Source organism: Pseudomonas sp. GM17, assembly GCF_000282175.2.
In the GTDB taxonomy this organism is placed as follows: domain Bacteria; phylum Pseudomonadota; class Gammaproteobacteria; order Pseudomonadales; family Pseudomonadaceae; genus Aquipseudomonas; species Aquipseudomonas chlororaphis.
The window spans coordinates 619,545-675,806 of sequence record NZ_CP124732.1 but is presented as its reverse complement, the minus strand read 5'-3'; the positions used below and the strand labels follow the sequence as shown (position 1 = coordinate 675,806).

Sequence of the window (56,262 nt, the reverse complement as noted above, 5' to 3'; positions counted from 1 at the left end):
TGTTGTCGAATGCTTGCTTTGCGCTCTGATGGAATGAGGTTCATCCCCCACGACCCAATCGTTCTCTTGGGAGTGCCCGCGGGACTTGACGTTACATGAAAGACGTCATCAGGGATGTTGCGCATGGAATTGAATACTCTTCAGCCAATGGATAGTGCTAAACGGTTTTTTCAGGCGTCGATGGCTCTGGGGTAAGCTCCAGTGCTGCTGAAAAAACGTACGTATCGCTTGTTGGCAAATTCAGGTTTTGAAGTTTGCACAACGCTGTTTTCGAACCGAAGATCGCTGTTTTCTGAGCTGTTGGGTCGATGGCCGCTGCATCAAAGGCAAAGTAATCGCTGGCTGGATAGTCGCTGCGAATCCTGTAGTTGGACTGTTCATCGGCCAATGTCTTTTTGCGGTTTTCAATAGTGGTCAGGTCAGGCCGGTAGACTTCCTCATCCTTGATCATGGCCTTGAGCGAAAGCACGGCACCCAAAGAGACGGTTACGAGATTTTTCAGCAGCATTGATGTGCGTTCCCTATTAATGATTTTCAGGCAGAACACAGCGTCAGCCGTGGCCTGTGGATAGTCTTGCGATGCGTATTAAGGTCAGAACTCAGGTGGTCGATGATCAAATAGCGGGTTGCGTTTTTTCAAAGTCCGGCCAGCCCGCTAAGGAGCCATGATCAAATGGAAATTAATGAATAGTCTTGAACTTCATTAATCGCGTCCGGTGGCGGGAAAGGAACAGGAAGATCCATCGTGCCTTCGTCGTTATGCTGTTCATTTTCAAAGTAGATTTTCAACTGCGACAGTTTCAGTTTTTCGTTCGGGCTCAACTCGATCTGGTAGAACTCGATCTCGGTGCTGGCGCTGGAGTGCTCGTTTTGCGCCGCCGAGTAAAAGGGCAGTGCAACCAAAGAGAGCACTGCCAGGATCCTGGTTATCATCGATTTGACGACTCGCAAAAAAAGGTACGTTTGCATCGGGCACCCGCAAGAGTGTTTGAATGAGGGCCGCGGAGCCGGTTTTCTGCCGGGGGCAACAGGCAGGGCTCCGAACGCGACAATGGCGAGATATTGAGGGGGAGGGAGCGTCTGATTCAAATCAGTGATTATTATTTTTCTGCTTGAATCAGCATTGGCGGACAACGGGCATCAAGCCCCTGTCGCCTGGTCAAGCTCGGGTGGGGCGTGGCAGTGACTAGTGGTTCATGCAGCGCAGACGACTCAGTTCATGCACATAAACGCACATGGTGTTTTTATCGGTAGTGGGGATCAGTTCGTAATTTAGAACAGCGCCTTCTTGCAGGACGTATTGGCGTTTGAAAAAAAGATCCGGCGTCTTTTCGATGGCGAACAGTTCGTTATCCTGGCTTAACTTGACGGTCCTGATTTTAATTTGAACGTGATGATTACTCTCACGGATAACGTCCGCTGAAATAGTAGAGTTACGAATTTTTCCGTTCAGGCTTTCCAGCGTGGTTTGGGTAAGTCGACCGTGCCCGATGGTCATGTACTCTTCCGTATTGAGTTGGTTCGAATCTTCCAGCCATTGTTGGGTGATGGTTTGATAACTGATGTTTTCCATGTAGTGAGTGGGCGAGTAAGTCAGCGAGAAAATACACGCGGCGTTAATGGCTCCCAGCACTAGCCAATGGGCGGTCGATACTGTTGGCTTCATAGGGTGGCTTCCAAACATTGCCGGATCATCAGTGCGAGATCTTTCTGTTCGCTGTGCGATTGCAGGTTTGCAGTGCTTAGATCCGGGCGGACGCACGAAACGGAATAGTTTGATTTAGCGAGATTCAACCAGACCTGGCCTTTCAACTCGGGTGACTGTTGAACCTGTTTCGCCGAAAGATCCCTCAGCGATTGGGCTTCGGCGACCGTGTTGGCCACTGCATGAATGACCAGATCGTTCTGTTTTATGCTGGAAACTTCAATTTTCGGCGTGTCGAAGCCGGAGCGGAAACCGGTAAAGGCACACACGCCCAAGGTCAGGATGTAACCGATCAACTGGGCTTTGGTGATGCGAGTCGATGGCCTGGCTTTTTCCGAAGGCAACGGCAGGGCTTCTTTCGGGTTGGCCTCCAGCACTTCCATGACCGGCTCGACAGGTTGTGCGGCGGTATCTGGCGGCATCGGCAAGTCGGCGGGCGCATTGACTACATACTGGCGATTGAAGCAATAACCTCTTCGCGGAACCGTCATCAAGATCTCGTGATCTCGACTGTCGTTGAGAATGTTGCGAAGGGAGAAAACGGCTTGATTCAAACTGCCGGAGGCGACGACACGGTCATTCCAGGTGTAGTCGATGATCTCTTCGCGGCTTTTAGTCTGACCCGGTTCCATCAGCAGCAGATTCAGTAGACGCGATTCAGCCCTGCCTATCGTGGAGTTTTGCACCTCTCCAAGAGGTGTAGTGATAGAGAGCAAGGCGGTATCCGGGTCGAAAACAACCATGGCGTCGTTTTTCAGCTTGAAGGCGTAGCGCATGGGAATCCTTCGTTCAGGTGGTTCTGGCTGAGTATAGAGACGGCGTCGATGGCGCGCGGATGGGCGCGCGAAGTGCAGGGAGAATCACTGGACACTGCTGGAACAGCCCATCAAAAGTCTCATTGGAATCAAGCAAGGAAATCCACGGGAGTTAATCGCAGGCAGCGATGATGCTCAGTGCGAGTCATCTGCGCCATCCGAAAAGTGCAAGGCAGTGTATCGGACGGCCTGTTATTCAAGCACAAGCTTGCGGCCAGTCATATCCGTCGTGTCGTATTGCCGTGAACCGCTGGACAAGGATTGCAGGCAGAGGGAGAAGGAAAGATGGGGCAGGGGGGAGGGGCGAACGTGCAGGCATTCCAGTGCAGCATGCGAAATTGATTTTCCAATCTGCATCAAGAATGCCTGCGCTGTGTAAAAGTCCGGCGGCTCAAGGCAGGACGTTGTAGCCACGCTGTTGCAGGCAACTGGTGTACACCGAGTTATTGGCGGTGATGTTCTGTTCGCTGGTTTTCAGGTCCTGCCTGCGTTCCTGGCGCTGTCTCGACGCGCCGATCATTGCCCCGGCCGTCGCGGCGCTGCGTGCACGGTTCTGGCGATAGTCCTGCTTGATATCGTCGTCGATCTGGTCGTAGACGTTTTCATGTTGCCGACCCCGGACCTCCGCGGCAGTGGCCCCGGCGATGGCCGCGGTGGTGGCGCCTTTTACCCGGCCGCCGGCCGGCACGGTGTTCTGTGTCGGGAACTGCGCGTTGGCCTGCGACTGGCAGGCGCTGGTGTCTTGCTGGATCGTCTGGGAAGTCTGGCCCTTTAATGGAACCACCGTCGCCGCCATCGCACCGGAGCTGGCGAGCAATACAAAGGCCGATAAGGCAAAGCTGAAAATTTTCATCAAGTCGGACTCTCATTGGCCGTCGTTACCCGGCCTGGCGGTTTGTCTTTGCAGACGCAGCGCGACTGCCGTTCCTGAAACCCTGAACCTTTCGATGCAATGCAACGTTTGCACCCGGGCCTGCGCGCTGGTTACTGCTTGGAAAGCAACGTCTGCATGTCGTTTGTCATGCTTTTGAATGCAGCCTTGAAGTCATTGGCGACTATCGGCTGGCTGGCATTTTCCAAGGTCTCGCCGAACACCTTGCGAACCATCTTGGCGACCGGCAAACCGGTTTTAGCATCGATCAAATCGGCTTCGAGATACAGCTCCGCCGTCTGATCGCGATGACCGGTAGCGGCCTGTGTTGCGCCGACGATTGCAGCGATGGGGACGACCTCATACCAATGCATGCCTTCGTTGCTGGCGCTGACCTGGGTGATTGCCGCCTGCAGGATCAAGGTCCGCGAATGGGGCGCTGCCTGGCGCACACTCGAGACGACCGTGTAGGACGGTGCGAATGCGTTCCTTACGCTGTTGCTGGCGTTGACCTGCAGGTCCCTGAGGGTTTGCAGGTTGACCCGCTCGGTCGCTTTCGGCGAGGGATACAGCATCACTTCCTTGAACACGACGGTGGAATAGGCGTGAGGATCAAACCCTGGCGCTACCCAGCGCAGCACTGTCTGCTCACTGGGCGTGGTGTGTTCTTCCAGGCCCTCATAGTTAGGCAAGAAGCCCGAATATTGCCCTTGCTGCGCCACCTTCGAGACACAGCCGGCCTGGAATACGCAACTCAGGACAATTCCTACGAGCCATTTGTTCGACATGCACATATGTTCTGTTTCCCAGTGTTGAAAGTTGACATTGCGGTTTCCTGAGCTTGCCCCCGATACACGCTTGAGCTGACGCGAGGCGATGCCTGCCTGTCGCTCAAGGCGTAGCGCAATGTTGCCCGTAGGGGCTGGATAATCCGAATCAATAATCCTCAACAATGATCAAACTTCAGCGCCAGGGCCCGTGCGGCCTCAGGTCGTGAGATTGCGCAACCCGCTATGCCCGGTCGTCGCGACGCTTGCGCAAAAGACGCAATGGATGGCGCGGGTCAATTTGGCCGCGGGTTCAACGACGCCGGCTCCGGGCCTATATGGCCCGTTGCCTTATGTCCGGATTACTCAAAACAATATGATGAAACGATATAGCAACTGATTTGCGCTCCGAAAAAGGCTGATCTATACCTCCAAGCCACACATTGATGAGGTGTGTGCAAAGCAAGGGCTCACGGAACCGGAGCTCCTGCATAACAAGGGATAGAAACAGCGCTTCAAGGATGATTCAGCCATGCATGCGTATCGGCATTTCGGTCGTTGTTCCGTTTTTAAACGAAGCCACAATTCTTCGATCCAGGTTTTCGACCAGGTTGCTCATTGCCACCGGCGTTCGATTCGACCTGGTTCCCCTCCTTCCTATTGCCTTCGCGGCGCTATCCCTTCTGTCTATCACGCTTCTATGACTCCTCGGCATCAGCCGGGTGTCGGCGTGTGGCGAGAAACATCCGAGTGTTCCACCCGGGTGACCCTGGGCAACAGCCCGAACGGACTCTGTAAAGGTGATCCGTTGTTCTGAGGCAATCCTGCCTCGATTGAAGCGAATGTCGGACCGGATCGGCTCACTCCGCAGGTGACCCGAGGCGGATCCCGTGTAGTCGTTCGTCCAACCTTTTCATGACGCAGTACCCACTTTTCCAGGATGGAGATGGTTATGACTGTACTCAGAGTTGGCATCGTCGGTCTCGGCGCGCAGATGCAAGAAAACCTGCTGCCCACGCTTCTGCAAATGCCGGATATTCGCATCGTCGCCGTGTGCGACAGCGACCTGACCCGCGCCGGACAGATTCACCGTTTCATTTCCGAGGTCGCGATCACCGACGACTTCGATGAGATGCTCGATACCGCTGCGCTGGATGCGGTGGTCATGGCGTGTCCGCCCCAGGCGCACCGGGACCTGGCGATCAAGGCAATGGCCAAAGGCGTGCATGTCTTCGTCGAGAAGCCGCCGTGCTTCACCCTCGCCGAGCTCGAATACCTGATCGGCGCGGCGCGCCAGGCCCAGGTGGTCACTGGCGTGGGCATGAACTTCAAATATGCCAAGCCCATGCGCCAGCTGCGCGATATGACGCGCACCGAGCAGTTCGGCAAGGTCGTGCACATCCAGCTCAACCACTATGCGAGCAAACCCACCGCGCCGCTGTGGGGGCTGGATTCCACGCTGCGTTCGTTCCTGCTGGCCCAGGCGATTCACACCATCGACCTTGGCGTGACCTTCGGCGGCGGCGAATTGCGCGATATCGAATCCCGGGTCCAGCGCCACGAGGACTCGCTGCTGGTGAGCCTGGAGCTCGGTTTCAGCTCCGGCGCGACGGTCAGCCTGCTGAGCGGGACGATGTTCCCGTACTTCGAATTCGACATGAAGATCGTCAGCTCCAATTCGATGATGGTCGAGCTCAACAACCTGTGGAACATCACCCTGCACGAACCGGTGCATGGCACCGGGGCAACCGGCACCGCCAAGCGCTGGCGCGGCGCGTGGCAGCCAGGGCCGCTGGATTCGGGTTATGAGCGCAGCGGCTATTTCGGCGAACTGGAGAAGTTCTTCGACGCGGTGCGCAACCGTACGCCTTACGAGGCCAGCTTCGAGAGCCTGCTGCCGACCTTCCGGGTGATCGAGCAGATCTGTCATGCCGACAGCGCCCGCGCCGATGTCGCCCCCGTGCTTGCCCTCCATTCCACCCATGCCGCCAAGTCCCCAGCCTTTCTCGGAGCCCAGACCAATGTCCTCTAATCTGTCCAGCACCGCCCGCATCTCCGTTTCCGACAAATACCGTCCGGTGTACGCCGACGATCTGCTGACTTTGCAGAACACCCTGGAACGGCCGCTGTCCGGCACCAGCGATGTGGTGGGCGAATACGAGGCCAAGCTGGCAGCCTGGTTCGAGGCGCGGCATGCGATCGCGGTCTCCTCGGGTGGCGCGGCCCTGAGCGTGGCGATCTACGCCGCCGGCGTCGGTCCCGGCGACGACGTCCTGCTGACGCCGAGCTGCCCGCTGTGCACCATCTATCCGATCATCGCCGCGGGCGCCAACCCGATCTTCGTCGACACCCGCCGTCATGGTTTCGGCGCCGACCCGGAATCGATCAAGGCCCGCATTACCCCGCGGACCCGGGCGATCATCGATATTCCGATGTGGGGCTACCCCACCGAAGTCGATGAGCTGCAAGGCCTGACCCGCGAGCTGGGGATCAAGCTGATCCTCGACCTGGCGCATTCCCATGGCAGCACCCTCAATGGCCGGCCGCTGTCGGCCTACGGCGACCTGTCGTGCTTCAGCACCCACGAACGCAAGCCGCTGGCCACCGGCGAGGGAGGATTCATCCTCACCGACGACGACCAACTGGCCCAGCGTTGCCGCGACTACAGCCGCTTCGGCAACCTCAACGGCAAGGACTTCGGCCTCAACTACAAGCTGGCCGCGCTGCCTGCCGCCCTGGGCGCCAACCGCCTGGACTCGCTGGCCGCGCAGATCGAGCAGCGCCGCGCCAATGCCACCTACTTCCTGCAGCAGCTCGACCACAGCAAGGTGCGAGAAAAGGTCATCATCGAGGACGGACGGACCAACTACTACTTCCTCAACCTGGAGCTGCATTTCGCCGACAACCGGGCCTTCATCGATTATCTGGACGAGGCGGGCATCCCGTCGGACATCAAGCGCTACGGCTGCAAGGCGCTCTACGAGTTCCCGGCGTTGGCCCAGTACCGCAACGACTGCCCCAACGCCGAGGCGCTGCTGGCCAGCATGACCACCATCCCGGTCCATCCGGACATTACCCGCGCCGAACTGGACTACATGGCCGAACGGATCAACCAGTACGGGGCCGCATGATGACGGACGTTCTTGATCGTTCGACCCTGGACCGGCATTTCACGGCCTCGGCGTTCGTGTTGAACCCCGACCGCAAGATGCTCCTGTTGCACCACCGCAAGTTGGGGGTCTGGCTGTATCCGGGCGGCCACATAGAACAGGGGGAAACCCCTGATGTGGCGGTGCTGCGCGAGATCTACGAAGAAACCGGGATTCACGCCGCCCTGCTGGGCGAGCGTGACCTGGAACTGGCCGATGCCGAGACCGATGTCACTGTGTTGCACCAGCCTTACCGGATCCTCTGCGAATACATCGATGACAAGCGCGGGCCGCATTACCACCTGGACCTGATCTACCTCACCGCCACCGACCTGCGGGCTTGCCCGCCGGAGCGCGAGGTGGAAAACGCGCGCTTCTTCAGCCGCCAGGAAACCGCCGAGCTGAAGATGTTCCCCAACTTCCGGCGCATGGTGGACCGGGTGTTCGCCGATGCCGAGGTGTGGGACATGGTCGGCCGGAAGGTGGCGCCATGAACCAGGCCCTTGCTCAACAGGCCCGGGTCATCGCGGACAAGTGTGGCCACGATACCGCCGACGATGTGCCCGAGCTGCAACGCGCCCTGGCGACAGGGCTGACCGGTACCTCGCAGATCGTCGAGGACTACGAGACCGCGCTTGCCGTGTTGTACGGCGTGCGTCATGTGATCGCCGTGTCGTCGGGGGCCGCTTCGGTCACCGCGGCGCTGGCCGGCGTGCGGTTCCAGCCGGGGGACGAAGTGATAGTCGCGCCCACGTGCCCGATCTGCACCGTCCTGCCGATCCTGTCCCTGGGCCTGGTCCCGGTGTTCTGCGATGTGGCGCCGGACAACTTCGGGCTCGACCCGGATGACCTGCAACGCTGCATCGGCCCGCGTACCTGCGCGGTGATCGAGGTGCCGATGTGGGGGTATCCGATCGCCTCGCATACCACCTGGGCCACCACGCGCCAGGCCGGCATTCCGCTGATCCAGGACCTGGCCCATGCGCACCTGACGCGCCTGAACGGCAGCTGGTTGGCGCAGCATGGCGACATCAGTTGCTTCAGCACCCACGACTGCAAGTTCATGTCCACCGGCGAGGGCGGTTTTGTCATGACCGATGACGATGAGCGTGCCAGCCGTATCCGCGCCTACACCCGCTTCGGCAACCTCACCGGCGAAACCCTGGGCATCAACCTCAAGCTCGGCGGCCTACAGGCCGCCCTCGGGCTGGCGCGTTCGCGGCAGCTGGAAAGCCGCTTGCACCAGCGCCAGGCCAACCGCCGGCAGCTGCTGGAGCAACTGGACAACCCGGCGATCCGCGAACTGCCGCTGACCCCCGGTGGAGAGGCCAACGCCTATGCCTTGCTGTTGCAGGCGGTGGGGCACGACGGGCGTGAACTGGTGCATTACCAGCAGCGTCACGGCATCCCTTCGGACATCGGCAAGTACGACAACCAGCCGCTGTACCAGTTGCCGCTGCTGGCGCAGTACCGCCGCGATTGCCCCAACGCCGCCCGGTTGCTGCGTTCGCTGACCACGGTGCCGCTGCACCCGGGCCTGGCGGGCGACGACCTGGCCTACATTGCAAAGGTGCTCAATGACTACTCCCCAGCCTGATACCGCCACGGGCGGTCGCCATGCCGTGGTCATCGGCGGCAGCGTGACGGGCTGCCTGACGGCCGCGGTCCTGGCCCGGCGTTTCCAGCGGGTCACGGTGATCGAGAAGAGCGATTTCTTCGACGAGACCGGGCCGCGCCAGAGCCTGCCCCAGGAGCACCACGTCCACCTGTTGCTGCTGCGCGGCAAGCAGATTATCGAAGGCATCTTCCCCGGCACCTTGAGCGCCCTGGAGCAGGGCGGCGCGCAGGTGGCCGACCTGGGTCACGACGTGAAGTGGTACCAGGGCGGGCGTTGGAAAAACCGTTACCGCAGTGGCATTTATGCCCATTACTGCAGCCGGCGCCTGATCGACAACCAGCTGCGCCGGGCCCTGCTCGGCGTGCTGAACATCGAGGTGCTGTCGAGCACCCGGGTCACGCAGATCGAGTTCACCGGGGTCGATCCTTCCCGGCGGGTCGAGGCGGTGACCGTCGACGATGGCCACGGCGAGCGGACCCTGCGCTGCGACCTGCTGGTCGACGCCAGCGGGCGTGGCACGCGCTTGCCGACGTGGCTGAAAGAGGCCGGCTTCGGCGAAGTCGAGACCAGCGTGGTCAAGACCGAGCTGGGTTATGCGTCGCGCATCTACCGGCGTCTTCCGGCCTATGCCGAGCAGTGGCAGGTCCTGCTGGTGCTGCCCAAGGCGCCGTTGCAGCGTTCCATGGGAGTGATCAGCCCGATCGAAGGCGACCGCTGGATGGTCACCACCGGTGGCTGGTTCGGTCACTTTCCCGGCAACGACCCGCAGGAGTTCCTGCAGGCGCTGGCGGCGCTTCCGGTGCCAGATATCCATGAGGTGATCCGCGACGCCGAGCCGCTGTCGCCGGTCTACACCTTCAAGATGCCCGGCAGTCGCCGCACGCACTTCGATCGGGTCGAGCACTGGCCGGCCGGGCTGCTGGTGGTCGGCGATGCCTTGAGCAGCATGAACCCGCTGTACAGCCAGGGCATGACCATCGGCGCGCTGGAGGCCGATTGCATCGACCACCACATCGACCAGGTATTGCAGGGCGGCCAGGGCTTTCGCCAATTGCAGGGCCGCTTGTGCGAAGTGGTCGATGGCGCCTGGAGCATGGCCACCACCGAAGACTTCCGCTTTCCTGAAACCGTTGGCCAGCGCAGTTGGCGCACGCGTTTCCATCATTGGTACGGCGCCGGCCTGGGCCAGGTCTCGGCGAACAATCGGCGGGCCCTGGAAACCCAGATTGGCGTGACCAACCTGGTGATGGAGCCCAGCAAGCTCTACACACCGGCGATCGCCTCGCGTATCGCCCTCAACGCCCTTCTTGCGGAGAAAACCCGACCATGATCGATGATCGACTGCACTTCTCGGGGATCGAACACCTGGTCTTCGACTGGAACGGCACCCTGATCGACGACATCGCCCTGGCGGTCAGCGCGGTCAATCGCTGTGGCGAGCGCTATGCGGTGCCGCCCATCGATGCCGGGCGCTACCGTGCGCTGTTCGACTTTCCGATTGCCGATTTCTACGCCTCCCTGGGGTTCGACCTGCAGCGCACGCCCTTCGCGCGAATCGTCGAACACTACCTGGAGCATTTCGATACGCATGTTGCGCAGTGCCCGCTGCACGAAGGGGTATTCGAGGTGCTGGAGGCGGCGCGCAATGCCGGTATCGGCGTCTCCATCGTGTCCGCCTCGCATTGCGACGTGCTGCGCAAGACCCTGGAAGCCAAGGGCCTGCTCGGGCATTTCGAGCATGTCGTGGGGCTGAGCCACAACCAGGCCACCAGCAAGACCGCCGAGGCCCTGATGCTGCAGGAGAAGCTCGGCACACCGGCCGGGCGCACCCTGTTCATCGGCGACACCCTGCACGACTACGACGTGGCGCGGGCCGTCGGCTGGCAGCCGCTGCTGGTCAGCACCGGCCATCAGGACCTCAACCGCCTGCGGCAGGCCGACGCCCCGGTCTTCGGTGGGTTGGGCGAACTGCTGGGCCATTACGCCAGTGACGAGCGGCGCGCCGTCGTTCACGAGGGGGCCTGATCATGGACACCGAGCACATTGTCCTGTTGGGCCTGATCGCTGCTTCGCTGCTGTTGCGCGCGCTGGTGGCGTTCTATTACCGGGATGCGCAGCGGGTGCTGCGCCTGCTCAAGCTGATACCGCGCCTGGAGGGGCGGCGGGAGCAGTACTACCGCCCGCTGGATACCTGGTTCGCGCCGTTGCCCTTTGTCTGGACGTGGCTGGATATAGTCGCCGCGGTGCAGGCGGCGTCGATCTACTCGTCGCCGCTGGCCTGGTTGGCCGTGCTGCTGTGGAGCGGCGGGCGCATGCGCGCGTTGCAGGAGTTCGGGCACAACGCGGTGCACTTCGCCCTGTGTCGCCACCATGCCTGGCAGTGGTGGCTGAGCAACGTGTTCTACCAGTTCCCGATGTTCAAGCGCGACATGCGCAGCCGGCACCAGACCCACACCCTGGAACACCATCGCCACCCCAACCATCCGCAACTCGATCCCAACCGCGCCCGGGTGCATGCCGGCGGCTATGTGGCGGGCCTGTCGCCCAGCGGTTTCTATGCGCTGTTGCTGTACCCGCTGACCCCCCGCGGGGCCTGGGTCAATCTCACCACCCTGGTGCGCAGCAGCCTGCTCAACCACTCACGCCTGACCACCCTGGCGCGGTGCCTGAGCGTGGCGGCGGTGGCGGCGTTGCTGTACGCCTTCGGTGGCTGGGAAGGCGTGTTGTTCGGCTGGTTGCTGCCGTTGCTGACGTCCTATCCGGTCTTTGCCTGGATCTCGCTGCTGACCGAGCACCGCTGGTTCATCGAGGGCACCGCGCGCAATCGCCGTGAGCTGGAATACCTGGCGGGCCGGCCCACCGATTACTTCGGGGTTTCCGGCTGGCTGGTGCGGGTATTCATCGCCCCGACGTCCGACGCCTATCACCTGGCGCATTCCCTGTACCCCGGCGTGCGCTGGAACTACCTGCCGGCGATCGACCGGCACCTGAAAATCCACGAACCGCGCTACAGCAGCAACGCCAGCGAAGGGCTGCTGTTGCCTCGCGGCAATGCGCCCACGGCCCTGTCCGAACTCTATGAGCGCCTGGTGTGCACCGAACACGAACCGTCCCCCCTGAAGTCGAGAGGTAGCCTGTGACCCATTCCACTCCAACCCAGCACGTTCAACGTATCGGCATCATCGGCGGCAGCGGCCTGCAACAGCTGCCTGGCCTGCAGGACATTCAGCAAGTGGAATGCACGACGGCCTTCGGCACGCCGTCGTCGCCGCTCACCCTGGGCACGCTCAATGGCGTGCCCGTGGCCTTTGTGCAACGGCATGGCGTGGGGCATGTGATTCCGCCGGCCTCGATCAATGCCCGGGCCAACATCGCCGCGCTGCGCAGCGTCGGTTGCACGCAATTGCTGTCGGTCAGCGCGGTGGGCAGCCTGACCCACGACGCGCCTCCCGGCAGCTTTGTGCTGATCGACCAGTACATCGACCGCACCATCCAGCGGGAAAAAACCTTTTTCGGCCCCGGGCTGGTCGGCCATGTGCCTTTCGGCGAGCCGGTCTGCGCGCGCATGCGTGGCGTGCTCGCCGAGAGTGCCGAGGCCACTGATATCCAGGCGCGCAACGGCGGCACCTACGTGGTCATGGAAGGCCCGCAGTTCTCCACCCGCGCCGAGTCCCACCTGTACCGCCAGTGGGGCGGCACGGTGATCGGCATGACCGCGATGCCCGAAGCCAAGCTGGCCCGCGAGGCCGAGCTTTGCTACGCGATGATTGCCATTCCGACCGATTTCGACTGCTGGCACGAATCCCACGAGCCGGTGAACGCCACCCTGGTGGCGCAACGCATGGCGGACACCTTCAACCTGACCCGGCGCCTGGTGACCGAAGCCGTGACCCGCCTGGGCCAGCATGCAGGTGCCTGCCCCTGCGGTTGCGATCGCGCCCTGGACACCGCGGTGATGACCGCGCCCGAGCACAGGGACCCGCGGATGGTCGAGCGTCTGTTGAGCGTTGCGCCCCATGCCACTCATCTCTCTGCGAGCAAGGAATGAAGCGATGAACCAGGCCATCTCCACCAAGGACCGGGTGCGGATCCATCAGGTCGAAGTGCTTTCGGACAATTGGTACGTGCTGCGCAAGACCACCTACGACTTCCAGGGCCGCGACGGGGTCTGGCGCACCCTGGACCGGGAAACCTACGACCGCGGCAATGGCGCCACCATCCTGCTGTACAGCAGGGCCAAGCAGACGGTGGTACTGACCCGGCAGTTTCGCTTCCCGGCCTTCGTCAACGAACACGACGGCATGCTGATCGAAACCTGCGCCGGGCTGTTGGACAAGGACGATGCGCGGACCTGCATCCACAAGGAGACGGAGGAGGAAACCGGCTATCGCATCCGTGAGGTGCGCAAGGTGTTCGAAGCCTTCATGAGCCCGGGGTCGGTCACCGAGCGCCTGCACTTTTTCGTCGGCGAATATTTCGATGAAGACAAGCAAAGCGAGGGTGGCGGCCTGGAACACGAGGGCGAAGAGATCGAAGTGCTGGAGCTGCCGATCGACCGGGCCCTGGCGATGATCGACAGCGGCGAGATCTGCGACGGCAAGACCATCATGCTGCTGCAGTACGCCAAGCTGCATCGTCTGCTGGAGGTCGCCGCCGATGACTGAACTCAACGCCATCAGCTCGATGGAAAACGCCGAGCTGGCCGAATTCATCGCCGGCATCAGCCAGCACATCGGCATGCCGGTGCGCCTGACCCGTTGTTCCACCTCGGAGCTGATCGAGCGCCTGCACAGTGGCAGCGCCGGGGCCTGGGACCTGTTGCTGGGCACGGCGGCCACCGCCTTGCTCGACCCGGCCCTGGCCTGGCAACTGATGCCGCTGACGGACATCGAATTCGCCGGCCTGCCGGACGCCGCGGTGGCCACGGATCGCCGCTGGTTCGCGGCATCGGGTTTTGTCCCGGCCTTCTGTTATGACCCCAAGGTCCTGGCCCGCGAGGGCCTGTCGGTGCCGACCCGCTGGCAGGACCTGACAGGCCCCGAATGGGCCGGGCGCATCGCCTTGCCCGATCCCGCGCGCTCCGGTGCCGGATACCTGCACCTCAGCGCGTTGCTCGAACATTACGGCGAACCCGCCTGGGCGCTGCTGGCCCAGGTGGCCGGGCATGGCCCTGCGATCAGCGGCTCCTCCACGGCGCCGATCGAGGCCGTCGTGCAGGGGCAGGCCTGGCTGGGGGTGACGGTGTCGACCGCGGCCACCCGCGCTGCCGAACAGCACCCGCAACTGCGCTGGTGCGTGCCCGAAGATGCACGCTGTTATGAGGACGAGGTGTTCGCCTGCAGGGCCGGCTCACCCAACGCCGCCTATGCGCAGCAGGCGTTGCAATGGATGCTCACCCCGGCCGCGGCGCAGATCAGCCAGCGTTATGGCAAGGTCGTGCCGGGCCAGGCTCACCCGGTCGGCGTGCTGCAACCGCTGGCGGCCTTGCAGGCCAGTCGCGACAAGGCGGCGCGCTGTCGGCATTGGCAGGCGCTGTTTAGCCGGGAGACGGCTCATGGCTGAAGCCGCGCGAGATTCCAGTCAAGCGCTCAGCCGCCAGGAGCAGGTCCGCGAGGCACGCCCGTGGTTTCTTTACCTGCTGTTCGGGCTGTTCGGCGCCCAGCAAGGGTTGCTCGGGCCGATCATGCCGTTCCTGCGCGACACCCTGGCCCTCGACCTCGGTTGGGCCGGCCTGCATTTCGCCGCCTATGCCGCCGGCCTGGCGCTGGTCGGCTGGCCCTATCGCTGGCTGGAACGACGGCTGCGCTCGACGAGCATGAGCACCATTGCCTGCCTCTCGGTGGTTATTGCCAGCAGCCTGTTCGCCCTTGCCGGACACTGGTCGCTGAGCTTGCTCGCCGCCGGGGCGATGGGCCTGTCGGGCGGATTTGTACTGGCGGTGGGGCAGGCGGCCCTGGGCGAGCGTTATCGCGAACAGGCCGCGCCGAGGCTGGTAGAGGCGCACATCGTCGCCGGGTTGTGCGTGCTCGGCGGCGCCCTGCTGGTGGGTGGTATAACCGGCCTGGGCCTGTCCTGGCGCCTGGTGCCAAGCAGCATCGCCGCCGTCGCGCTGCTGGTGACCTTGCTCTCGCGGAGTGCCTGGAACGCCCCGGCAATACTCGCCGCCACCGATCAAGCCCGTGAGAGCGGGCAGACCCACATGACCCGGCGGGTGCAACTGAGCCTGTGGGCCTTGGTGCTGCTGGGTATTTCCGCGGAATGGGGCGTCGGTTTCTGGGGCGCGGAATACCTGGCCGTGCATGTCCAGGTCAGCGCCTCGGCCGCGGCCACGCTGATGAGCCTGTATTTTGCCGGTACGGTGTGCGGGCGCCTGGCTAGCCGTTATGCGTTGATCCGCATCAGCCCGTTGCCGCTGCTGGTCGGCGTGATGCTCGGGGCCATCGCCACCCTGGTGCTGCTGTACTTCAGCCAGACCCGGCTGCCGACGGCCTTGTTCATCTTTGTCCTGGGCGCCTGCCTGGGCAATTTCTTCCCGCTGATCCTCGGTTCGGCGATGCGCATCGCGCCCCAGGCCAGCTCGGCCATCAGCGCCCAGGCTTCGCAGGCGGTGGGTGTGGCGCTGCTGCTGGCGCCTTTCCTGCTGGGCTTGCTGTCCTCGCGGATCGGTGTCGAAGCGGCTTTCAGCCTGTTGATCGTCTATCCCTTTCTCATGCTGCCGATCGCCCGCGGTCTGCATTTTTCCGGAGCACGCCCTTGAAGCTTTCTGCCCTGTTGTTCGATCTCGACGGCACCCTCATCGACACCGATGACCTGCACCTCAACGCCTACAACCAGTTGCTGTCGCGCTGGGGAAAATCCATGAGCCTGGATTACTACAAGGCCCATGTGATGGGCTTTCCCGACGACATGATTTTCTCCGGCCTGTTTCCCCAGGCACCGGCGACGCAATACCCGGAGCTGGCGGCGCAGAAGGAGGCCATGTTCCGCGCCCAGCTGCGCGAGACCATTCCGGTTCCTGGCGTGCTGCGCACCCTGGATTATGCCCAGGCGGCCGGTATCCCCATGGCGGTGGTGACCAACGCGCCTAGGGAAAACGCCGAAGCCATGCTCCAGGGCCTGGGGATTGCCGAGCGTTTCGATGCACTGGTGATCGGCGGTGAGCTGGCGCGCGGCAAGCCCGACCCGCTGCCTTATCTGACGGCTTTGCGCTTGCTGGACGCGAGCGCCGATCAGGCGCTGGCCTTCGAGGACTCGCTGGCCGGCGTGCGTTCTGCGGCGGCGGCGGGCATCCACACCTTTGGCCTGCTCTCGGGCCTGGAGGAAACTCAGCTTCGCGAGGCGGGTGCGCGGAGTATCATCCGGGACTTCAACGATGAGGCCTTGTGGCAGCGACTCCAGGTCCCTGCCTGAGCCCGGGCGGTCCATGCGGGACGGTACCGGGGCAGGGCGCCGTACTGCGAGGACCGTCATGGACCGATTCCAGGAAATGCAGGTGTTCATCAGCGTCGCCCAGGAGCAGGGCTTCGCTGCCGCGGCCCGGCGCCTGGGGCTGTCCGCGCCCAGCGTGACCCGGGCGGTGGCGGCGCTGGAGCAGCGTATCGGCACCCAGCTGCTGACCCGCACCACGCGCAATGTGCTGCTGACGGAAGCCGGCCAGCGTTACCTGGAAGACAGCCGGCGCATACTCGCCGAGTTGCAGGACGCCGAGGCCTCGGCCGCCGGCATCCATGCCCTCCCGCGCGGACAACTGACGATCACCGCTCCGGTGCTGTTCGGCGAGCTGTTCGTGACCCCGCTGATGGTGGATTACCTGGAACGCTTTCCCGAGGTCAGCATCAATGCCCTGCTGGTCGACCGGGTGGTGAGCATGGTCGAGGAAGGCATGGACGTCGCGGTGCGCATCGGCGAGTTACCCGACAGCGGCCAGCACGCGATGCGTGTCGGCGAGGTGCGGCGGGTCATCTGTGCTTCCCCGGCGTTTCTGACGCGGCATGGCCGACCACGGCATCCCCAGGAACTGCGCCAAGCGCCGGTGATTGCGCCGTCGTCCATCGGCCAGTCCAGAAGCTGGCTGTTCGACGATAACGGAACGCCCTTGAATATTCGTCCGGAGCCGCGGCTGGTGGTCACCGCCAACCAGGCGGCGATCAGTGCCGCCTGCCTGGGGCTGGGCCTGACCCGGGTGCTGTCGTACCAGGTCGCGGGCAAGGTGGCGACGGGCGAGCTGGAGATTGTCCTGGCGGAGTTCGAACTGGCGCCGCTGCCGATCCATGTGGTGTATCAGGGCGGGCGCAAGGCCCCGGCGCGGGTGCGCAGTTTCGTCGATTTCGCGGTGCAGGCGCTGCGCGGACACCCGGCGTTGCAACCGTAGCGCGGATTATTGCGCTGGCTGAAATGATGGATTGTGTTTTCTGGTGATTCTATTGTTTTGACCCGAGAGGGAAGATGGCGTCCGTCAGTGCCGCTCTTGTGAGCCGCACCCCTGCCCAGCGGAGTCTGCCATGCACGCCATCAAGCTCTACAGCTTCCCCCGTTCCGGTCATGCCCATCGCGTCGAACTGATGTTGTCGCTGCTGGGGCTGCCTTACGAGCTGGTCTTTGTCGACCTGGCGAAAGGCGAGCACAAGCAGGCGGACTTCCTGGCGCTGAACCCCTTTGGCCAGGTGCCGGTGATCGACGACCAGGGCGTGATACTGGCCGACTCCAACGCGATCCTGGTGTACCTGGCGCGCAAATATGGCCAGGGTCGCTGGCTGCCTGAGGATCCGCTGGGCGCGGCACGAGTCCAGCGCTGGTTGTCGGCGGCGGCGGGGCCGATTGCGTTCGGCCCGGCGGTGGCGCGGCTGATCACCGTATTCGGCGCCCAGCGCAACGCCGAGGAGGCCATTACCCGCTCCCATGCGTTGCTCAAGGTGGTCGAGCAGGAACTGACAGCCAGCCCTTACCTGGCGGGCAGCGAACCGACCATCGCCGATATCGCCGGCTACAGCTACATCGCCCACGCCCCCGAGGGCAATGTGTCGCTGGCGGATTATCCACAGGTCCGCGCCTGGCTGGCGCGCATCGAAGCCTTGCCTGGCTTCGTCGGCATGCCGCGCACCGCGGTGGGTCTGCAAAGCGCCTGAACCTGGCGGCCCGGCACTCTCCGGGCCCGCTGACTGCTGCGTCATCGACGCAGGGGAACCCCATCATGAACATCGAATCCCCCTGGCATGCAGGCGAAACCCGCCTGCAAGCCCAGGCTGGCGTTGCCGAGCGCATGGACGTCGTCGGGCGCAAGGTGATCCGCAGCGAGATGCCCGACCAGCACCGGCTGTTTTATCAACAGCTGCCGTTCATGCTGCTCGGGGCTGTGGATAACCAGGGCAACCCCTGGGCCAGCGTGCTCGAAGGGGCTGTCGGTTTCGCCCAATCGCCAACCCCCGGGCGGCTAAGGCTCGACAGCCTGCCAGCCGCCGAAGACCCCGCCCAACTGGCGCCGGGCGCGGCCATCGGCCTGCTGGGCATCGAGCTGCACACCCGGCGGCGCAACCGCCTCAATGGGCGGATCGTCGAGCTGGACGACAGCGGTTTTGCCCTGGGGGTCGAGCAGTCCTTCGGCAATTGCCCGCGCTACATCCAGCTGCGACAGTTCGAGTCGGTGCCGCTGGCCGCGCACCGGCCGGTGCAGCGCCTGAACGCGCTGGATGAAGCGGCGAGGGCGATGATCCGGGGCGCCGATACGTTTTTTGTCGCCAGTTACGTGGAGCTCGAGGGACGGCTCTGGGTCGATGTGTCCCACCGCGGCGGCCCGGCCGGTTTCGTGCGGGTCGAGGGCAACCGCCTGAGCATTCCGGATTTCGCCGGCAACCTGCACTTCAACACCCTGGGCAACCTGCTGCTCAACCCCCGCGCCGGCCTGCTGTTCATCGACTTCAGCCGTGGCGACCTGCTGCAGCTCAGCGGGCGCACTGAAGTCGTGCTCGACGATCCGCAGATCGCCGCCTTCCCGGGCGCCGAGCGCCTGTGGCGCTTCGAGGTCGAGCAACTGGTGCGCCGGTCCGCAGCGCTGGCCTTGCGCTGGCGTCCGACGTAAAAAATCGTAGGAGCGAGGCTTGCCCGCGATAGGGCCGTGGCTGACCCGACACGGTGTTTGCATCGCGAGCAAGCTTCGCTCCTACAGGTGTTGCGGCGTTCAGGAAAATGTAGGAGCGAGCTGCGTCAGGCGTAGGACAGGGCTTTTTCCTCCAGCAACTCCTGGTACAGCTCGCTCCACCTTTGGCCCATCTGGTCGGCGGTGAACAGCTGCCGGTAACGGGCTTCGGCCTTGAGGCCCATCTGCGCGGCCTGTTCCGGGTTGTCCCAGAGCTGGCGCATGGCGGCGCGGAAGGCCTGGGGATCGCTGGGCGGCACCACCAGGCCGGTTTCGCCATGGATATTGATGTAGCTGGTGCCGGTGCCGATCTCGCTGGAGATCATCGGTTTGCCGTACATCGCGCCTTCGAGCAACGAGATGCCGAACGCCTCGGAGCGCAGGTGCGAGGGGAAGACGATGGCGTAGCTCAGTTGCAGCAGGGCCACCTTGTCTTCATCCCCCAGGCGGCCGAGGAAATGCAGGTTGCGCAGGCCCAGCGCCGCGGCCTGGGCATGCAGTTCGGCCTCCAGCGGGCCGGCGCCGACGATCACCACCGGGTAGTCCACGTCCTTGAGGGCATCGAGCAGGATGTGCAGGCCCTTGTAGTAACGCATCACCCCGACGAACAGGAAAAAACGCTCGCCCAGGCGCTGGCGCCACTGGGCCATGCGTTCGGCGTCGGGCTGTGGATAACCAGCCTTGTTCAGGCCGTAGGGGATGACCCGGGTCTTGTCCGGGAACTGTTGCAGCACATCGCTGGTGTGCAGGTAGTTCGGCGACGCGGCGACGATCCGGTCGACGCTGTGCAGGAAGCGGTTCATCAATGGCCGGTACAGCTTGAGCAGGTGGCGCTGGCGGATGATGTCGGAGTGGTAGGTGGCCACGCAGGGCTTGTTCATGTCACTCATGAAATGCACCAGGTCCATGAACGGCCAGGGGAAGTGATAGTTGACCACGTCGGCTTCGGCGGCCATTTCGCGAAACTGCTTGAACACGCTGTAGGAAAAGCCGGTGGAGGCGAACTGTATGTCGAGCTTGGCCCGGTGCACCTCATGCTGACCGAGCTTCAGTACCGCGGGTTGCGGGTCGGCGCTCAGGGTCAGGACCTGGCCTTCGATACCCTGTTGGGCGCCGCTTTCGCATAGCTGGAAGATGACCTGTTCGATACCGCCGACCGAGTCAGGCAAATAGGTTTTGAAGAAATGTAGGACACGCATTCAGCCTCCTATAGCCTGACGGTAGGTACGCGCGGTGATCTGTGCGCAGTGCCTCCAGGAAAACAACCCGGCTTGTTGCAAACCCGCTTCGCGGCATGCCTGCCAATGGAGCTCATCGTCAATCAAGCGAAGCATAGTGCTGCTCAAGCCGTGCACATCGCCAGGCTCGACATAATTGCCCGCTACCCCCGCGACTTCCGGCATCGCCGAACGCCGCGTCACGACCACCGGTGTGCCACTGGCCATGGCTTCCAGGACCGGAAGACCGAAGCCTTCGTACAGCGATGGAAAGATCAGCGCCCTGGCTCCGGCTACCAGCTGTGCCACCTGTTCGTCCGGCAGGTAGCCCAGCAGCCGTACATGGCCGCTGGCCAAGGCCTTTTGCAGGGTGTCGCTGAACTGCCCTTGCTCCCAACCCGCCATGCCGACGATCAGCAACGGATAACGCTGGCGCAGCGCTGGCGGCAGCAGTTCGTGGGCCTGCAGGGCCTGGGACAGGTTTTTGCGTGGCTCCAGCGTGCCGACGCACAGGAAGTAGCCTTGAGGATGCAGGCCACGGGCCGCGAGACTGTGTTCCAGCTCGGTATGCTCACGAGGATGGAAGCGCGGGGCGACGCCCAGGGGCGCCACGACAAAACGATCGCGCGGCAGGCCGAAGTAATCCTGGGCTTCATCGGCGATGAACTGCGAGTCTGTCAGGATCAGCCGCGCCTGTTCCACACCCGCGCCAAGGCGCCGCTCGATTTCCTTCAAGCGTGCCGGCGGCTGAGTCGAGGGGTAATGCAGGTGGGTCAGGTCATGCAGGGTCATCACGGTCGGGCCTTCGAACTCCAGCGGCCACAGGCTGGGTTCGTGGTAAAGGTCGATCGCCTCATGCTGTCCCTGGTCGAAACGTCGCTGTTCCAGCCAGCGCCGGGCTTGATAGGCCCCGGGAATCTGTCGCAGCCAAGGCGCCAGTCGGGAGTAACCCGGCATGGCGGCCGCCGGCAATTCGGGGCTCCAGCCCCAGCCATGGAACAGCGACAGCTCCAGTCCCTGCTCGGTGACCAGGGCCGAGGCCAGTTCCGCTACGTAATGGCCGATACCGGTGCGCGGCGACTGGAGAATGCGCGCGTTAAGGGCTATCCGCATCGTGCGTCTCCATGACCGTGGGGGCGTGGTTCCTGTGGAACACAATGCGTTCGACCAGTTGGGTACTGGCTTCTCGCCAACCCAGCCAACGCCAGTCATCGACATGGCGGGCGGCGGGAAACACGCCGCTGGTTTCCTGCTGGATGACCAGGTCGGCCAGGCTCTGCGGATCGTTCAGGTCGAAATAGGCCATGAACTCGCCGCCGATTTCGCGAAATACCGGGATGTCGCTGCCCATGGCAGGCAAGCCGCGCTGCATGGCTTCCACCAGGGGCAGGCCGAACCCTTCGACATAGGAGGGGAACACCAGCGCCGTCGCCTTGGAATAGGCGTACTCCAGGCTGTTGTCGTCCAGTGAATTGAACATGAACAGGCGCCGGTTCAACTCCGGGTGCCGGCGAATCCGTTCGATCAGCGCCTCGCACTTCCAGCCGATGCGCCCAGCGATACACAGGCGGGCCTGGGAGCCACTGGCCCAGACACGCTCGAAGGCGTCGAGCAGGAAACCATGGTTTTTACGTGGTTCGATGGTGCTGACCATCAGGAACACCGCTGCCTGGCCCTTGAACAGCTGGGCCAGATCCGGGTTGATCCGAGCGTTTTCGCTGCACTGATCCAGTTCCGAGCCCAGGTGGAAATAGTCGAACCAGCGCTGTGCCACCTGCTGCCGCCCGACCCGGCGGAGCATCTCTTCGCGAACCTGGTCGCGTATGGTCGCGGAAATGGCGATGTAGCCGTCGGCGGTGCGGGCTATCCAGTCGAACCAGTGGTTGAACACCCGGACCAGCCCGGCGTCGCAGAACTGCGGGTGGGTCAGGGGGATCAGGTCATAGATGACCGAGACGATACCCACACCATCGCGTTTGAGCTGTTCGGCCAGGGGAAAGAAATCGCCGTGCCAGGATGAATCCAGCAACACCAGTTGATCGCCCGGTTGATGTTGCAGCGGCGTACACCGCTGGGGGATTTCCCGGGTGTCGAGGAGCCGGTTGCACAGCCGCAACGGAATGCTGAAGCAGACCAGAGCGGTCAGGCGGCACGCCACATAGAGCAAGCGGCGCGCAAGGTAGGAATCGAAAGGTTTGCGTCGCTCCAGGGTGCGGTGACGCAGCCAGAAGACGTTGGCCATCTGTTCCAGGCGCACCCGCAGCCCCATCAGGTTCCAGCGCTCGGGTTTCAATGGCTTGAGGCTCAATACCCGGTAGAGCTTACCTTTGAGCATGACCACCGGAATGCATTCCACCGAGGCATCGGCCGCGGGCAGTTCACGGATGACGTTGCGCACCACGCGCTGGATACCCGAGTTGGTCTCAGGGTGTTCGAACACGTAGGTGCATTCAATCAACAGTCGGGTCATGGCGCCGCTCGCTGAGGCATTGACTGAGTGGACTTCGACGGTGAGCGAACAATGCTGGTCCGCGCCTGCAACCAGGAGCAGCCGACAAAGTCTTCCTGGCGGTTATTGATGACGTGGAAGACCAGGCCGTAGTCGCGCCATTCGAAGTTGCGATCCAGGTGCGAATCCAGCCGCGACAGGCTCAGGGCCACCGAGTAGTTGCCCTTGCCCAGGCCCATGGTGAAGGCGAAGCGGAAGGTGACCTTTTCGCCGGCGCTCAAGTCGGTCAGGGCCTGGTCCAGGCGATGGGTGTTGATGCCATACATGGGCTGGCCGAGACGGTCCTTGATCATGAAGCCCAGCACCAGCCGTTCGATGTCCTGGCGCACCTCGACCTGTACTTCCAGCACCACCGGCTGGCCGACTTCGGCCATCTCGATCGAACGCTCGCGTTCGTCGCGCAGGTGCACGCTGAGGATCGCGGCTTCGCCGGTGCCGGAAATGGTCCGTACCTGGCCGTTGGCGAGCATTTCCTGGCGCACCGTCTGGCCTTCGCGTTCGGCGAGCATGGCGTTGTAGTAGTCCATCACCTCTTCCGGCTTGCCGTGCATGGCCACACGGCCCTGTTCGAGCAGGATCGCGGTGTCGCAGATCGACTGGATCGCCGAGCGGTCGTGGGACACGATCAGCAGGGTGGTGCCGGCGCGGCGGAAGCTGCGGATGCGCTCGAAACTCTTGTGCTGGAAGTAGGCGTCGCCCACCGACAGCGCCTCGTCGACGATCAGGATGTCCGGGCGCCGGGCCGTGGCCACGCTGAACGCCAGGCGCATCTGCATGCCGCTCGAATAGGTGCGTACCGGATGATCGATGGCCTCGCCGATCTCGGCGAAGGCTTCGATTTCCGCCATCAGGGCCTGGATTTCCTCGACCTGCATGCCCAGCAGCTGGCCGGCCATGACCGCGTTCTGGCGCCCGGTGAAGTCCGGGTGGAAACCCATGCCCAGCTCCAGCAACGCCGCTACCCGACCCCGCAGGTGGATCTCGCCGCAGGTCGGCTGGGTGGTGCCGGTGATCATTTTCAGCAAGGTGCTTTTGCCGGCGCCGTTGACCCCGACTATGCCCACGGCCTGGCCCGGCTCGATCTCGAAGTCGACGCCCTGCAGCACCCAGTGCAGGTGATGGCGCGGCCTGGAAAACGGAATCATCCATTCGAACAGCCGGCTCCAGCGGTTCGGGTACTGCTTATAGGCCTTGCCCAGGCCGGTGACGCGTATATGTCCCATCAGAGCTCATCCACCATTTCACCGACGCGCTGGCGGAAAAGCCGCAGCCCCATGCCACAGAACAGCAGGCTGATCACCAGCATCGGGGTCAGCGAACTCCATTGCGGCCACTGGTCGTACAGGAACAGGTTCTGGTAGCTGTGCATCAGCGCGGTCAGCGGGTTGAGCGCCAGCAGGCGCTGGATCGACTCGGGCAGGATGCTGATGGGGTAGACGATGGGGGTCAGCCAGAACCAGAACTGCAGGAAGATGCCGAAGAACTGCGCTACATCGCGGAAGAATACGTTCAGCACCCCGAGGATCATCCCCAGGCCGGTGCAGAACAGCACTTGCAACAGCAGCAGCGGGATCAGCGCCAGCAGCGCCAGGCCCGGCAGGCGCCCGGTGATCAGCAGGAAGCCGAGGAACAGGCCGAGGATGATCGCGAAGTTGATGCCGGCGTTGAGCAGCACGATCACCGGCAGGCAGATGCGCGGGAAGCTGATCTTCTTCAGCAGGTTGGCGTTTTCCAGGAACATGCTCTGGCTACGCAGGGTCAGCTCGGAAAACAGGCCCCAGGTCAGCAGCCCGGCACAGAGGTAGACGCTGTAGGCCAGGCCGTCCTCGACCCCCGGCAGGCGAGCGCGCATCACCTGGGAAAAGATCACCGTGTAGACGACGATCATCGACAGCGGGTTGAGCACGGTCCACAAGGCGCCGAACAGCGAGTTGCGATAACGCGCCTGGAACTCGCGCTGCACGCTGCCGAGGATGAAGCCCCGATAGCTGCGCAGCGAGCGGTACAGATTGAGCAGCATCAGGCTGTCCTGCCGTATTGGTCTTCGAAACGGACGATGTCGTCCTCGCCCAGGTATTCGCCGCTCTGCACTTCGATGATGACCAGGTCGATCACCCCCGGGTTCGCCAAGCGGTGCTTGTGTCCGGCGGCGATGAAGGTGGATTCGTTGCTGTTGACCAGATGCGAGCCGTCGCCGTTGTTGGTGACCATGGCTGTGCCCTTGACCACCACCCAGTGTTCGTTGCGATGGTGGTGCATCTGCAGCGACAGCGCCGCGCCCGGCTTGACCACGATGCGCTTGATCTTGAAGCCCGGGCCTTCCTCCAGCACGGTGTAGCTGCCCCAGGGGCGACTGACCGTGCGGTGCAGGCGATAGGCTTCGTGGTTGCGATCCTTGAGCTGCCTGGCCACCTGGCGCACGTCCTGGGCGCGGTCGGCGTGGGCCACCAGGATGGCGTCGGCGGTCTCGACCACGATCAGGTTGTCGACGCCCACCGTGGCGATCATCCGGCCTTCGCTCTGCACGAAGTTGCCGTGGCTGTCGATGAACAGGGCTTCGCCGGTGGCGCGGTTGTCCTGGGCATCGGCGTCGACCAGGGCGCTGATCGCGCCCCAGGAGCCGATGTCGCTCCAGTCGAACCGGGCGGGCACGACCGCGACCTGGTCCGAGACTTCCATCAGCGCATAGTCGATGGAGATGTCCGGCATCCTGGCGAAATGCTCCGTGGACAATTCATGCTGGATGATGTTGCCGGTCTCCACCGGCGTGCTCGCGGCCAGGCAGGCGCGGCCCTGTTCCAGCAGCTCGGGGGCGTGCTGTTGCAGCTTCTCCAGCAGCGTGGCGACGGTGAAACAGAACAGGCCCGAATTCCACAGGAACCGGCCGCTTTCCAGGTAGCCCAGGGCAGTCTTCAGGTCGGGTTTTTCCACGAAACGCAGCACCCTGGCGGCACCGTTATCGTCGAGGGCGTCGCCTGACTCGATATAACCGAAGCCGGTTTCCGGGGCGTTCGGCGTGACGCCGAAGGTGACCAGGTGCCCGGTTTCAGCCAGTTGCGCGGCGTGGGCGACCGCGCTTTTGAAGGCTTCTTCGTTGCGGATCAGGTGGTCGGCCGGCATTACCATCATGGTCACCTGGTCGCCGTGCCGAGCCTGCAGGGCCAGGGCCGCGGCGGCGATGGCCGGAGCGGTGTTGCGGCCCGAGGGTTCGAGGATGAAATGCCCGTGATGCCGATCCAGCCTGGCGGCCAGGAAGTGATCCTTGCTTTGAAAGAAGTGGTCGCGGTTGGTCACCGTGACGATATCGCCGCTACCGGCCAGCAACCCGGCGGCGCGGCGGTAGGTCTTGCCCAGCAGGCTCTGGCCGTCGGGCAGGAGCATGAAGGGCTTGGGATGGCCTTCGCGCGAAACCGGCCACAACCGGGTCCCGGCACCGCCGGAAAGAATCACTGGAATCAGCATGCCTTACTCCTTGGCGACGCGTTTCATGTCCGCATCCATCATCATGCGGATCAGGGTTTCCAGATGGGTCTTGGGTTTCCAGCCGAGCACCCGTTGGGCCTTGGCCGGGTTGCCCAACAGCACGTCGACTTCCGCGGGGCGGAAGAACGCCGGGTCGATTTTCACGTAGTCACGGTAGTTCAGGCCGACGTGTTCGAAGGCGATCTGGCACATCTCGCGCACGGTGGTGGTGACGCCGGTGGCCACCACGTAATCATCGGCCTTGCCCTGTTGCAGCATCAGCCACATGGCTTCGACATAGTCGCCGGCGAATCCCCAGTCGCGCTTGGCGTCGATGTTGCCCAGGCGCAGCTCCTGCTGCTTGCCCTGCTTGATCCGGGCGGCGGCATCGGTGACCTTGCGGGTCACGAACTCGATGCCACGCAGGGGCGATTCGTGGTTGAACAGGATGCCGCTGCTGGCATGCAGGCCGAAGCTCTCGCGGTAGTTCACGGTGATCCAGTGCCCGTAGAGCTTGGCCACGCCGTAGGGGCTGCGCGGGTAGAACGGGGTATTTTCGTCCTGCTGCTCGGCCTGGATCAGGCCGAACATTTCGCTGGTGGAGGCCTGGTAAAAGCGGGTGTGCGGGCTGAACTGGCGGATCGCCTCGAGCAGGTGTGTCACGCCCAGCCCGTCGACGATACCGGTGGTCACCGGCTGGTCCCAGGAGGCGGCGACAAAGCTTTGCGCCGCCAGGTTGTAGAGTTCGTCGGGCGCCGCCTTGATCACCGCCCGTTGCACGGAGCAGGCGTCGGCCATGTCGCCATCCAGGTAGCGGATCTCGCCCTCGATGCCCATCTCACGCAAGCGCCAGCGCGAGTCGCTGCTGCGTCGCGCCACCAGTCCGTGAACCTGATAGCCCTTGTCCAGCAGCAACTTGGCCAGATAGGCGCCGTCCTGCCCCGTAATCCCTGTGATCAGTGCACTTTTTGTCATTCTTGTAGTACCCGTGACTCCCAGTCGGACAGGATCGCCCGCAGGGATTGTTTTATTGTGGTTTCGGGCGTCCATCCGGTGACTGCCTGCAGCCTGGCGTGACTGCCGCAGACACGACGCTGTTCTGCCCGTCGCAGACGGGCGGGGTCCTGGACCAGTTCCATTTCGACCTGAGCGATGTCCGCCAACTGCTGGATCAGGCCGCGGATGCTGTGCTCCTGGCCGGAACAGATGTTGTAGACCTGGCCCGGCACGCCACTGCGCAACAGGGCGAGGTAAGCGTTCACCACGTCAGCGACATCGAGGAAGTCGCGAGTGACGTCGATATCGCCGACTTCCAGCCTCGGAGCCTGCAGGCCGAGCTTGATCCGGGCGATCTGGCGCGCGGCGCTGGCGACGGCGAAGCTGCCCAACTGCCCGGTACCGATGTGGTTGAACGGCCTGGCCACCATCACGGGCCAGCCTTCGCTCATGCCCCACTGCTGGCACAAGAGTTCGGCCGAGACCTTGCTCACTGCATAAGGATTGCGCGGGCAGGGTGGCTGGTGTTCGTCGATGGGCAGGTCGTTTTCCCTGACCTGGCCGTAGACGTCACCGGAGCTGACGTACAGGAAGGTGCCGCTGAAGCCGCGGGCTTTCAGCGCTTGTAACAGGTTGAGGGTGCCCAGCAGGTTGATCTGCAAGGTCCGGGCAGGATCGCGGAAGGCTTCGGGGACAAAGGTCTGGCCAGCCAGGTGAATCACCGCATCCGGTAACTCGGGCCACAGGTCTTGCAGGCTTTGCGGTTGGGTCAGGTCGAAGGGCGGCGCGGGCAACAGTTCCCAGCCGGAATCGGCAGCGCCCAGGCGGGATCGCAGATGGCGTCCCACAAATCCATTCAGGCCCGTTACAAACAGACGCTTTTTCAAGCAGCAGCCTCTTTAGACGGAGGCTTCGGCAATATTTGGACACATAATTCATGTGAGAAATACGAAAACTCTGCTATTTCCCCGGGCCTTTCTATTGACGAAGCTTGTTGTAGTTGTTTGGCGCTCAATCTGTGCCAATTGCTTTGGAATTTCAACAGGTCCTACCGTGACCGGTAAGTTCTCGTTTTCCAGCATAGGAAAAATCTTGTCGGGAGGTTCCCGAATCTTCAATGGATGTGTTTAGAATGCCCCTCGTCTCGACCCCAAAGCGATCAGAATGGCTGTCTCGCAGCCATGCAAAACTGACCAATAGAACAAGAACGTAGACGGGCATGAGAACGATGGATGCACGCCCACAACACAGGCGTGGCGCCATGGCTCTACCGTCATTGTGTGAAGGTGCCAGGACGGCGGCTTCATCGTGAGATGCCATGAATTTCATTCTTTATTCGGATGTTAACGACGGCTCCATCAGCCAGAGCCTCGGGCGTCCGGAATACAGCTATTACTTCGTGCTCAAGGCCTATCGCCCGGTGTTGGAAAGCCTTGGGCGCGTGCATGTGGTGCAGACGCCGGCCGAGGTCGACCGGCTGTATCACGAGCTGCGGCTCAAGGGCGAAGACTGCCTGTTTCTTTCGTTCACCCCACCCCAGAAAACCCCGGTCGACCTGGACTGCCCGACCCTGTGCGTGGTGGCCTGGGAGTTCGATTCGATCCCCCACGAATACTGGGATAACGACCCGCACCAGGACTGGAGCCGCACCCTTGGCCGCCATGGCCGGGTGATCACCCTGTCCAGCCATACGGCCCGTGCGGTGCGTCGGGTGCTGGGTGAGCATTTTCCGGTGCTGGTGCTGCCTACCCCGTTGTGGGAGCGCTTCGATGGCGTCCGCGGGCAATACCCCAATGTACCGGTCAACGCCGGCACCACCCTGCAGATCAAGGGCTGCATCATCGACAGCCGGGCCCTGGGACTTTCCGCCGACGGCCTGATCGCGCCGGTGCTGGATGAGGCGCCACCGCCTCCCGCTCCCGTCGAGGTCGAGATTGTCGAAGCCCCACCGCTGACCGTCAGGCGCCGGCTGTTCATCGCCAAGCACTATCTGCGCGAATGGTATCGGGCGCTGGCCGGTGGCGAATGGCGCCGGCCGCTGTTCATCAGCAAGCACTATGTTCGCGAATGCTACCGCGAGGGGTTGCGCGACCGGGTCCCCGCGCGCCTGCGGGCACTGATGGCGAAATCGAGACCGGAGCACGCGGCAGCGCTGCCTATCGTCCTGCCGGCACCCGCGCCTGAGCCGGAACACCCCCAGGCCGTCCTCCCGGCCACCGACCAGCAGGTGGCGTTCCAGGTCGATGGCGTGGTTTATGTCAGCGTGTTCAACCCCGATGACGGTCGCAAGAACTGGCATCAACTGATTACCGCGTTCTGCTGGGCGATGCGCGACACCGAAGACGCCACCCTGGTGTTGAAGATGACCCAGAACGACCTGTCGACCTATTACGTCGAAATGCTGACCCTGCTGTCGCAGCTGTCACCGTTCAGCTGTCGGGTGGTGGCCATGCACGGCTATCTGGACGACGAGCAATTTGCAAGGCTGTACGGCGCGGCCAGTTTCTACGTCAACGCCTCGCGGTGCGAAGGCCTGTGCCTGCCGCTGATGGAGTTCATGGCCTGCGGCAAGCCGGTGATCGCGCCGCTGCACACGGCCATGCTCGATTACATCGACGAGGACCTGGCCTTCGTCGTCAAGTCCAGCCAGGAGCCGGCGATCTGGCCGCAGGACTCGCGCATCCTGTTTCGCACCCTGCGCCACCGCCCGGATTGGGGCTCGTTGAAAACCGCCTACCAGGACAGTTACCGCATGGCCAAGGAAAACCCCGCGGGGTACCAGTCGATGTCCCTGGCCGCGGCCCGGCGCATGCAGGAGTACAGCAGCTTCGCCAGCGTCCAGGGGCGCCTGCGGGAGTTCTTCGCCCTGACCCCGCTGACCGAGGCCGACGGCGCGTCCTCCCTGGCCGTGGCGGGTAACGCCTGATGCTGATCCTCATCCACTCGGAAACCAACAAGAGCAACATCCAGCAGAACCTGGGCCGTCCCGAATACAGCTACTACTTCGTGCTCAAGGAGTTCCGGCCGGTGCTGGAACGCCTGGGCCAGGTGCTGGAGGTCAGCAACCCCGACGAGCTGGTGGACCGCCTGTATTTCGACTGCCAGAGCCGCGGCGAGGCGTGCATCTTCCTGTCGTTCTCGCCGCCCCATCGCACGCCCAACCATTACGCTTGCCCGACCATCCCGGTGTTCGCCTGGGAGTTCAGCACCATTCCCACCGAAAGCTGGCAGGGCGAGCCGCGCCATGACTGGCGGCTGGTCCTGGGCACCGCGGGCGCGGCGATCACCCACTCCAGCTTTACCGTGCGAGCGGTGCGCGATGTGATGGGCGAGGACTACCCGATCTGCGCGATTGCGGCCCCGGTCTGGGATCGCTTCGCCCGCCGTGGCGAGCAACTGGGCAAGCAGCCACGGGCGTCCCGGGTGACCCTCAACCTGCACGGACTGTTGCTCGACAGCCGGACCCTGGACCTGAGTGCCTACGGCCCGGGCATGCTGCGCGAAGACATGCCGCTGGCGCTCGATGCCACGGCTCGCGATTGCCAACTGCTGCTCGACGGGGTGGTCTACACCTCGGTGTTCAACCCCTACGACGGGCGCAAGAACTGGCAGGACATGATCAGTGCGTTCTGCACCACCTTTCGCGACTGTGCCGACGCCACCCTGGTGCTGAAACTGACCCACCACGATATCGGCAACGCGCTGGCCGACATGCTGCACCACCTCTACAAAAACCAGTCCTACCAGTGCCGGATCGTGCTGATCCACGGCTTTTTGTCCGACCCGGACTACGAGCGGCTGGTGGAGGCCACCTGCTATGTGGTCAATTCCTCGTTCGGCGAAGGGCAGTGCCTGCCGCTGATGGAGTTCATGTCCTGCGGCAAGCCGGCGGTGGCGCCGTGCAACACCGCGATGGCCGATTACATCGACCCCGACAACACTTTCATCGTCGACTCCACCGACGAGTTGACCGCCTGGCCCCACGATCCGCGGGCGGCCTACCGGACCCTGCGCTACATCACCAACTGGGACTCGCTGTGCTCGGCCTATCGCGCCAGCTACGACGTCGCCCTGCAGGACCCCGAGCGTTACGCGCGGATGTCGACCCATGCGATCGACAGCCTGCGACGCTTCTGTAGCCAGGCCACGGCCGAACAGCGTCTTGGCGAGTTTTTCCAGCAGGTGCTGGAGCGGCGCAAGGCGCCTGCCACCCCCGGGCTTCCCGCGTGATGCGGGCGTTTCTGCGGCGTTTGCGCAGGGGCGCGCCGTTGCCCGCGCCGCTGCTGGCCGAAGCGCCCAGGCCTGCGGTTTCTCCCCGCGATTGCGGCTTGCGCGACGCCATGCTCGATGGCTGGTTCCGTTCCGAAACCGGCGAGCTGCTCAAGGGCTTTGCCATCAGCGCCGACGACACCCTGCTCGATGTCGGTTGCGGCGAAGGCGTGGCGACGTTGTTCGCCATGCGCCAGGGCGCTTCGGTGATTTTCACCGACAGCGAGTTCGACAAGGTGCGCGACCTGGCCCGGCAAGTCGCCGAGCAATCGGACGTGCCCGCCCTGGGGCTGGTCAGCAACAGCCTGCCGTTGCCGCTGGCCCAGGGCTGCGCGAGCAAAGTGGTGTGCATGGAAGTGTTGGAGCACATCGAACAGCCCGAGCCGTTCCTCGCCGAGCTGGTGCGCATGGGCCGTCCCGGCGCGCAGTACCTGATCAGCGTTCCGGACCCGGTGGGCGAGCATTTGCAGAAGGGCATCGCGCCGTCCGGCTACTACCGCGCGCCGAACCATGTGCAGGTATTTTCCCGCGAAGGCTTTGGCCAGATGATCGAGGACGCCGGGCTGGTCATCGAACATCGGCAGGCCACGGGCTTTTTCTGGGTCATGGGCATGATCTTTTTCTGGGCCAGCGAACGGGCCGCCGGACGCGAGCCGCCGGGCGCCGTGCGCGACCGCATCCAGGCGCCGTATCCGGCGCTGATGGAAGGCTGGGCGCGGACCTGGGAGGAGCTGCTGGCGCAACCCGACGGGCTGGCGATCAAGCAGGTGCTCGATGGCTTCATGCCGAAAAGCCAGGTCATCATCGCCCGCAAGCCGCTGCCCGGCGCCGTGGCTGAGCCGTCTTGAACGACAAGCGGATCATGGACATCGAGCTGCTGCGGGGCGTCGCGGTGCTGGGCGTGGTGTTCCATCATCTGCAAGGCAATCTGTTTCCAGGCGGGCTCGCCTGGTTGGGCAGCGTCGCCGCCTACGGCCAGTTCTGGTGGGGCGTGGACCTGTTCTTCGTCATCTCCGGTTTTGTCATCGCCCGCGGCCTGGTCCCGCAGCTGCGCGCCTGCACCAGCGCCGCGCAGTGTTGGCAACGGACCCGCGACTTCTGGATTCGCCGCGCCTTCCGCCTGCTGCCCTCGGCCTGGTTGTGGCTGCTGCTGATGTTGCTGGCGAGCCTGTTCCTCAATCGTTCGGGGGCCTTCGGTAGTCTGCACGCCAACCTGTGGGCCACGGTTGCCGGCCTGTTGCAGTTCGCCAATTTCCGTTTCGCCGACAGTTTTTTCCACTACGAGTACGGCGCCAGTTTCGTCTACTGGAGCCTGTCGCTGGAGGAGCAGTTCTACCTGTTGCTGCCGCTGCTGGTGCTGTTGTGTCGCAGGTACCTGGCCTGGGTGTTGCTGGCGCTGGTGGTCGTGCAACTGGTGAGCTTGCGCTCGGTGCTGTTGATGTTCATCCGCACCGACGCCATGGCCCTCGGCGTGCTGTTGGCGCTGTGGACAGCCCGATCCAGCTACCGGCACTGGGAGCCGGAGTGGCTGGGGCGGCATCCCGGGCTCGGCCCGTTGCTGCTGATCCTCTCCTGCCTGGGCATGGGCTGGCTGGCCACCGATGGGTTCCATGCGACTTTTTATCGGGTCGGCGCCCTGGCGCTGCTCTGCACGCTGCTGGTGTGGATCGCTTCCTACAACCGCGACTACCTGTTGCCTCGCGGCCCGCTGAAAAGCCTGCTGGCCTGGGTCGGCAGTCGTTCCTACGGGATCTACCTGATCCATATCCCGGTGTTTCTGCTGGTCCGCGAAGCCTGGTTCCGCCTGTCGCCCCTGGGCACGACCGGGCTGAACGACCAGCCGCTGCTGGCGCTGGCCTGCGCCGCAGGCCTGCTGCTGTTGCTGAGCGAACTCAACTACCGTGTCATCGAGTTGCCCCTGCGCAATCGGGGCGCCGAGCTGGTGCAACGCCTGGGCACATCCCGTTCTCCCGTTCCTTCCACTGGAGTCACTTCATGCTGAGCCTTCTGAAAAAACTCACGGCGAGCGCTCCTGCGGCCGTGACGCCCGACGCACCGTCGCCGGCCAAGGTCGATCCGTACATGCTGGGCCTGCAGGACGCCATGCTCAGCGGCTGGTTCAACCAGGAAAACGGCGAGCTGTTCACCGGCTTTCCGGTGACGGCCGAGGACACCCTGCTGGACGTTGGCTGTGGTGACGGCGGCAACGTGCATTACTGCGCGATGCGCGGGGCGAAGATCATCATTGCCGACATCGACGCGGCCAAGGTCGAGGCGACGCGCCAGCGCCTGAGCGATACGCCGGCCCGTGGCGTGGAATGCCATGTCACTGACTGCAACCCGCTGCCGATTGCCGACGGCACCGCCAGCCGGGTGGTGTCCACCGAGGTCATTGAGCATGTGGACGATCCGGCGCAGTTTCTCTGCGAGCTGGTGCGGGTCGGCCAGCCGGGCGCGCTGTACCTGTTGAGCGTGCCGCACCCGAGCTCCGAGGACCTGCAAAAGGACATCGCCGCGCCGGAGTATTTCCAGAAGCCCAACCATATCCGCATCATCAGCGAAGAGCAGTTCAAGCAGATGGTCGGCGACGCCGGGCTGGAGGTGCTGAGCCATAGCCAGTACGGCTTCTACTGGTCGATGTGGATGCTGCTGTTCTGGGAAGCCAAGGTCGAATTCAGCAACCCCGACCACCCGCTGCTCGATCAATGGGCCAGCACCTGGCAGACCATCCTCAACTCGCCGCGCGGGGTGCAGATCAAGCACGCGCTGGACGCCGTGGTCGCCAAGAGCCAGGTCATCATCGCCCGCAAGCCGGCCTGAACCGGTTCCTGTAGCCGCTGCCGCAGGCTGCGATAAGGCCGCAGGCCTTCGGCGATCTTGTGGCCTTGCGCGCCCTTCGGTCGCGATCGCAGCCTGCGGCAGCGGCTACAGAGCTTCAGGCCTGTTGCACGAAAGTCAGGCGCAGGGCGAAACCGATCAGCAGGCTGCCGAACAGCCATTGCTGGACCCGCTGGGCGGCGCGGTTGTGCGCCAGCCAGCGGCCGATCCAGGCGCCGGCCAGGGCGTAGGCGCTGTCGAACAGCAACCCCACCAATACCAGCAGCAGACCGAGGCTGGCGAACTGCGCGGCCACGGGGCCGGCCTGCGGGTCGATGAACTGTGGCAGCAGCACCGAGCAGAACAGCAGCGCCTTGGGGTTGAGCAGGTTGGTCAGCAGGCCGCGGCGGATCGCTTCGCGCCAGCGCAGGGCGCTCGCGGCCTCGCCATCCCGCAGGCTGGGCAGCAGGTTGGCCCGCAGGCATTGCACGCCGAGCCACAACAGGTACGCGGCCCCGCCCAGGCGCACCACCTCGAAGGTCCAGGGCGCGGCCTTGAACAGGGCGGCCAGGCCCAGTGCCGCCAGTGCCACATGAGAGCCCCGGGCAATCGCCAGACCCACCGCAGTGGCCAGCGCCAGGCCCTTGCCCTGGCGGGCGCCGGTTTGCAGCAGGAGGATCATGTCGGGGCCGGGCAGCAGATAGACCACCGCCAATGCCAGGAAAAACATCCACAGTTGCGCCACCTTGCCACCCCCTTTCGTTGTCGATTCGGTAGGTAGAGTCTAGGGCCGAAGGGCAGGACAGGTGCTTGCGTAGTCAGCCAGCAAGGAGGTGGAAATTGGCATAATCTTCCACCTGGACATGGAGTGACTATCGGAAAATGCCAAAAATGAAACTGGACGCCTACGACCGCAAGATTCTCGCCGCCCTGCAGCGCGACGGCCGCCTGAGCAACGTGCAACTGGCGGAGGAGATCGGCCTGTCTCCTTCACCCTGCCTGCGTCGGGTACGGATGCTGGAAGAAGCCGGGGTGATTCGCGGCTACCAGGCCAACCTCGATCGCGATGAAGTGGGCCTGGGGCTGACGGTGTTCGTCGGGGTCAAGGTCGAGCGGCACACCGATGAGCATTCCGAAGCCTTCCACAAGGCGGTGACGGCGCTGCCGGAGGTGCTTTCGGCGTTCCTGGTGTCCGGCGAGTCGGACTTCCTGCTGCAGGTGGTGGTGCCGGACCTGCGCGCCTACGACCGTTTTCTTACCGGCAGCCTGCTGAAACTGCCGGGCGTCAGCGATATCCGCAGCAACTTCGCGATCCACACGGTGAAAACCCCGGGCGCGCTGCCGCTGGGGCATTTGCCGACCTGACGCGATCATCTGTAGCCGCTGCCGAAGGCTGCGATCGAGACCGAAGGGCGCGCAAGTCTCAAGATCGCCGAGGCCCTTCGGGCCTTACGCAGCCTGCGGCAGCGGCTACAGGTTCTACATCTGCGTCGCCATCCCTTCCACATCCATCGCTGCCTGGCGCAACGCCTCGGAGCGGGTCGGGTGCGGGTGGCAGGTCAGGGCAATGTCTTCGGCCGAGGCGGAAAACTCCATGGCCACGCAGTATTCACCGATCATTTCGCTGACGCTCGGTCCTACCAGATGCACGCCGAGGATTTCATCGGTCTGCGCGTCCGCCAGGACCTTGGCGAAACCTTCGGTCTCGTGGTTGATCTTGGCCCGGCTGTTGGCCGTGAAAGGGAACTTGCCGGCCTTGTAGGCCCGGCCCTCGGCCTTGAGCTGCTCTTCGGTCTTGCCGACGCTGGCCAGCTCGGGCTTGGTGTAGATCACACTGGGGATCAGGTCGTAATTCACTTCGCCGGCCTTGCCGACGATCTGCTCGATACAGGCCATGGCCTCGTCCTCGGCCTTGTGGGCAAGCATCGGCCCGGACGTGACGTCGCCAATCACCCACACGCCGGGAGCCGCGGTGCGGTGCCGCTGGTTGGCGAGCATGCCGCGCGAGTCGGTGCTCAGGCCGACGTTCTCCAGGCCCAGGCCCTGGGTATAAGGCCGGCGCCCGATGGCCACCAGCACATAGTCGGCTTCCAGCAGCTCCGCCGTGCCGCCCGCGGCGGGTTCGATACTCAACTGCACGCCATTGGCCGAGGTGCTGGCGCTGCTGACCCTGGTGCCGAGCCTGAAGGCGATTCCCTGCTTGGCCAGGGCCCGTTGCAGGGTCTTGCCGGCTTCGCCATCGACACCGGGGCAGATGCGGTCCAGGTACTCGACCACCGTCACCTGGGCCCCCAGGCGCCGCCAGACCGAACCCAGCTCCAGGCCGATCACCCCGGCGCCGATCACCACCAGGTGCCGGGGCACCTCGCCGAGGGACAGCGCGCCGGTGGAGTCGAGGATGCGCCGGTTGTCGATCTCCACCCCGGGCAGTGGCGTCGGCTCGGAGCCGGTGGCGATCACGATGTCCCTGGCCTGCAACCGGGTCTTGGCCCCGGCGCTGTCGGTCACCGTGACCTGGCCCGGGCCGTCGATATGGCCCCAGCCCTTGATCCAGTCGACCTTGTTCTTGCGAAACAGGAACTCGATGCCCTTGGTCAGGCCGGCCACGCTGTCGTCCTTCTGCTTCATCATCTGGGCGAGGTTGAGGCTGGGCTTGACCTCGATGCCCAGTTCGGCGAATTCCTTGCCCATGGCCGCGTCATACAGCTCCGAGGCGTGCAGCAAGGCCTTGGACGGCATGCAGCCGACGTTCAGGCAGGTGCCGCCGAGGGTGGCGCGACTTTCGACGCAGGCGGCCTTGAGGCCCAGCTGGCCGGCGCGAATGGCGGCGTTGTAGCCACCGGGACCCCCACCGAGGATGACGACGTCGTAGCTGCTCATGGCTGTTCTCCTGCAATCGGAAAAGAAGGCTTTCAAAGGTAGTCGAGCGAAAAATTATGACCGTAATATGAGCGAGCAAAACAACCCCGGTCAAGCACGCAATTGCGTCTTCCTTGTAGGAGCGAAGCTTGCTCGCGAAAGCCGCGAAGCGGCGTGCCGTCAACCGGCACGCGTTATCGTTGGCGATCTTTTCGCGAGCAAGCTTCGCTCCTACAGAAGAAGGGAGGCGGGGTGCTCAGGTCCACCAGTAGCGCACGAGATGGAAGAAGATCGGCGCGGCGAAACACACCGAGTCCAGGCGGTCGAGCATGCCGCCGTGGCCTTCGATCATGTGGCCCCAGTCCTTCACCCCGCGGTCGCGCTTGATCGCCGACATGACGATGCCGCCGGCGAAGCCCAGCAGGTTGATCAGCAGGGCGATCAGGAACGACTGCCAGATAGTGAACGGGGTGATCCACCACAGCGCACCGCCGATCAGCGAGGCCAGGAGGATGCCGCCGACAAAACCTTCCACGGTCTTGGATGGCGACAGCCGCGGGGCGATCTTGCGTTTGCCGAAGAGTTTTCCACAGACGTACTGCAACACGTCCGACATCTGCACCACGATCACCAGATAGGCGATCAGCAACAGGTTGCGCCCTTCGTAGCCGGCGATGTCCAGGGTCAGCAGCGCCGGGACGAACGACACGCAGAACACCGCGATCATCAGCCCCCACTGGACCTTGGAGGCGCGTTCCAGGAAGTGCGTGCTGTCGCCGCCCAGGGACGCGAGGATCGGCAGCAGCAGGAACACATAGACCGGGATGAAGATCGAGAACAGCCCGTACCAGTCGAAGTAGATCAGCAGGTATTGCACCGGCAGGGCCAGGTAGAACGCCGCCACCAGCGCCGGGTAGTCGCTGCGCCGGGTCGGCATCAGGGTCAGGAACTCGCGCAGGGCGTAGAAGGACACCGCGTAGAACAGCAGGATCACCGCGCTGGTGCCGAGCCAGAAGGCGATGCCGATCACCAGCACCATCACCCACCAGGCGTTGATGCGCGCATTGAGGTTGTCGATCACCGAACTCGGCGCGCCACGACTGCGCAGCTTGAGCAGAAAACCGATCAGCGAGGCCAGCACCAGTACCGCGCCGATCCCGCCGAACAACATCAGGGTTTGCCTATCCATCTCAAGAATGCTCCGGGGCCATGGCCAGCAGCGCTGCGCGGCTGCGTTCGAGGAATTGCTCTTTGCTTTCGCCGTCCTCGAGGGACAGCGGCGCGCCGAAGCTGGTGGTGCATAACAGCGGCAGGGGCAGGAAACGGCCCTTTGGCATCACGCGGTTGAGGTTGGCGATCCACACCGGAATCACCTGGGCCTGTGGGTAACTTTTCGCCAGATGGTAGAGGCCGCTCTTGAACGGCAGCAGGCCTTCCTCCTCCAGGTTGCGCGTGCCTTCGGGGAAGATGATCAGCGAATCGCCGTTGGCCAGGGCATCGAGCATTGGCTGCAAGGGGTTATCCACAGGCTCCTTGCGCTCGCGGTCGATCAGCACGCCGTTGAACACCCGGTTGATGAGGTAGCGGCGCAGCGGGCGGGTCTGCCAGTAATCGGCGCCGGCCACTGGCCGCGTCACCTTGCGCAGCGCGGGCGGCAGCGAGGCCCAGAGCAGCACGAAGTCGCCGTGGCTGCTGTGGTTGGCGAAGTAGATGCGTTGCACCGCCTGCGGCCCGCAGCCGAGCCACAGGCTGCGCGCCCCGGTGATGGTGCGGGCGGCGGAGGTGATGAGGGTGGCGACCAGGGGTTCGAGCATGAGAATTCCTTATCCGGCGACGGCCAGCCAGGGGCTGGCCAGGATGAAGCCCAGTGTCAGCAGTACTTGCGCCGCCAGCAGCCAGGCCTGGCGACGCAACAGGTTGAGGGCGCCGTGGCTGCGTTGTTGCCACGGGCGGCCGCCGGCATTCGCCGGTTGCAGGCCGAGGGCGCTCAGCGCCTGGTCCAGGGCAGCGCTGCGTTCGGCCAGCGGCAGCGGGCTGTCCGCCACCCGCTGGAACAGCTCGGCATCGAAGGCCACCCGCAACGCCCAGTACTTTTGCAGCAAGCCCAGCACCAGCAGGGCAACACTCAGGACGATGGCCCAGGGGGCGGACACGCCGAGCAGCCACTGGCCGAGGCCGAGCAGGGCGCCGAGCAGGCTCAGGCCTGTGGATAACAGGTCCAGCGAATGCCCGCGGCGCAACAGGCTGGCCACCGCATGCAGTTCCATATCAGTGGCCATGGGCGCTCCCCTGGGCTGTGGATAAAGGCTCCAGGGCCTTGCGGTGCGCGGGTTGCAGGACGATCTGCGGGCGCGCGCGGCGGATCTGCACGATCGCCGCATCGACGCTGGCGGCGCGGCCTGTGTACAACAGCCAGGCGGCCACGGCGGTGGCGCTGCGCGAATAACCCAGGGCGCAGCAGACCAGCAGCGGCGCGTGCTCGCGCAGGCTTTCGATGGCTTGCGCGGCCTCGCGGCATTGCTCGGTGGTGGGCGCGGTCAAGTCGAGCACCGGCACGCAGCGATAGGCCAGGTGGCGACCGTCCACGGACAGTTCGGCACACAGGTCGAGCACCGCGCTGAACGGGCTGTCCTGTAGCTCGCCCGGGGTCGGGATGCGCCCCAGCCAGACGTTATCCACAACCTCGTCGGGCTGTGGATGCTGGCGTGTCCATAGCCGGGAATTGATCCAGGCCGCCGCCAGATAAGGCGCCAGCAGCCAGCGCGTGGCGTTGCCCAGGCGGCCGTCCGCGCCCTTCTGGAAACCCTTGGCGTCGAACAGCCCATAGTTCAGCGCCACCAGCAGCAGGGCCAGTGCCGGCCACAACAGCCACAGCCAGGCACCGGAAAAGGCCAAGGCCGGGATGGCAAGCACCGCGGCGCCCACGGCATAGAACGACGCCAGGCGCCAGCGCTGGCGGTCGCGGGCCAGGCGCAGGTTGTGCAGCATCCCTGGGCGGTCCAGCGGCCACAGCCAGACGCACAGCCAGCCGGCCAGGGCGCCTGTGGGCACGTCGATAAAGTGGTGTTGATAAGTGGTCAGCACCGACACGCCGATCAGCGCGAACCAGCCGTGCACCAGCCAGCGCCAGGCGCCCTGGACATGCCGCGCGTAGCAGACCCACAGCACCACCAGCAGCGCGATGTGCAGCGACGGCGCCTGGTTGAACGGCTTGTCGAAGCCGGCCAGCACATCGAACAGCCAGCCGAACAGGCCATCCAGTTCCGGGCGCTGGAAGGTGAAACGCAGCGGCCAGAGCAGGAAGCAACTGACGGCGATGACTTGCGCGGTCAGCAGTCGCAGTGCGTGGCGCTTGAGCTCTTCGCGGCTGGTGGGTAACAGCAGGGAAAAGCCGTACAGCAGGTCGATCGACCAGTAGGGCACGATGCTCCAGGCCCAGAACGGCATCTGCCGCTCCCAGTCGAACACCAGGCTGCCGACCTCGGCGCGTTGCGCGGTGACCCAGGTGGCGAAGCCGTAGGTGCCGAAAAACAGCGGCGCCAGCAGCAACAGCCAGAGCACCGCGGGTTTCAGCAGGCCGGGCTCGCGGGTGTATGTCGCGGCGACCGTCATCATTGCACCCGCTGTGCCAGCGACACGCTGAAAATGCCCCACTGATCGACGCGCAAGGTGATCCGGCGGAACCCCGCGGCTTCCACCAGTTGGTCCATCTCGGCCTGGGTCCGGCGACGCATGACCCAGGCCTGGCCCGCGCGGTGGCTGGTCAGGGCGCGGGCGATCAGCTCCAGCTGCGGGTGCCACGGTTGCCCGGTGTAGACCAGGTAACCGCCAGGCTCCACGGCGGCGGCCAGGCCCGCCAGGGAATCGCTGACCATCGGGTTGTCGGCGAACAGCTCGTACAGGCCGGAGACCACCGCCAGCGTCGGTTTGGGCGTCAGGGCCGCGAGGTCGTCGCGGTCGAAGGCGTCGGCTTTGACGAAACGGGCAATCTCGCCCAGGCCTTTCTCGGCGATCAACGCGTTGCCGTCGCGCACGTTGATGTCGCTGTAGTCGCGCAGCAGGATCGACTCCGGCAGCGGGCTGACCCCCTGCAAGGCTTCGAGAATGTAGCGCCCGTGGCCGGCGGCGATGTCGACGATGCGCACTTCGCGCTGCTCGGCGCGCAGTTTTTCCATGGCCAGGCGCAGCAGTTCTTCCACATGCAGCTTGCGTTGGCGAATGCCGCGCCAGCCGATGGAGTCCAGGTAGTTGCGGTCGATCATCCGGCCCAGGGCCGAGGTGCCGGTGGCTTGGTTGCGGTAGACGTAGTCCAGGGTGCTGCCGGAGTCGAAACCGGTGTCGAAACCCAGCTTGACCCCGGCCGAGAGCTGGCTGCCCAGGCGCATGCTGGCGCGGGTCATGCGCCAGTACAGGTCACGCAGGGAGTTGTGCGGCAGGGGCGCCGCCAGCGCCTCGGACTCGGCGCAGGTCAGGCCCAGGCGGTCGGCGTCGAGCAGGGCAGGGCGGTTCAGCGGTCGCGCGAAGTTCTGCAGGATGAAGCGCCGGGCGCTGGCGACGGCCGGGGCCCGGGCCTTCTCGCCGAGGGTGTCGTGGAAGAAGCCCGGCAGGATGTGTTTTTCCTTGTACAGGCTGCCCAGGCGCTCGAAGAACTGCTCCTGGGGCCGGCGATGGACGACGAAGTCGGCGCCGGAGATCAGCAGCTGGGTCGGCACCTGGATCGCCTGGGCATCGGCCACCACCCGTTCGGCGGCTTCGTACAGGCCCAGCAGCACGTTCACCGAGATCGCCTTGGTGATCAGCGGGTCGCTGTCATAGGAGGCCACGCGCGCCGGGTCATGGCTGAGGAAGCGCGCCTTGACGTAGCTGTTGACGAAAAAGTTGCCGCGAAAACGCCGCATCAGCGCCAGGCCCGGGCGGGCGAAAGGCACGTAGAGCTTGACCTTGAACGCCGGCGACGCCAGCACCAGGGCGCGGATGCGCGGCGCGTAATCGTGGACCCAGGTGGCGGCAATCACCGCGCCGACGCTTTGGGCCACCACGGCCATGTGTTCTTCGTCGATGCCGTGGCTGGCCCGCAGGTGATCGCAGAAGGTCTGCACGTCGCGCACGCTGGTGGCGAAGCTCGGGCTGTCGCCCCGGGCGCCGGGCGACTGGCCGTGGCCACGGGCGTCCCAGGCGAAGAAATCGAAGGCTGGCAGGTCCAGTTCGTCCACCAGGTGGGCGATGCGTGCGGAGTGTTCATGGCCGCGGTGGAACAGCAGCACCGCCTGGCGCGGGGCGTCCGAGGGGGCGGCGGTGGCCGGCCAGTGGCGGTAGAACAGCTCGACGCCGTCGTGGGTGGTGAAGGTCTGGTGGAGAGCTTCGCGCATGGCAACTTCCTTATTCCGAGGGGGCGTTTTGCTGCACTTCTTGTCGTTGGGTGTCTTGCAGTTGTACGTCGAGCAGGCCTTGGCGAACCCGGTTGATCAAGGTGTAGACCAACAACGCGGCGACCAGCGCCAGCACGCCGTTGATCCAGGCGGCGCTCAGCCAGCCCAGGGCGATGCCGGTGGCCAGCACGCCGAGCACGAACGCCCGGTCGCTCTTGCCCATGGGCCCGTCGTAGCGGCGCGAGGCGCCGATCATCGGCCCCAGCACGCCGGCGTATTCGCTGAACAGCGCCAGCAGCGTGACCAGCAGGACCAGCGGCAGGCTGACGCCGGCAATCAGCGCGAAAGGCAGGATCAGCGCGCTGTCGGCAATCACGTCGCACAATTCGTTGAGGTAGGCGCCCAGGCGCGATTGCTGGCCGAATTCCCGGGCCAGCATGCCGTCGATGGCGTTCAGCGCCATGCGCAGGATCATCCACAGCGGGATCAGGATGAACAGCCAGAGGTGGCTGGCGAAGCTGGCGATCAGGGCGCCCACCAGTACCGAAATCACTCCCGCCAGCACCGTGATCTGGTTGGCCGTGGTGCCGTTCTCGTACAGGCGCTGGACCCATGGCCGCAGCAGGTTCTGGAAGCGCGGTTTGAGCTGGTAGATGGAGAGCATGGCTGGACGTTTCCTTGTCACAAAGTGGGCCACGGATTATGGCCACAGATCTCGCGGGCTGGCATCAGCACAGCAGCGGTTTTCCCTGGGTTTGTGACGCGCCCACGGCAAATAAAGGCATAGGTAAGGGACGAAAATTTCACTACTATTGTTATATCGTAACGATTTGTGACAAATACAGCGGCCTGCCGGAGAGTTATCCACAGGCCCGAATGGGTTAACGACCAGCGTTGGGGTGCTATGCAAGTCGATCTTGAGACTGAAGGGGCGGGGGTCGAAGCCTTGCCGAGGTTTCAGCGGGCGGCCTTTCACGAACGCCGTCTGAAGCGTTGGGGCATCGGGCTGGCGGGACTGGCCGGGGTGGGGCTGGTGTTGGCGTTTTTCGTCGGCCTGTTTGCCCCGCAATCCTTATGGCCGGTGTTGCTGGTCAATCTGGCCGCAGCCTTGCTGGTGCTGGTCGGCGGCCTGCAGGCGGCGGGCTGGGTCAGTGCCTGGCGCGCGGGTGCGTTGCGGGCGCCAGAGGTGGCGCCGAGCCCGGAGCCGGTTGCGGATGAACCGCTACCCGACGACGGCTGGTACGAACGCCTGCTGGAGGGCATCAGCCGGCGTTGGTCCAGTTTGTTGGCGCAGATCGGCGCGCCGACCTTGTGGTTGGGCGGTTGGGCCTTGCTGGTGCTGTTGGTGATCGAGCAGGTGTGGAACCTCGGCCTGCCCGCCGGAACCCTAGGCCTGGCGGGCAATGTCGGCGCGGTTCTGGCGCTGTTGCTGGCCTTCGGCTTGCTGGTGTTCGAGCGCCAACTGAGCCAGGAACACCCCGGCGAATGGCCGGAAGCCGCGGCGCTGGCGCAGTTGGCGCGAGTGGCGATCATCAGCCTGGTGCTGGCGGCGCTGTGCCTGTTGTTCAGCAGCGACACGGCGCTCTGGCCGATGCGCCTGGGGGTGCTGCTCGGGGTATTGCCGGCGCTGGTGGCCCTGGAGTTCCTGCTGCGCGCAGTATTGTCGTTATTCAGCCCGCGTCGCGCGCAACTGGAGCCGCGCATGCTGGCCCACAGCGTGGTCGCCGACCTGTTGCGCTGGCCGCCGCAACCCTTGCTGGCCTTGCAGCACGAATTGCACAACCGCTTCGGCATCGACCTGCGGCAGATCTGGGCCTTCACTTATATGCGCCGGGCGTTCCTGCCGGTGCTGCTGGTGGTGCTCGGGGTGGGCTGGTTGCTCACCGGCCTGCATGAAGTGCCGTTGCAGGGGCGGGGCATCTACGAGCGTTTCGGCAAACCGGTGGCGGTCTTTGGCCCGGGTTTGCACGCGGGCCTGCCCTGGCCGCTGGGCCGGGTGCTGAGTGTCGAGAACGGCGTGGTGCACGAACTGGCCACCAGCGTCGGCGAAGCGCCCAGCGTGATCGAACCGGCCTCCGCCGAGGGGCCGCCACCGTTGGTGGCCAACCGCTTGTGGGACGCCAGCCATGTCAACGACAAGTCCCAGGTGATTGCCAGCGGCGCTGCCGACAAGCAGAGCTTCCAGATCGTCAACATGGACGTGCGCTTCGTCTATCGCATCGGCCTGAGCGATCAGGCGGCCCTGGCGGCGACTTACAACAGCGCCGACATTCCGATGCTGATCCGCAGCACCGCCAGCCGCATCCTGGTCCACGACTTCGCCTCGCGCACTCTCGACGGCCTGCTGGGCGAAGACCGTACCAACCTGGCCGAGGATATCGGCCGCGCGGTGCAGGCCGACCTGGAGAAACTCGACAGCGGGGTGGAGATCCTCGCCACCGTGGTCGAGGCCATTCACCCGCCGGCCGGCGCGGCCAATGCTTATCACGGCGTCCAGGCCGCGCAGATCGGCGCCCAGGCGCTGATCTCCCGCGAGCGTGGCGCGGCCAGCGAGCAGACCAACCAGGCGCAATTGCAGGCCAGCATCGCCCGCGATCAGGCCCAGGCCACGGCCCATGAAGTGCAGGCCACGGCGCAAGCGGCCGACCTGCGGTTCAGCGCCGAGCAAAAGGCCTATGCCAGCGCCGGCCAGGCATTCGTGCTGGAGCAGTATTTGAGCCAACTGAGCCAGGGCCTGCGCAACGCCAAGTTGCTGGTGCTCGATCATCGCCTGGGCGGCGCCAATGCACCGACCCTCGACCTGCGTACATTTACTTTGCCGACCGAGCCTTCGGTACCGGGTAACACCGCTCAGCCAGGAGCCGTCCATTGAGCCAGTCCCATTCCCACGATCATCAGGATCACGCCGGCCACGATCACGGCCACGGCGGCCATCACCACGGACACCATCATCACCACCACGGCGCGCCGGAAGAGGCGGGGCCCTTTCCCTGGCGGCGCATGGCCTGGGCGCTGTTGCTGGTGTTGTTCGCCGTCGCCGCGGCAAGCCTGGTGCAAGTGCGCTCCGGCGAAGCCACGGTGATTACCCGTTTCGGCAACCCGGCACGGGTGCTGCTGGAACCGGGCCTCGGCTGGCGCTGGCCGGCACCGTTCGAGGCGGCGATCCCGGTGGACCTGCGCCTGCGCACCACTTCCAGCGGTTTGCAGGATGTCGGCACCCGCGACGGTTTGCGCATCATCGTCCAGGCCTATGTGGCGTGGCAGGTGCAGGGCGATGCGGACAACGTGAAACGCTTTATGCGCGCGGTGCAGAACCAGCCGGACGAAGCGGCGCGGCAGATCCGCACCTTTGTCGGCTCGGCCCTGGAAACCACCGCCAGCAGTTTCGACCTGGCCAATCTGGTGAACACCGATGCCAGCAAGGTGCGCATCGCCGACTTCGAAGCCCAGTTGCGCAAACAGATCGAGCAACAGTTGCTGAGTACTTACGGCGTGCGCGTGCTGCAAGTCGGTGTGGAACGCCTGACCCTGCCCTCGGTGACCTTGACCGCCACCGTCGACCGCATGCGCGCCGAGCGTGAAACCATCGCCACCGAACGCACGGCCATCGGCAAGCGCGAAGCGGCGCAAATCCGTTCCGCCGCCGAGCGCGATGCGCGCATCGTTCAGGCTGATGCCACGGTGAAAGCCGCGGACATCGAAGCGCAATCGCGGGTGCAGGCGGCGGAGATCTACGGTCGCGCCTACGCCGGTTCGCCGCAGCTGTACAACCTGCTGCGTTCGCTGGACACCTTGGGCACTGTGGTGACCCCAGGCACCAAGCTGATTCTGCGCACAGACGCCGCGCCGTTCCGGGTGCTGGTGGACGGACCGCCGACACTCGGCAATAAAGCCGCCGGGTCGCAACCATGAGTTTGGTTCCACGTGGAACACATGAACTTGGCAGCCCATGGATTCAGGCCGGTCGTCTGGCGTTTCTCGCCCTGTATGCGGTGACCGTGCTGGCAGCCCTGGCCTGGGCGTTTTCCAATGTGCGGCAGATCGATCCGCAAAGTCGCGCGGTGGTCCTGCATTTCGGCGCCCTGGATCGCATCCAGAACGCCGGCTTGTTACTGGCCTGGCCGCAGCCGTTCGAACAGGTGGTGCTGTTGCCCGCTGCAGACCGGGTGATCGAACGCCGGGTGGAAAGCCTGCTGCGTTCCGATGCGGCCTTAAAGGGTGACAAGGTGGCCAGTTTCGCCGTGCCCCTGAGCGATGCCCTGGCCGGTTCCGGTTATCTGCTGACCGGCGACGCCGGGGTGGTGCAGCTGGATGTGCGGGTGTTCTACAAGGTCACCGAGCCTTATGCCTTTGTATTGCAGGGCGAGCATGTGTTGCCGGCGCTGGATCGACTGGTGACCCGTAGTGCCCTGGCCCTGACCGCCGCCCGCGATCTGGACACCATTCTGGTGGCGCGTCCGGAACTGATCGGGGCCGACAACCAGGCCGCCGAGCGTCGCGAACGGCTGCGCGGTGATCTGGTGCAAGGCATCAATCAGCGGCTGGCGGATCTGGCGGCGACCGGGCAGGGGGGGATCGGTATCGAAGTGACCCGGGTCGACGTCCAGTCCAGTTTGCCGGGGCCCGCGGTCAGCGCCTTCAATGCGGTACTGACTGCCAGCCAGCAGGCCGACAAGGCGGTGGCCAACGCCCGCACCGAAGCCGAAAAACTCACGCAAACCGCCAACGAACAGGCCGACCGCACCTTGCAGGTGGCGCACGCCCAGGCCGGTGAGCGCCTGGCCAAGGCCCAGGCCGATACCGCGACCATCCAGAGCCTGGCCCAGGCGCAACGCAACGGCACCGACCCGGAAATGCTCTTGCGTATCTACCGTGAGCGCTTGCCGAAGATCCTTGGGCAGGCCGGCTCGGTGACCACGGTCAATCCCCAAGACGATTCCCGCCTGATCATTCAGGGAGCCCAACCATGACTGTTCACACCCATGCCGCCGCGCCGGCGAGCATGCTCACCTCTGCCGAACAACGTAGCGCCGCGCGTCAGCTGACCCTGGCCATGCTCGCGTTGGGGCTGCTCGGCCTGGGCCTGGTCTGGCGCTGGCTGGCCCCGGAGCAGACCGGCGTCAGCCAGTTGCTGCTGGGGTTCGCTTCGTTGCTGGTGGCGCTGCCGGTGATGCGTTCGGCCTGGTACAGCCTGCGCTACCCGAGCCTGCATGGCATCACCGACCAGTTGATCGCCCTGGCCATGCTCGGCGCCTGGGCCACCGGCGACCTGCTGACCGCGGCGCTGTTGCCGATCATCATGATCTTCGGCCACGTGCTGGAAGAGCGCAGCGTCATCGGCTCCCAGGAAGCCATTCATGCCCTGGGCCGCTTGACCCGCAGCCATGCGCGACGGGTGCAGGCCGACGGCAGCATTCTGGAAGTGGACAACGCCACGCTCAAGGCTGGCGATGTCGTCGAAGTGCGCGCCGGCGACCGGGTGCCCGCCGATGGTTTGGTGCTCTCCGGACAGGCCAGCCTCGACACCGCACCGATCACTGGCGAGTCGGTGCCGCTGGAGGCCGATGTCGGCATGCAGGTGTTCGGCGGGGCGATCAACCTCGACGGCCTGTTGCGCCTGGAAGTGACCCGCACCGGCCACGAATCGACCCTGGGCAAGGTCATCGCGCTGATGCAAAGCGCCGAGCGTTCCAAGCCGCCGATCACCCGTTTGCTCGAACGTTACGCTGGCAGCTACATGGTGCTGGTGTTGCTGCTGGCGGCGGTGACCTGGTTCATCACCCACGATGCCCAGGCGATGCTCGCGGTGCTGGTGGCGGCCTGCCCCTGTGCCCTGGTGCTGTCCGCGCCGGCCACGGCGATTGCCGGGATCGCCGTGGCGGCGCGGCACGGCATCCTGATTCGCAGTTCGGCGTTCCTCGAGGAGCTCGCGGACCTGACCTCGCTGGTGGTGGACAAGACCGGCACCCTGACCTTCGGCACCTTGCGCCTGCAATCGATCGACAGCCCGCGGGAAGATCGCCAGGCCTTGCTGAACCTGGCGGCCAGCCTCGGTTCGGCCAGCAGCCACCCGGTCAGCCGCGCGCTGGCTGGCCTGGTGGCCCAGGAGCATTTCCTGGTGCTGTCGGATATTCGCGAGCGCCAGGGGCTGGGAGTGGTGGCGCAGACCGAGCAGGGCGAAGCCGCCCTGGGGCGTCCCGAGTTGTTCGGCCAGCTCGGCATCGCCACCACGGCAGTGCCCGAACATGACGGACCGATTGCCGGGCTGGCGCTGAACGGCGAATTTCTCGCCTGGCTGTTGCTGGCCGACAGCGTCAAGCCGGAAGCGCGGTTTGCCCTCGACGAGCTGCGCGAACTGGGGCTGGGCCGCCAGTTGTTGCTGACCGGCGACCGCCAGAGCGTGGCCGACAGCCTGGCGCGGGATGTCGGCATCGGCGATGTCGAAGCCCAGGCGCTACCAGAAGACAAGCTCAAGCGCGTGCTGGGGGAAATCGACAGCGGTTTCCGGCCGATGGTGGTGGGCGACGGGATCAACGATTCCCTGGCGCTCAAGGCTGGCGTGGTCGGTGTGGCCATGGGCGCGGGTGGGGCGGACATTGCCCTGGCGTCGGCCGATATCGTGCTGATCGGCAGCGACCTGCGGCGCCTCGGCACCTGTGTGCGCCTGAGTCGCCAGTGCCGCCAGACCCTGCAGGTCAATGTGATCATCGGCCTGGGCTGGACCCTGGCCATCGTCGCCTTTGCCGCGTTCGGCTGGCTCGGCGCGGCGGGGGCGATGATCGCGGCGGTGCTGCATAACCTCAGCACCTTGCTGGTGCTGGGCAATGCCGGGCGCTTGCTGCGTTTCCAGGAGCCATTGCTCAAGTTGCAGGGGCGTGGGCCGGGGCGGAAAAGCGCGGGTTTGAGCGTCTGGAGCTAGAATTAAACCAGGTCGAACTGTGCGCCCGCCTGGCGGTCATCTGTGAAGAGGACCCAGCTTCCGGGACGGTCGGCTGGCTGTTCAGCAGGGATTGTTGCACTGCCGGCACTGATGAATTTCAGCTATCAGATCGATAGCCTGCTAATTTTTCAGTATGGTCTAACCTCACTCAGACGTCTGAAACAAGGGGGATAATCCATGCTCGCGCAACTTCCACCGGCCTTACAGAATCTGCAACTACCGCTACGCCTGCGACTCTGGGACGGCCATGAGTTCAACCTGGGGCCGGCGCCCAGCGTCACTATTGTGGTCAAGGACCCGCAACTGGTCACCCAGCTCGCCCATCCCACTCTCAACTCGCTGGGAGCGGCGTTCGTCGAGGGCAAACTTGAGCTGGAAGGCTCTATCAGCGAAGTCATCCGGGTTTGCGACGAGCTGAGCCAAGCGCTGCTGGACAGCGAGGAAGAAGTGCTGCCAGTACGTTCCCTGCACGACAAGGCCACCGATGCGGCCGCCATCTCCTACCACTACGACCTTTCCAACGACTTCTACCAGCTGTGGCTCGACAGCGACATGGCCTATTCCTGCGCCTATTTCGAGACCGGCAGTGAGAGCCTGGAACAGGCCCAACAGGCCAAATTTCGCCACCTGTGCCGCAAGCTGCGCTTGCAGCCTGGTGAATATCTGCTGGATGTCGGTTGCGGCTGGGGCGGGCTGGCGCGGTACGCGGCGCGAGAATTCGGGGCCAAGGTCTTCGGTATCACCCTGAGCAAGGAACAACTGGCGCTGGCCAGGGAGCGGGTGATCGCCGAAGGCTTGCAGGACCTGGTGGAACTGCAATTGCTGGACTACCGCGACCTGCCCCAGGACGGCCGCTTCGACAAGGTGGTGAGCGTCGGCATGTTCGAGCACGTGGGCCACGCCAACCTGGCGCAGTACTGCAAGACACTGTTTGGCGCGGTGCGCGAAGGCGGCCTGGTGATGAACCACGGAATCACCGCTAAGCACACCGATGGACGTCCCGTGGGCCGTGGAGCCGGCGACTTTATCGAGAAGTATGTGTTCCCCAATGGCGAGCTGCCGCACCTGGCGATGATCTCGGCCGAGATCAGCGAAGCGGGGCTGGAGATCGTCGACGTGGAAAGCCTGCGCCTGCATTACGCCCGCACCCTGGACCACTGGAGCGAGCGTCTGGAAGACAACCTGGAAGCCGCCTCCCGGCTGGTGCCGGCGCAAGTCTTGCGCATCTGGCGCCTGTACCTGGCCGGCTGTGCCTATGCCTTCGCCCGCGGCTGGATCAACCTGCACCAGATTCTCGCGGTCAAGGCTCACGCCGATGGCAGTCATGAGCTGCCCTGGACTCGCGACGACCTGTATTACTCGTGAAGCGCCGACGCTAGAGAATCGGTGAAATAAGCCGGGCCACCCGCATGCCAAGCTGTTGCAGGCGGTGGGTTTCCCGGCTTTCTTCTTTGGCGATTTCGCGGGAACGCTCGAAGTCGAGGTTGAGCATATGTTCCACCTCCCTGGCGAAGGCTTCGTCCACGGTCAGCAACATCACCTCGAAATTCAGGCGGAACGAGCGGTTGTCCAGGTTGGCGCTGCCGATCGCGCTGATTTCACTGTCGATCAGCACCACTTTCTGGTGCAGGAAACCCGGCTGGTAACGGAACACCCGCACCCCGGCGCGTACGGCTTCGAAGGCGTACAGGCTGGACGCCGCGTAGACGATCCGGTGGTCCGCGCGCGACGGCAGCAGGATCCGCACATCCACCCCGCGCAGGGCGGCCAGGCGCAAGGCGGCGAACACGGCCTCGTCGGGGACGAAATAGGGGCTGGTGATCCACACCCGTTCGGTCGCCGCGTGGATGGCTTCGACGAAGAACAGCGAGCAGGTTTCATAAGGGTCCGCCGGGCCGCTGGCCAGCACCTGGCACAGCACGCCGTCATCGGGGTAGGTGTCCGGCAGGATCAGCGGCGGCAATTGCCGCGAGGCCCAGAACCAGTCTTCGGCGAAGGATTCCTGCAGGCAGGCCACCACCGGACCGCTGACCGAAACATGGGTATCGCGCCAGGGTGCCAGAGGCGGTTTTTTCCCCAGGTATTCGTCGCCCACGTTATGCCCGCCGACAAACCCCAGCAGGCCATCCACCACCACTATCTTGCGGTGATTGCGAAAGTTGATCTGGAAGCGGTTGAGCCAGCCGCTGCGGGTGGCGAAGGCATGCACCTGGATGCCGGCGTCGCGCAGGGGCTGCACATAGGCGTGGGGCAGGGAATGGCTGCCGATGCGGTCGTAGAGCAGGTGGATCGCCACGCCTTCGCCAACCTTTTTCAGCAGCAGCGCTTGCAGGCGTCGGCCAAGGTCGTCGTCGTGGATGATGAAGAACTGGATCAGCACCGCCGTGCGGGCACGTTCGATGGCCTGGAAAATCGCGGCGAAGGTGGCATCGCCGTTGATCAGCAGTTGTACATGGTTGCTGGCCAGGCAGGGCATGCGGCCCAGCTTGGGCATGGCCCGCAGCGAGGTGTAGGCGGCGGAGGCGCGGGCGCTCAGGGCCTCCTCGATCCAGGGGCGCCAGTTCAGCTCGTTGATCGCCTTGCGCATCTCCAGGTTGGCCTGGCGCCGGGCCTTGATATAGGCATCGAAGGTGCTGCGGCCGAACACCAGATAAGGGATAAGGGTCAGGTACGGCATGAACAACAGCGACAGGGCCCAGGCGATGGAGCCTTGGGCGGTCCTGACGGTCAACACCGCGTGGATGGCGGCGATCAGGCCGAGAAAGTGCAGGGTGGCAATCAGATAGCCAAAAATATGTGGGCCAAAATAATCCATGGGGACAGCCTTGCTCCTGAAGATTCAATGCTGGGGTCCGTATGAAAAGCGGCGTGCCGGGCGCCTTCGGCGCTACGTGCAAACAAGCGCGACCTTGCTCGCCAACTCTTCGTTGCAGACCCTAACAGACCATGTTCGAGCATGATTGTCGCTAATTAATTCGCCATGCAACGCCGCTGCATTTTTGGCGTCTAACGGCCACTACTGTCTAGGAGTCATTCGATGAAGCTTCGTCTACTGGGTTTGGCCATGGCCGCCGTTGTCTCGCTTCCGCTGGCCGCGCAGGCCCAGATGCTGCAACCGGGCCTGTGGGAACTGACCACCAGCAACATGAAAGTCGATGACCAGAGCCTGCCGGACCTGTCGTTGATTCTCGGTCAGTTGCAACAACAGCTGACGCCCGAGCAACGGGCGCAGTTGGAGAAGCAGGGCGTGACCATGGGCGGCAAGGGCATCCGCGTGTGCCTGACGCCGGAGCAGGTGAAGTCCGACACCATCCCGCTGCAGGACCCGCAATCGGGTTGCCGCCAAGAGGTTACCGACCGCACCTCCAACCAGTGGAAATTCCGCTTCAGCTGCCCGAAAGCCCAGGGCTCGGGCGTGGCGAAATTCCTCAGCGATCGTGAGTTCACCACCAACGTCATCGGTACCTTCAATGCCACCGGCTTCCAGCAGAAGGGCAGCATGGACACCCGTGCGGTGTGGCTGGGGCAGGATTGCGGGACGGTCAAGCCAAGGGCCTAAGAGCATCGCGAGCAAGCTCGCTCCTACAGGGGATCGTGTTAAACCTGTAGGCGCGAGCTTGCTCGCGATGGCGTCTGTCGCTACAACTCTATCCGCAAGCGCTCCACCACCTCGCTCACCGCCCACCGCCCCAGGTCCTCGCCATTGCGGCTGCGCAAGCTGACAAATCCCCCGTCCTTTTCCTTGTCGCCCACCACCAGCAGGTACGGCACCTTTTGCAGGCTGTGCTCGCGGATCTTGTAGCTGATCTTCTCGTTGCGCAGGTCGGCGCTGGCTCGCAGGCCCTGGCGCGACAGGCTGTCGGCCACCGACCGGGCATAGTCCGCCTGACCTTCGCTGATGTTGATCACCACCGCCTGCCGCGGCGCCAGCCAGCAGGGCAGGGCGCCGCTGTAATGCTCGATGAGGATGCCGATAAAACGCTCCAGGGAACCGAACAGCGCGCGATGCAGCATCACCGGGCGCTGGCGTTCGCCGTGCTCGTCGATGTAGCTGATCTCGAAGCGTTCCGGCAGGTTGAGATCGACCTGCAGGGTGCCGCATTGCCAGTCACGGCCGATGGCGTCGCGCAGCACGAACTCCAGTTTCGGGCCGTAGAACGCGCCTTCGCCGGGGTTGATCCGGTAGTCGATCGCCATCGTTTCCAGGGCGCCGGACAAGGCGCCTTCCAGCTGGTCCCACAGCGCGTCGCTGCCGATGCGATGGGCCGGCCGGGTGGAGAGCTTGACCGCGACGTCGTGGAAGCCGAAGTCGCGATAGATGTCGAACACCAGGGCGATGGTGCTCGCGCATTCCGCCTGCATCTGCGCCGGGGTGCAGAAGATGTGCGCGTCGTCCTGGGTGAAGTGGCGCACCCGTAGCAACCCGTGCAACGCGCCGGAGGGTTCGTAGCGATGCACCTTGCCGAACTCGGCGATGCGCAGCGGCAGGTCGCGGTAGCTTTTCAGGCCACGGCTGAAGATCGACACCGCGCCGGGGCAGTTCATCGGCTTGAGGGCGAACACCCGCTGGTCTTCGGTGGTGGTGCTGAACATATGGTCGCGGTAGTTCTGCCAGTGCCCGGAGGTTTCCCAAAGGCCGCGGTCCATCACGTCCGGGGTGTTCACTTCCTGATAGCCGGCCTGGTCCTGGCGCCGGCGCATGTAGCCGATCAGTTGCTGGAACAGGGTCCAGCCCTTGGCATGCCAGAACACCGAACCCGGCGCGCAGTCGTCGAAGTGGAACAGGTCCAGTTGCTGTCCGAGCTTGCGGTGGTCGCGCTTGCCGGCTTCTTCCAGGCGGGTCAGGTAGTCCTTGAGGTCTTTCTGGGTGGCCCAGCAGGTGCCGTAGATCCGTTGCAGCGGGGCGTTCCTGGCGTCGCCGCGCCAGTAGGCGCCGGCGACCTTGGTCAGCTTGAACGCCTGGAGGATGCCGGTGAACGGCACGTGGGGGCCACGGCACAGGTCTTCGAAATCGCCCTGGCGGTACAGCGACAGCACCTGGTCCTGCGGGATGTCGCGGATCAGCTCGGCCTTGTAGTGCTCGCCCAGGTTGGCGAAGTATTCCTGGGCGTCGTCACGGCTCAGCTCGCGCCGGCGTACCGCGTGGTTGGTCGCGGCCAGGCGGGTCATGCGCGCTTCGATGCGCTGCAGGTCGTCGGGGGTAAAGGGCCGTTCATAGGCGAAGTCGTAAAAGAAGCCGTCCTCGATCACCGGGCCGATGGTGACCTGGGCCGAGGGGTACAACTCCTTCACCGCCATGGCCAGCAGATGCGCGCAGGAGTGACGCAGGATCTCCAGGCCCTCGGGCTCGCGGGCGGTGACGATGCTGACCCGGGCATCGCCCTCGAGCATAAAAGAGCAATCCACCAGTCGATCGTTCACCCGGCCGGCGACCGCCGCCCTGGCCAGGCCGAGGCCGATGCTCGCGGCCACCTCGTACACGGAAAGCGGCTGGTCGTACTCACGTTGTGAGCCGTCGGGCAGGGTGATGTGAATCATCGGGTGTTCCTTGGTGTTCCAGGGGAGGGGTTCAGGGAAGGGATCAGCGGGTAAAACGCAGCGGCAGGCCCTGGCAGTTGTCGTACAGGCGCCCGGCGTGCCAGGCCAACTGCCCCGATACCAGAGTGGTGTCGACGCTGTGCCGGAAACGCCGTTCGGCGAAGGGCGTCCAGCCGCACTGGGCGAGGATCGGCTGCTGGGCCACGGCGAGGCCCTCGGGCTCGGGCCTGATCAATACCAGGTCGGCCCAGTAGCCTTCGCGCAGGTAGCCGCGATCGGGAATGGCGAACAGGTCGGCGACCCGGTGGCTGGTTTTCTCCACCAGGGTGGTGATGGGCAGCACGCCATCGGCCACCAGTTCCAGCAGGGCGGGCAGGGCGTGTTGCACCAGCGGCAGCCCGGAAGGCGCCTGGCGGTAGGGCAGCTGTTTCTGTGCCCAGGTGTGCGGCGCGTGATCGCTGCCGATCACATCCAGGCGGTTGCCGAGCAAGGCCTGGCGCAGGGCGTCGCGGTCGGCCCGGGTCTTGATCGCCGGGTTGCATTTGATCAGGTGCCTGAGGCGCGCGTAATCACGGTCATCGAACAGCAGGTGGTGCAGGCAGACTTCGGCGGTGATGCGCTTTTGCGCCAGGGGCTGGTCTTCGAACAGTTCCAGTTCGCGGGCAGTGGTCAGGTGCAAGACATGCAGGCGAGTGCCGTGACGCCTGGCCAGATCCACGGCCAGCGACGAGGAGCGATAGCAGGCTTCGGCATCGCGGATCAGGGAGTGGGCCACGGCGGGAATTGCTTCGCCGAAACGCTCCTGCATGCGCCGCTCGTTGGCCTGGATGCTGGGCGTGTGTTCGCAGTGCGCCAGGAGAATGGTCGGCACCTCGGCGAACAAGCGCTCGAGGACCTGCGGATCGTCCACCAGCATGTTGCCGGTGGAGGCGCCCATGAACACTTTGACCCCGGCCACCCGACACGGATCGAGGGCGGCGACCGTGTCGAGGTTGTCGCGGCTGACGCCGAAGTGAAAGCCATAGTTGGCCACCGAGTGGATCGCCGCTCGGCGCTTCTTGTCCTCCAGCGCGGCCAGGGTCAGGGTCGCGGGCTGGGTGTTGGGCATGTCCATGAAACTGGTGATGCCACCCGCCACGGCCGCCCGCGACTCGCTGTGGAAGCTGCCTTTCTCCGGCGCGCCGGGATCACGGAAATGCACCTGGTCGTCGATCATTCCCGGCAGCAGC

53 protein-coding genes (2 of these 53 running past the window's edge) are annotated in these 56,262 nt (G+C 64.3%); 27 read left to right on the top strand and 26 right to left on the bottom strand.

Translation table 11 applies throughout. From position 1 onward, the window contains the following. The 7 genes from PMI20_RS03125 to PMI20_RS03095 all read right to left on the bottom strand — a co-directional run. A protein-coding gene (locus PMI20_RS03125; RefSeq protein ID WP_007924519.1) for an AraC family transcriptional regulator crosses the window boundary here: on the bottom strand, positions 1–125 show its 5' end (the start). The gene continues 805 nt to the left of window position 1, outside the view; the window shows 125 of its 930 coding nt (coding positions 1–125); its start codon is at positions 123–125; its stop codon lies off the left edge, out of view. Positions 126–157: 32 nt separating this feature from the next. Beyond that, the gene (locus PMI20_RS03120) at positions 158–508 is read right to left on the bottom strand and encodes a hypothetical protein (RefSeq protein WP_007924521.1); all 351 of its coding nucleotides are present in this window, start codon (positions 506–508) and stop codon (positions 158–160) included. 161 nt (positions 509–669) lie between these two features. Then, on the bottom strand, positions 670–912 hold the full coding sequence (locus PMI20_RS03115; RefSeq protein WP_007924522.1) for a hypothetical protein: 243 nt from the start codon (positions 910–912) through the stop codon (positions 670–672). Between the two features lie 274 nt (positions 913–1,186). Continuing rightward, entirely contained in the window at positions 1,187–1,666 is a 480-nt protein-coding gene (locus PMI20_RS03110; protein ID WP_007924523.1) for a hypothetical protein, read from the bottom strand. Next, the gene (locus tag PMI20_RS03105) at positions 1,663–2,481 is read right to left on the bottom strand and encodes a transcriptional regulator (protein ID WP_007924524.1); all 819 of its coding nucleotides are present in this window, start codon (positions 2,479–2,481) and stop codon (positions 1,663–1,665) included. The genes PMI20_RS03110 and PMI20_RS03105 overlap by 4 nt, the downstream gene beginning before the upstream one ends. 430 nt (positions 2,482–2,911) lie before the next feature. After that, positions 2,912–3,373: a hypothetical protein gene (locus tag PMI20_RS03100; RefSeq protein ID WP_007924525.1), complete on the bottom strand. Its 462-nt coding sequence runs from the start codon at positions 3,371–3,373 to the stop codon at positions 2,912–2,914. Positions 3,374–3,504: 131 nt separating this feature from the next. Continuing rightward, positions 3,505–4,185, bottom strand: coding sequence for a DUF3313 domain-containing protein (locus tag PMI20_RS03095; RefSeq protein ID WP_007924526.1), 681 nt, complete (start codon positions 4,183–4,185; stop codon positions 3,505–3,507). A 925-nt stretch (positions 4,186–5,110) separates the two neighbouring features. On the opposite strand from PMI20_RS03095, the gene PMI20_RS03090 reads away from it, so the two are divergent. From PMI20_RS03090 to PMI20_RS03020, 15 genes are all read left to right on the top strand, one after another. Further along, positions 5,111–6,190 (top strand): Gfo/Idh/MocA family protein, encoded by a 1,080-nt coding sequence (locus tag PMI20_RS03090; RefSeq protein WP_007924527.1) that lies wholly within the window; start codon positions 5,111–5,113, stop codon positions 6,188–6,190. Continuing rightward, a complete protein-coding gene (locus PMI20_RS03085; RefSeq protein WP_007924528.1) occupies positions 6,180–7,289 on the top strand; it encodes a DegT/DnrJ/EryC1/StrS family aminotransferase in 1,110 nt (369 codons plus the stop codon). Before PMI20_RS03090 ends, PMI20_RS03085 begins: the two co-directional genes overlap by 11 nt. After that, positions 7,289–7,801, top strand: coding sequence for an NUDIX hydrolase (locus PMI20_RS03080; protein WP_256593449.1), 513 nt, complete (start codon positions 7,289–7,291; stop codon positions 7,799–7,801). The genes PMI20_RS03085 and PMI20_RS03080 overlap by 1 nt, the downstream gene beginning before the upstream one ends. Further along, positions 7,798–8,904, top strand: a complete 1,107-nt coding sequence (locus PMI20_RS03075) for a DegT/DnrJ/EryC1/StrS family aminotransferase (protein WP_007924530.1) — start codon at positions 7,798–7,800, stop codon at positions 8,902–8,904. Before PMI20_RS03080 ends, PMI20_RS03075 begins: the two co-directional genes overlap by 4 nt. Next, positions 8,885–10,255, top strand: coding sequence for an NAD(P)/FAD-dependent oxidoreductase (locus PMI20_RS03070; protein ID WP_007924531.1), 1,371 nt, complete (start codon positions 8,885–8,887; stop codon positions 10,253–10,255). Before PMI20_RS03075 ends, PMI20_RS03070 begins: the two co-directional genes overlap by 20 nt. Further along, positions 10,252–10,950, top strand: coding sequence for an HAD family hydrolase (locus PMI20_RS03065; RefSeq protein ID WP_007924532.1), 699 nt, complete (start codon positions 10,252–10,254; stop codon positions 10,948–10,950). Before PMI20_RS03070 ends, PMI20_RS03065 begins: the two co-directional genes overlap by 4 nt. A gap of 2 nt (positions 10,951–10,952) precedes the next feature. Then, positions 10,953–12,065 carry a fatty acid desaturase family protein gene (locus tag PMI20_RS03060; RefSeq protein WP_007924541.1) on the top strand — a complete coding sequence of 371 codons (1,113 nt, stop codon included), beginning with the start codon at positions 10,953–10,955 and terminating at the stop codon, positions 12,063–12,065. Beyond that, on the top strand, positions 12,062–12,973 hold the full coding sequence (gene mtnP / locus PMI20_RS03055) for an S-methyl-5'-thioadenosine phosphorylase (protein WP_007924543.1): 912 nt from the start codon (positions 12,062–12,064) through the stop codon (positions 12,971–12,973). The genes PMI20_RS03060 and mtnP overlap by 4 nt, the downstream gene beginning before the upstream one ends. 4 nt (positions 12,974–12,977) lie before the next feature. Continuing rightward, complete coding sequence (nudK, locus tag PMI20_RS03050) at positions 12,978–13,589, top strand: GDP-mannose pyrophosphatase NudK (RefSeq protein ID WP_007924545.1); 612 nt, start codon at positions 12,978–12,980, stop codon at positions 13,587–13,589. Then, positions 13,582–14,487 carry an ABC transporter substrate-binding protein gene (locus PMI20_RS03045; RefSeq protein ID WP_007924547.1) on the top strand — a complete coding sequence of 302 codons (906 nt, stop codon included), beginning with the start codon at positions 13,582–13,584 and terminating at the stop codon, positions 14,485–14,487. The genes nudK and PMI20_RS03045 overlap by 8 nt, the downstream gene beginning before the upstream one ends. Then, positions 14,480–15,682: an MFS transporter gene (locus PMI20_RS03040; protein WP_007924550.1), complete on the top strand. Its 1,203-nt coding sequence runs from the start codon at positions 14,480–14,482 to the stop codon at positions 15,680–15,682. The genes PMI20_RS03045 and PMI20_RS03040 overlap by 8 nt, the downstream gene beginning before the upstream one ends. Beyond that, positions 15,679–16,335, top strand: coding sequence for an HAD family hydrolase (locus PMI20_RS03035; protein WP_007924552.1), 657 nt, complete (start codon positions 15,679–15,681; stop codon positions 16,333–16,335). The genes PMI20_RS03040 and PMI20_RS03035 overlap by 4 nt, the downstream gene beginning before the upstream one ends. Before the next feature lie 58 nt (positions 16,336–16,393). Then, positions 16,394–17,296: a LysR family transcriptional regulator gene (locus PMI20_RS03030; protein WP_007924554.1), complete on the top strand. Its 903-nt coding sequence runs from the start codon at positions 16,394–16,396 to the stop codon at positions 17,294–17,296. A gap of 130 nt (positions 17,297–17,426) precedes the next feature. Continuing rightward, a complete protein-coding gene (locus PMI20_RS03025; RefSeq protein ID WP_007924556.1) occupies positions 17,427–18,050 on the top strand; it encodes a glutathione S-transferase family protein in 624 nt (207 codons plus the stop codon). A gap of 65 nt (positions 18,051–18,115) precedes the next feature. Further along, complete coding sequence (locus PMI20_RS03020; protein ID WP_007924558.1) at positions 18,116–19,000, top strand: pyridoxamine 5'-phosphate oxidase family protein; 885 nt, start codon at positions 18,116–18,118, stop codon at positions 18,998–19,000. A gap of 125 nt (positions 19,001–19,125) precedes the next feature. On the opposite strand, the gene PMI20_RS03015 is transcribed toward PMI20_RS03020, so the two are convergent. Genes PMI20_RS03015 through PMI20_RS02980 form a run of 8 tightly spaced genes read right to left on the bottom strand, consistent with a single transcriptional unit; the run spans position 19,126 to position 28,128 of the window. Further along, positions 19,126–20,256: a glycosyltransferase family 4 protein gene (locus PMI20_RS03015; RefSeq protein WP_007924565.1), complete on the bottom strand. Its 1,131-nt coding sequence runs from the start codon at positions 20,254–20,256 to the stop codon at positions 19,126–19,128. Next, entirely contained in the window at positions 20,257–21,387 is a 1,131-nt protein-coding gene (locus tag PMI20_RS03010) for a glycosyltransferase family 4 protein (protein WP_007924567.1), read from the bottom strand. Continuing rightward, the gene (locus PMI20_RS03005; RefSeq protein WP_007924568.1) at positions 21,371–22,744 is read right to left on the bottom strand and encodes a glycosyltransferase family 4 protein; all 1,374 of its coding nucleotides are present in this window, start codon (positions 22,742–22,744) and stop codon (positions 21,371–21,373) included. Before PMI20_RS03005 ends, PMI20_RS03010 begins: the two co-directional genes overlap by 17 nt. Then, a complete protein-coding gene (locus PMI20_RS03000) occupies positions 22,741–24,006 on the bottom strand; it encodes an ABC transporter ATP-binding protein (RefSeq protein ID WP_007924581.1) in 1,266 nt (421 codons plus the stop codon). Before PMI20_RS03000 ends, PMI20_RS03005 begins: the two co-directional genes overlap by 4 nt. Then, the gene (locus PMI20_RS02995; protein ID WP_007924587.1) at positions 24,006–24,803 is read right to left on the bottom strand and encodes an ABC transporter permease; all 798 of its coding nucleotides are present in this window, start codon (positions 24,801–24,803) and stop codon (positions 24,006–24,008) included. Before PMI20_RS02995 ends, PMI20_RS03000 begins: the two co-directional genes overlap by 1 nt. Then, positions 24,803–26,245, bottom strand: a complete 1,443-nt coding sequence (locus PMI20_RS02990; protein WP_007924590.1) for a mannose-1-phosphate guanylyltransferase/mannose-6-phosphate isomerase — start codon at positions 26,243–26,245, stop codon at positions 24,803–24,805. Before PMI20_RS02990 ends, PMI20_RS02995 begins: the two co-directional genes overlap by 1 nt. Before the next feature lie 3 nt (positions 26,246–26,248). Next, on the bottom strand, positions 26,249–27,220 hold the full coding sequence (gene gmd, locus PMI20_RS02985; protein ID WP_007924592.1) for a GDP-mannose 4,6-dehydratase: 972 nt from the start codon (positions 27,218–27,220) through the stop codon (positions 26,249–26,251). Further along, positions 27,217–28,128 (bottom strand): GDP-mannose 4,6-dehydratase, encoded by a 912-nt coding sequence (locus PMI20_RS02980; RefSeq protein WP_007924594.1) that lies wholly within the window; start codon positions 28,126–28,128, stop codon positions 27,217–27,219. The genes gmd and PMI20_RS02980 overlap by 4 nt, the downstream gene beginning before the upstream one ends. Before the next feature lie 431 nt (positions 28,129–28,559). Here PMI20_RS02980 and PMI20_RS02975 point away from each other — a divergent pair, with 431 nt between their 5' ends. From PMI20_RS02975 to PMI20_RS02955, 5 genes are read left to right on the top strand one after another with little or no spacing between them, the layout of a single operon-like run. Beyond that, positions 28,560–30,167 carry a glycosyltransferase gene (locus PMI20_RS02975; RefSeq protein WP_007924596.1) on the top strand — a complete coding sequence of 536 codons (1,608 nt, stop codon included), beginning with the start codon at positions 28,560–28,562 and terminating at the stop codon, positions 30,165–30,167. Beyond that, the gene (locus PMI20_RS02970) at positions 30,167–31,471 is read left to right on the top strand and encodes a glycosyltransferase (protein WP_007924598.1); all 1,305 of its coding nucleotides are present in this window, start codon (positions 30,167–30,169) and stop codon (positions 31,469–31,471) included. Before PMI20_RS02975 ends, PMI20_RS02970 begins: the two co-directional genes overlap by 1 nt. Further along, positions 31,471–32,358, top strand: coding sequence for a class I SAM-dependent methyltransferase (locus PMI20_RS02965; RefSeq protein ID WP_007924600.1), 888 nt, complete (start codon positions 31,471–31,473; stop codon positions 32,356–32,358). The genes PMI20_RS02970 and PMI20_RS02965 overlap by 1 nt, the downstream gene beginning before the upstream one ends. After that, positions 32,355–33,512, top strand: a complete 1,158-nt coding sequence (locus PMI20_RS02960; protein ID WP_007924601.1) for an acyltransferase family protein — start codon at positions 32,355–32,357, stop codon at positions 33,510–33,512. Before PMI20_RS02965 ends, PMI20_RS02960 begins: the two co-directional genes overlap by 4 nt. Next, on the top strand, positions 33,506–34,330 hold the full coding sequence (locus tag PMI20_RS02955; protein ID WP_284171558.1) for a class I SAM-dependent methyltransferase: 825 nt from the start codon (positions 33,506–33,508) through the stop codon (positions 34,328–34,330). Before PMI20_RS02960 ends, PMI20_RS02955 begins: the two co-directional genes overlap by 7 nt. Before the next feature lie 115 nt (positions 34,331–34,445). Here PMI20_RS02955 and PMI20_RS02950 read toward each other — a convergent pair whose 3' ends face one another. Next, positions 34,446–35,072, bottom strand: coding sequence for a LysE family translocator (locus PMI20_RS02950; protein ID WP_101336343.1), 627 nt, complete (start codon positions 35,070–35,072; stop codon positions 34,446–34,448). Positions 35,073–35,218: 146 nt separating this feature from the next. On the opposite strand from PMI20_RS02950, the gene PMI20_RS02945 reads away from it, so the two are divergent. Then, a complete protein-coding gene (locus PMI20_RS02945) occupies positions 35,219–35,692 on the top strand; it encodes an Lrp/AsnC family transcriptional regulator (protein WP_007927641.1) in 474 nt (157 codons plus the stop codon). Between the two features lie 114 nt (positions 35,693–35,806). Here PMI20_RS02945 and lpdA read toward each other — a convergent pair whose 3' ends face one another. The 7 genes from lpdA to PMI20_RS02910 form a co-directional block, all read right to left on the bottom strand. Next, the gene (gene lpdA / locus PMI20_RS02940; protein ID WP_007927639.1) at positions 35,807–37,207 is read right to left on the bottom strand and encodes a dihydrolipoyl dehydrogenase; all 1,401 of its coding nucleotides are present in this window, start codon (positions 37,205–37,207) and stop codon (positions 35,807–35,809) included. 235 nt (positions 37,208–37,442) lie between these two features. Next, positions 37,443–38,375, bottom strand: a complete 933-nt coding sequence (locus PMI20_RS02935; protein WP_007927638.1) for a phosphatidate cytidylyltransferase — start codon at positions 38,373–38,375, stop codon at positions 37,443–37,445. Position 38,376: 1 nt separating this feature from the next. Further along, entirely contained in the window at positions 38,377–39,000 is a 624-nt protein-coding gene (locus PMI20_RS02930; protein WP_007927637.1) for a lysophospholipid acyltransferase family protein, read from the bottom strand. A 9-nt stretch (positions 39,001–39,009) separates the two neighbouring features. Further along, entirely contained in the window at positions 39,010–39,465 is a 456-nt protein-coding gene (locus PMI20_RS02925; RefSeq protein ID WP_007927636.1) for a hypothetical protein, read from the bottom strand. Continuing rightward, entirely contained in the window at positions 39,455–40,798 is a 1,344-nt protein-coding gene (locus PMI20_RS02920; RefSeq protein WP_037035052.1) for a phosphatase PAP2/dual specificity phosphatase family protein, read from the bottom strand. The genes PMI20_RS02925 and PMI20_RS02920 overlap by 11 nt, the downstream gene beginning before the upstream one ends. Beyond that, positions 40,798–42,555, bottom strand: a complete 1,758-nt coding sequence (locus PMI20_RS02915; protein ID WP_007927634.1) for a bifunctional alpha/beta hydrolase/class I SAM-dependent methyltransferase — start codon at positions 42,553–42,555, stop codon at positions 40,798–40,800. Before PMI20_RS02915 ends, PMI20_RS02920 begins: the two co-directional genes overlap by 1 nt. Before the next feature lie 10 nt (positions 42,556–42,565). Beyond that, a complete protein-coding gene (locus PMI20_RS02910) occupies positions 42,566–43,219 on the bottom strand; it encodes a CDP-alcohol phosphatidyltransferase family protein (RefSeq protein WP_007927632.1) in 654 nt (217 codons plus the stop codon). Between the two features lie 240 nt (positions 43,220–43,459). On the opposite strand from PMI20_RS02910, the gene hflK (PMI20_RS02905) reads away from it, so the two are divergent. The 5 genes from hflK (PMI20_RS02905) to cfaB all read left to right on the top strand — a co-directional run bounded on the left by hflK (PMI20_RS02905) (position 43,460) and on the right by cfaB (position 50,860). Beyond that, positions 43,460–45,427 (top strand): protease modulator HflK, encoded by a 1,968-nt coding sequence (hflK, locus tag PMI20_RS02905; RefSeq protein ID WP_007927630.1) that lies wholly within the window; start codon positions 43,460–43,462, stop codon positions 45,425–45,427. After that, a complete protein-coding gene (gene hflC, locus PMI20_RS02900; RefSeq protein WP_007927627.1) occupies positions 45,424–46,467 on the top strand; it encodes a protease modulator HflC in 1,044 nt (347 codons plus the stop codon). The genes hflK (PMI20_RS02905) and hflC overlap by 4 nt, the downstream gene beginning before the upstream one ends. Next, positions 46,464–47,525, top strand: coding sequence for a protease modulator HflK (gene hflK, locus PMI20_RS02895; RefSeq protein WP_007927625.1), 1,062 nt, complete (start codon positions 46,464–46,466; stop codon positions 47,523–47,525). The genes hflC and hflK (PMI20_RS02895) overlap by 4 nt, the downstream gene beginning before the upstream one ends. After that, positions 47,522–49,474: a cation-translocating P-type ATPase gene (locus PMI20_RS02890; RefSeq protein WP_007927623.1), complete on the top strand. Its 1,953-nt coding sequence runs from the start codon at positions 47,522–47,524 to the stop codon at positions 49,472–49,474. Before hflK (PMI20_RS02895) ends, PMI20_RS02890 begins: the two co-directional genes overlap by 4 nt. Positions 49,475–49,672: 198 nt before the next feature. Next, on the top strand, positions 49,673–50,860 hold the full coding sequence (gene cfaB, locus PMI20_RS02885; protein WP_007927622.1) for a C17 cyclopropane fatty acid synthase CfaB: 1,188 nt from the start codon (positions 49,673–49,675) through the stop codon (positions 50,858–50,860). A 10-nt stretch (positions 50,861–50,870) separates the two neighbouring features. Here the strand turns inward: cfaB and cls are convergent, their stop codons facing one another. Next, positions 50,871–52,310, bottom strand: a complete 1,440-nt coding sequence (cls, locus tag PMI20_RS02880; RefSeq protein WP_007927621.1) for a cardiolipin synthase — start codon at positions 52,308–52,310, stop codon at positions 50,871–50,873. Positions 52,311–52,532: 222 nt separating this feature from the next. On the opposite strand from cls, the gene PMI20_RS02875 reads away from it, so the two are divergent. Next, positions 52,533–53,054, top strand: a complete 522-nt coding sequence (locus PMI20_RS02875; RefSeq protein ID WP_007927620.1) for a DUF3617 domain-containing protein — start codon at positions 52,533–52,535, stop codon at positions 53,052–53,054. A gap of 80 nt (positions 53,055–53,134) precedes the next feature. Here PMI20_RS02875 and thrS read toward each other — a convergent pair whose 3' ends face one another. Together thrS and PMI20_RS02865 are read right to left on the bottom strand one after the other, a co-directional pair. Then, positions 53,135–55,033 (bottom strand): threonine--tRNA ligase, encoded by a 1,899-nt coding sequence (thrS, locus tag PMI20_RS02870; protein WP_007927619.1) that lies wholly within the window; start codon positions 55,031–55,033, stop codon positions 53,135–53,137. Positions 55,034–55,076: 43 nt separating this feature from the next. Continuing rightward, positions 55,077–56,262, bottom strand: the 3' portion of a protein-coding gene (locus PMI20_RS02865; protein ID WP_007927618.1) for a dihydroorotase. It continues 152 nt past the right edge of the window; the window shows 1,186 of its 1,338 coding nt (coding positions 153–1,338); its start codon lies off the right edge, out of view — the gene reads right to left on this strand; it ends in the stop codon at positions 55,077–55,079.

Excerpts from the sequence above, each read along its gene's own strand:
- PMI20_RS03120 (WP_007924521.1), bottom strand. The coding sequence starts at position 508 with ATGCTGCTGAAAAATCTCGTAACCGTCTCTTTGGGTGCCGTGCTTTCG.
- PMI20_RS03110 (WP_007924523.1), bottom strand. The coding sequence starts at position 1,666 with ATGAAGCCAACAGTATCGACCGCCCATTGGCTAGTGCTGGGAGCCATT.
- PMI20_RS03105 (WP_007924524.1), bottom strand. The coding sequence starts at position 2,481 with ATGCGCTACGCCTTCAAGCTGAAAAACGACGCCATGGTTGTTTTCGAC.
- PMI20_RS03100 (WP_007924525.1), bottom strand. The coding sequence starts at position 3,373 with ATGAAAATTTTCAGCTTTGCCTTATCGGCCTTTGTATTGCTCGCCAGC.
- PMI20_RS03095 (WP_007924526.1), bottom strand. The coding sequence starts at position 4,185 with ATGTGCATGTCGAACAAATGGCTCGTAGGAATTGTCCTGAGTTGCGTA.
- PMI20_RS03090 (WP_007924527.1), top strand. The coding sequence starts at position 5,111 with ATGACTGTACTCAGAGTTGGCATCGTCGGTCTCGGCGCGCAGATGCAA.
- PMI20_RS03085 (WP_007924528.1), top strand. The coding sequence starts at position 6,180 with ATGTCCTCTAATCTGTCCAGCACCGCCCGCATCTCCGTTTCCGACAAA.
- PMI20_RS03080 (WP_256593449.1), top strand. The coding sequence starts at position 7,289 with ATGACGGACGTTCTTGATCGTTCGACCCTGGACCGGCATTTCACGGCC.
- PMI20_RS03075 (WP_007924530.1), top strand. The coding sequence starts at position 7,798 with ATGAACCAGGCCCTTGCTCAACAGGCCCGGGTCATCGCGGACAAGTGT.
- PMI20_RS03070 (WP_007924531.1), top strand. The coding sequence starts at position 8,885 with ATGACTACTCCCCAGCCTGATACCGCCACGGGCGGTCGCCATGCCGTG.
- PMI20_RS03065 (WP_007924532.1), top strand. The coding sequence starts at position 10,252 with ATGATCGATGATCGACTGCACTTCTCGGGGATCGAACACCTGGTCTTC.
- PMI20_RS03060 (WP_007924541.1), top strand. The coding sequence starts at position 10,953 with ATGGACACCGAGCACATTGTCCTGTTGGGCCTGATCGCTGCTTCGCTG.
- nudK (WP_007924545.1), top strand. The coding sequence starts at position 12,978 with ATGAACCAGGCCATCTCCACCAAGGACCGGGTGCGGATCCATCAGGTC.
- PMI20_RS03045 (WP_007924547.1), top strand. The coding sequence starts at position 13,582 with ATGACTGAACTCAACGCCATCAGCTCGATGGAAAACGCCGAGCTGGCC.
- PMI20_RS03040 (WP_007924550.1), top strand. The coding sequence starts at position 14,480 with ATGGCTGAAGCCGCGCGAGATTCCAGTCAAGCGCTCAGCCGCCAGGAG.
- PMI20_RS03030 (WP_007924554.1), top strand. The coding sequence starts at position 16,394 with ATGGACCGATTCCAGGAAATGCAGGTGTTCATCAGCGTCGCCCAGGAG.
- PMI20_RS03025 (WP_007924556.1), top strand. The coding sequence starts at position 17,427 with ATGCACGCCATCAAGCTCTACAGCTTCCCCCGTTCCGGTCATGCCCAT.
- PMI20_RS03020 (WP_007924558.1), top strand. The coding sequence starts at position 18,116 with ATGAACATCGAATCCCCCTGGCATGCAGGCGAAACCCGCCTGCAAGCC.
- PMI20_RS03015 (WP_007924565.1), bottom strand. The coding sequence starts at position 20,256 with ATGCGTGTCCTACATTTCTTCAAAACCTATTTGCCTGACTCGGTCGGC.
- PMI20_RS03010 (WP_007924567.1), bottom strand. The coding sequence starts at position 21,387 with ATGCGGATAGCCCTTAACGCGCGCATTCTCCAGTCGCCGCGCACCGGT.
- PMI20_RS03005 (WP_007924568.1), bottom strand. The coding sequence starts at position 22,744 with ATGACCCGACTGTTGATTGAATGCACCTACGTGTTCGAACACCCTGAG.
- PMI20_RS03000 (WP_007924581.1), bottom strand. The coding sequence starts at position 24,006 with ATGGGACATATACGCGTCACCGGCCTGGGCAAGGCCTATAAGCAGTAC.
- PMI20_RS02995 (WP_007924587.1), bottom strand. The coding sequence starts at position 24,803 with ATGCTGCTCAATCTGTACCGCTCGCTGCGCAGCTATCGGGGCTTCATC.
- PMI20_RS02990 (WP_007924590.1), bottom strand. The coding sequence starts at position 26,245 with ATGCTGATTCCAGTGATTCTTTCCGGCGGTGCCGGGACCCGGTTGTGG.
- gmd (WP_007924592.1), bottom strand. The coding sequence starts at position 27,220 with ATGACAAAAAGTGCACTGATCACAGGGATTACGGGGCAGGACGGCGCC.
- PMI20_RS02975 (WP_007924596.1), top strand. The coding sequence starts at position 28,560 with ATGAATTTCATTCTTTATTCGGATGTTAACGACGGCTCCATCAGCCAG.
- PMI20_RS02970 (WP_007924598.1), top strand. The coding sequence starts at position 30,167 with ATGCTGATCCTCATCCACTCGGAAACCAACAAGAGCAACATCCAGCAG.
- PMI20_RS02965 (WP_007924600.1), top strand. The coding sequence starts at position 31,471 with ATGCGGGCGTTTCTGCGGCGTTTGCGCAGGGGCGCGCCGTTGCCCGCG.
- PMI20_RS02955 (WP_284171558.1), top strand. The coding sequence starts at position 33,506 with ATGCTGAGCCTTCTGAAAAAACTCACGGCGAGCGCTCCTGCGGCCGTG.
- PMI20_RS02945 (WP_007927641.1), top strand. The coding sequence starts at position 35,219 with ATGAAACTGGACGCCTACGACCGCAAGATTCTCGCCGCCCTGCAGCGC.
- lpdA (WP_007927639.1), bottom strand. The coding sequence starts at position 37,207 with ATGAGCAGCTACGACGTCGTCATCCTCGGTGGGGGTCCCGGTGGCTAC.
- PMI20_RS02935 (WP_007927638.1), bottom strand. The coding sequence starts at position 38,375 with ATGGATAGGCAAACCCTGATGTTGTTCGGCGGGATCGGCGCGGTACTG.
- PMI20_RS02930 (WP_007927637.1), bottom strand. The coding sequence starts at position 39,000 with ATGCTCGAACCCCTGGTCGCCACCCTCATCACCTCCGCCGCCCGCACC.
- PMI20_RS02925 (WP_007927636.1), bottom strand. The coding sequence starts at position 39,465 with ATGGCCACTGATATGGAACTGCATGCGGTGGCCAGCCTGTTGCGCCGC.
- PMI20_RS02920 (WP_037035052.1), bottom strand. The coding sequence starts at position 40,798 with ATGACGGTCGCCGCGACATACACCCGCGAGCCCGGCCTGCTGAAACCC.
- PMI20_RS02915 (WP_007927634.1), bottom strand. The coding sequence starts at position 42,555 with ATGCGCGAAGCTCTCCACCAGACCTTCACCACCCACGACGGCGTCGAG.
- PMI20_RS02910 (WP_007927632.1), bottom strand. The coding sequence starts at position 43,219 with ATGCTCTCCATCTACCAGCTCAAACCGCGCTTCCAGAACCTGCTGCGG.
- hflK (WP_007927630.1), top strand. The coding sequence starts at position 43,460 with ATGCAAGTCGATCTTGAGACTGAAGGGGCGGGGGTCGAAGCCTTGCCG.
- hflK (WP_007927625.1), top strand. The coding sequence starts at position 46,464 with ATGAGTTTGGTTCCACGTGGAACACATGAACTTGGCAGCCCATGGATT.
- PMI20_RS02890 (WP_007927623.1), top strand. The coding sequence starts at position 47,522 with ATGACTGTTCACACCCATGCCGCCGCGCCGGCGAGCATGCTCACCTCT.
- cfaB (WP_007927622.1), top strand. The coding sequence starts at position 49,673 with ATGCTCGCGCAACTTCCACCGGCCTTACAGAATCTGCAACTACCGCTA.
- cls (WP_007927621.1), bottom strand. The coding sequence starts at position 52,310 with ATGGATTATTTTGGCCCACATATTTTTGGCTATCTGATTGCCACCCTG.
- PMI20_RS02875 (WP_007927620.1), top strand. The coding sequence starts at position 52,533 with ATGAAGCTTCGTCTACTGGGTTTGGCCATGGCCGCCGTTGTCTCGCTT.
- thrS (WP_007927619.1), bottom strand. The coding sequence starts at position 55,033 with ATGATTCACATCACCCTGCCCGACGGCTCACAACGTGAGTACGACCAG.